Raw genomic sequence first — 55741 nt, 5'->3', positions numbered from 1 at the left:
TCAGGGCATGGGGGAGCCGCCGGCGCCCGGTCAGGGCGGGCGCCGGCGGCCGGAGGGGGTGGGGAGAAGGTCAGGCAGCGGCGGCGACGTCACCGAGCTGCGTGTTGACGACGGCGAGCAGCTCGCGGGGCGTCTTGGCCTCGGTCACCACGGTGTCGTCCAGCGTGATGTCGTACTCCCGCTCGATGCGCCCGCAGGTCTCCAGGATGGCGAGCGACTCGTAGCTGAGCTCCTCGAAGTCGGTGTCGAGGATGTCCCCGTCGAGATCGACGCTCTCATCGGCGCCGGCGGCCTCCAGCAGGATCCGCTTGAGGTCGTCGAGGGTGAAGGACTGGGTGGCCACGGTGATCTTCCTTTCACGACTACGAATGGGAACGCCCGCCCTGTCGGCCCCGGGCGTGGGAGAGATGGGGGGGCCGGGAGGACGGGCGGGTCTGGGGGGAGTTCGGTGGGGGGGCTGGGGTCATTGGGAGAAGCTGGGGTCGGTGGGGGCTGGGGTCGGGGTGGGGACGCTCACCGGCGCCGACCGGGTGCCGCCGGCGCCCACCCGTGCCGCCCCAGCGGCACGACTGCCCGCGGCCAAAGGTGGCACGACTGCCCGCGGCTGAATGGATGTGGCTGGGGCAGCGCCCCGTAAGGGGCGCTGGGGGTACCCCCGGCCGAAGGCTGGGGGAGGAACTGCGCGATCAGCCCCCACCGGGCCAGCCGCGCCACCGCGCGAGCCGCTACGGTCGTGGGCGAAACTACGCCCGTACGACCATGGCAGAGTTGAACCCGGCATAACCGCGGGCCAGCACCAGCGCCGACCGCACCTCGGTCAGTCGCGGCTCCCCCACCACCAGGTCGAGGTCGTAGCCCGCCTCCGGCGAGACGTTCACCGTCGCCGGCACCACCCCGTCCCGGACGGCCAGCAGCGCCGTGGCGACATCCAGCGGCGCCGCTCCCGAGTAGAGCCGCCCGGTCATCGTCTTCGGCGCGGTCACCGGCACCCCGTGCGGCCCGAACACGTCGCTGATCGCGTCCGCCTCCACCCGGTCCAGCTCCGGCACGGCCGCCGCGTCGGCGAACACCACGTCCACGTCGGCCGCGTCGGCGCCCGCGTCGGCGAGGGCCAGCTCGATCGCCTTGCGCAGCCCCGGCGGCCGCCCGCTCCCCGGCGCCGGGTCGAACGTCGCGCCGTACCCCGCGATCTCCCCGTACACCCGGGCACCGCGCCGTACGGCCATCTCCTCGGCCTCCAGGATCAGGATCGCCCCGCCCTCGCCGGCCACGTGCCCGGCCGCGGCGGAGTCGAAGGGCAGGTACGACCGGTCCGGCTCCTCCGACGTGGACAGCCGGTCGCTGGCGAGCTGCGCCACCCAGCCCCACGGGCAGATGGACGCGTCGATCGCCCCGGAGACGATGAGCTGCGTCCCCTTCCGGATCTGCCGGCGCGCGTGCGCGAGGGCCTCGAGGCCGCCCGCCTGGTCGGAGACGACAACCCCGCTCGGGCCCTTCATGCCGTTGCGGATGGAGATCTGGCCGCTGTTGACGGCGTAGAACCAGGCGAACGACTGGTATGCCGAGACGAACTGGCTGCCCTGGCTCCACAGCTTCTGCAGCTCGCCCTGCCCGAACTCGAAGCCGCCGGAGGAGCTGGCGGTGACGACGCCCATGTCGTAGGCGGGCAGGTCGGCCGGAGTGACCTCCGCGTCGGCCAGCGCCCAGTCCGTCGCGACGAGCGCAAGGCGGGTCATGTGGTCGGTCTGGGCGAGCAGCCGGCTCGGCAGGTGTTCCCCGGCGCTGAACCCGGGCACCTCACCGGCCAGCTTCGCCGGATACCCGGACGGGTCGAACCGCGTGATGCGGCCGATCCCGCTCTTCCCGGCGCGGGCGGCCGCCCAGTAGTCGGTCGTGCCAAGGCCGTTGGGCGCGGCGATGCCGAGCCCGGTCACCACGGTCCGCGTGCTCATGCGGCCGCGCTCCTCTCCGGTCGGGCGAGCACCATCGCGCTCTGGAAGCCGCCGAACCCGCTGCCCACGGTGAGCACCGCGTCGGTGCGGTGCTCACGGGCGGTGAGCGGGACGTAGTCCAGGTCGCACTCGGGGTCGGGGGTGTGCAGGTTCGCCGTCGGGGGCACGACGTTGTGCTCCATGGCGAGGACGGACGCGGCGATCTCGATGGAGCCGATCGCGCCGAGCGAGTGCCCGACCATCGACTTGATCGAGGAGACCGGGGTCCGGTAGGCGTGGTCGCCGAGGCTCTTCTTGAACGCGGCGGTCTCGTGCCGGTCGTTCTGCTTGGTGCCGGAGCCGTGCGCGTTGATGTAGTCGATCGCCCCGGGGTCGAGGTGCGCCTCGTTCAGGGCGACCGTGATGGCCTCGGCCATCTCCGCGCCGTCGGGCCGCAGCCCGGTCATGTGGAAGGCGTTGCAGCGGGAGGCGTACCCGGCGATCTCGGCGTAGATGTGCGCGCCCCGCCGCTTCGCGGCCTCCAGCTCCTCCAGGACGAAGACGGCCGACCCCTCCCCCAGCACGAACCCGTTGCGGGTGCCGTCGAAGGGGCGGGAGGCGTGCTCGGGGTCGTCGTTGCGCGGGGTGGTGGCCTTGATGGCGTCGAAGCAGGCCAGGGTGATCGGGGAGATCGGGGCGTCGGTGGCGCCGGCGATCATCGCACAGGCCGAGCCCTCCCGGATCAGCTCCACGGCGTGCCCGACGGAGTCGAGCCCCGACGTGCAGCCGGTCGACACGACCGTGGCCGCGCCCTCCGCGCCCACCGCCCAGGCGACCTCCGCCGCGAACGAACTGGGCACCAGGTAGTTGTAGAGGTGCGGGACGGCGTAGGTGTGGTCGACGAGGTCGAGCCGGCCGCCGTCGCTGACCACCCGGTACTCCTGGTCGAGCCCCATGGTCGCGCCGACCGCGCTGCCGATGGTGACCCCGACCCGGTAGGGGTCGGCGCCGGACAGGTCGAGCCCGCTGTCGGCGAGGGCCTCCCGGGCGCTCACGACGGCCAGCTGCGCCGCACGGTCCATCCGCCGTATCTCCTGCGGGCTCAGCCCGTGCTCCTCCGGATCGAAGTCGACCTCGGCGGCGACCCGGGAGCGGAAGGAGGACGGGTCGAAGAAGGTGATGCCGCGGGTCGCGGTGCGGCCCTCGCTGAGCAGGTTCCAGAAGTTCTTGGTGCCGACACCGCCGGGGGCGATGACACCGACCCCGGTGATGACCACTCGCCTGGCGTTCACGCCCGGCCCTCCCAGTCGTAGAAGCGCGTGGCGACCGCGTCGGCGGGAGACCGCCAGGTGGCGGGGTCGTACGCCTGGATGAACGGCTTGAGGTCCTCGCTGATCCGCACGAACCGCGGGTCGCTCTTGGCCTCCTCGATCAGCTCACCGCCGTTGTCGGTGTCGAAGCTCTGGAGGTGGAAGTACAGCCCGCGGTACGCGAAGAGCTCCCGCCGCCGCGTGCCCATCAGATGCGGCATCTCGGTCCGGTCGAACTCCCCGAACAGCCGCGCGACCTCCTGGCTGCTACCCGGTTCCATCCGGGCCACGATCAGAGTGCTGTGCATGAAAACTCCTCAAGGAAAAGCGCCCCGTCAGGGGCGCTGGGGGCACCCCCGGCCGAAGGCTGGGGGAGGAACTGCGCGACCAGCCACGACGGCGGGGCAGCCGCAACACGACACGACCCGGCACTCTCGGCAGCGCCCTCAGCGGGCAGGCCCGAACCACCGCTCAAGGGCCATCGGCAGATCCGCATGACTACCCGGCGCCGCCCACGCCACATAACCGTCGGGCCGCACCAGCACCGCGGACGTACCCACCAGCACGCCGTCGCCCGGCACCGCCGTGACGACGTCCACCCGGTCCCGCCAGGCCCAGGCCCGCTCCCGCAGCCTCGCGTTGTCGGCGAGGTCCAGCAGCACACCCCGCCCGGCGCGCAGCGCCTCCGTGCTGGAGGCCACCCTCCTGTGCCCGGTGAGCGGCACGTTCGGCAGCCGTCGGCCGAGCAGCGCGCCCGCGCCCCCGTCGAGGTCGTAGTGGATCTCAAGACCCGACACCATCGCCGCCAGGTGCCTGCCGACCTCCGGATACCGGATCAGCTCGTTGAGCACGTCGCGCAGCGGCTGCACCTCGGGCCCGGACAGGAACAGCAGCCCCTGCGCCCGGGTGTTCATCATCAGCCGCTCCCCGACCGGGTGCCGTTCGTCGTGGTAGGTGTCGAGCAGCGTCTCCGGCGCCCGCCCCCGCACCACCGCACCCAGCTTCCAGCCGAGGTTCACGGCGTCCTGGATGCTGGTGTTCATGCCCTGCCCGCCGGCCGGGAGGTGGATGTGCGCGGAGTCGCCGGCGAGGAGGATCCGGCCCCGCCGGTACTCGGTGACCAGGCGTGTGCCGTCCCCGAAGGACGACACCCACACCGCCTCGGCGTGCGAGATGTCGTCGCCGGTCAGCCGCTGCCAGGCCGCCGCGGCCTCCGCCCAGGTCGGCGGCTTCTCGCGGCGCTGCGGCGGGGTGCCGCGCTCGCAGATGATCAGCCGGGTGATGCCGCCGGGCAGCGGCCCGACCATCACCATCCCGCCGGGCAGGGTCTCCCCGATCATCCGGGGCTCCAGCTCGATGCCGCGCACGTCGGCGAGGTACATCTCCAGCGTCGACGGCGTCCCCGGGAAGTCGAACCCGGCGGCCTTGCGGATGGTCGAGCGGCCGCCGTCGCATCCCACGAGGTACTCGGCGCGCAGCCGGTGCACGCCCTCGGGGCCGCGCACCTCGACCTCGACGCTGTCCTCCTTCTCCTTGACGGAGAGCACCTCGTGCCGGCGCCGGATGTCCGCGCCGAGCCGGCCGGCCCACTCCTCCAGGACGGTCTCGGTGACCGACTGCGGGATCGTTTTGGCAGCCTGGTGGGCGCCGTCGAGGACACCGAAGTCGACCGGCAGGCCGCCGAAGTGGCCCACGTTGCTGACCTCGATGTCCCCGAAGCGGGGCAGCAGTCCGCGCTGGTCGAAGACCTCCATGGTGCGGGCGGTGAAGCCGAGCCCGCGCGACTCTCCGGTGCGCGCGGGCAGCTTCTCCAGGACGATGACGTCGGCGCCCGCGAGCCGTAGCTCGCCCGCGAGCATCATGCCGGCAGGACCGGCGCCCACGACGATGACTTGTGCGTCCATGACACTCCTCGGGAACGGTTCCGTACGGCCCCGTCGGGGAGACCGTCGGCGAAGACGAACTGTCAGCGGTACCGGCGGCCGATCGCCCGGTTGGCCACGTGCGCGGCCGCCGCGTGCCGCGGGTCGGGTGCCAGCGCCTCGTGCCGTACGGCGACTTCGGCGAGCTTGATGGCGTGCTCGTCGCCGATCCGGACGGCCTCGGCGAACAGGGCGGCCGGGTCGGGGGCCGCCGGCAGCGGGGCCGCGGGCCGGGGCACGGCGTGGAACCAGTCGAGCATCGTGCGGCTGACGGCCCGCGCCACCCGGTACGACGGCCACCGCTGCTCCGCCGGCAGGTGCTCCACCACCAGCCGTACGGCGGCGGGCCCGGTGACCGAGTGGATCAGCGGGATCGGGTGCGGGAGGGAGAGCGTGGCGTAGATCCCGCAGAACTCGGCGACGAGCTCGTCCAGCGCCCGTACGACATCATCGCCGTCGCCGTCGCCGTCGTCACCGGCTGGGTGCTCCGGGACCACGACTCCGCCCTCGGAGTACCGGGCCGCCCAGTACCCCAGCCCCTGTGCCAGTTCGGCCAGTTGCATGCGGTGGTCGGGGCCGGCGGTCACCACCGCCCGGACCGCGTGCGCGGTGCGGATCACCCCGTGGGTGAGCACCCCGGACATGCCGGGCAGCAGCCGGGGCCACCAGCGGGCCAGGACGTCGGTCCACTCCCCCTCGGCCAGCTCGCGCTCGAACAGGCCGGTCCAGTCGGCGACCCGGCCGAACTCGCCGAGCGCCTGCCGCCAGTCGGCCTCGTCGGCCGGGTCGAGGGTGAACCGCCGCTCGGGCACGTCGTGGAAGGTGTGGCTGCGCAGATGGCCCTCCACCCAGCCGGGCACCTCGTCGGCGTAGCCCATGTGGGCGAGGGCCTCGGCGGCCATCGGGGCGTGGTTGACGAAGCTGCGCCCGTGTTCGTACCCCACGGAACGCAGCCGCTCCAGGGCACCGTTCATGGCGTCGGTGTAGGTGAGTGCTGCCAAGGCGATCAGTCCTTGATGTCGCAGATCGCGGCCCCGGCGGCGAGGGCCTGCCCCACCTCGGCGGCGATACCGGTGACCGTGCCGGACCGGTGCGCGGTGAGCGGCTGCTCCATCTTCATGGCCTCGAGTACGACGACCAGGTCGCCCTTCTCGACCGGCTGCCCCTCGGCGACGGCGACCTTGACGACGGTGCCCTGCATGGGAGAGCTGAGCGTGTCCCCGGAGGCGGCGGGGGCCGAACCGCCCGCGGTGCGGCGGCGGGACCGGGGCGCGGCGACCGCCCCCACGAGCGTCCGGTCGGGGACCCTGCCCAGCGCCGCCGGCAGCGAGACCTCCAGCCGGTGCCCGCCGACCTCGACCACCACCGTCTCGCGACCGGCCTCCTCCGTCTCGGAACCGGCAGCCGGGGCCGCGGTGAAGGCCTCGATCCCGTTGACGAACTCGGTCTCGATCCACCGGGTGTGGATGCGGAACGGGTCCCCGGTGAAGGCCGGGTCCCTGACGACCGCCCGGTGGAACGGGATCGCCGTGGCCATCCCCTCCACGCGGAACTCGTCGAGCGCCCGTGCGGCCCGCTCCAGCGCCTCGGCGCGGGTGCGGCCGGTGACGATCAGCTTGGCGAGGAGCGAGTCCCAGGCCGGGCCGATCACGCTGCCCGGCTCCACGCCCGCGTCCAGCCGTACCCCCGGACCCGACGGCGGCTCGAAGACCGTCACCGTGCCCGGCGCGGGCAGGAAGCCCCGGCCCGGGTCCTCGCCGTTGATCCGGAACTCGAAGGAATGGCCCCGCAGTTCGGGGTCCCCGTAGCCGAGTTCCTCGCCGTCGGCGATCCGGAACATCTCCCGCACCAGGTCGATGCCGGCGACCTCCTCGGTCACCGGATGCTCCACCTGGAGCCGGGTGTTGACCTCCAGGAAGGAGATCGTGCCGTCCTGCCCGACGAGGAACTCGCAGGTTCCGGCGCCGACGTAGCCGGCCTCGCGCAGGATGGCCTTGGACGCCCGGTACAGCTCGGCGGTCTGCTCCGGCGTCAGGAACGGTGCCGGAGCCTCCTCCACCAGCTTCTGGTGGCGGCGCTGCAGCGAGCAGTCACGGGTCGATACGACCACGACGTTGCCGTACCGGTCCGCGAGGCACTGCGTCTCGACGTGCCGCGGCCGGTCCAGGTAGCGCTCCACGAAGCACTCGCCGCGGCCGAAGGCGGCCACCGCCTCCCGCACCGCCGACTCATAGAGCTCCGGCACCTCCTCCAGGGTCCGGGCGACCTTCAGCCCGCGCCCGCCGCCGCCGAAGGCCGCCTTGATGGCGATCGGCAGGCCGTGCTGCTCCGCGAACGCCACGACCTCGTCCGCACCGCCCACCGGGTCCGGGGTGCCGGCCACCAGGGGCGCGCCCGCCCGCTGGGCGATGTGCCGGGCCGCCACCTTGTCGCCGAGGTCGCGGATCGCCTGCGGCGGCGGGCCGATCCAGGTCAGGCCCGCGTCCAGGACCGCCTGCGCGAACTCGGCGTTCTCGGAGAGGAACCCGTAGCCGGGGTGGACGGCGTCCGCCCCGGTCTCCCGGGCGGCCCGCAGGACCTTCCCGATGTCCAGGTAGCTGGTGGCCGGGGTGTCACCGCCCAGGGCGAAGGCCGTGTCGGCGACCTTGACGTGCAGGGCGTCGCGGTCCGGGTCCGCGTAGACGGCGACGCTCGCGATCCCGGCGTCCCGGCAGGCTCTGGCCACGCGTACGGCTATCTCGCCACGGTTGGCGATGAGCACCCTGCGCATGTCAGGACGCCTGCCGGGCGTGCTGGAAGCGGTCCGCGCCGGTCTCCAGCGGGCCCAGGGAGCCGTCGAAGAAGATCAGCGGTTCCAGACCGTGCTCGGGGACGCCCAGCTCCACCACCTCGCCGATGACGATGTCGTGGTCGCCGGCGGTGTGCACGTCGACCGTGGTGCAGGTCAGGTGGGCGAGGGCCTCGCTGAGCACGGGCAGCCCGTCCTCGGTGAAGTGGTGCGGGACGCCCTCGAAGGCGCTCGCGCCGGCGGTGGCCCGGCGTCCGGCGAAGTGCCGGGCCAGCGGCTGCTGCCGTCCGGACAGGAAGTTCACGGTGAACCCGCCGCTCCGCTCCAGGAGCGTGTGCAGCCGGGACCGGTGGTGCAGACAGAACAGCACCAGCGGGGGGTCCAGCGAGACCGAGGTGAACGAGTTGACGGTGGTGCCGTCCGCGTCGCCGTCGGGGCCGGTGGTGATGACCGTGACGCCGGTCGTGAACAGGCCGCACACGCGGCGCAGATCCAGCGGTTCGACGGGCCGGGTCTCTTCGGCGCGGGTCAGCGACCGCGCTGCTGCGGACATGCGGATCCCTTTCTGGCTTGGCTGGGAGTGGTCAGAGGAGCTTGCGGACCTTCGCACCGGCCTTGAGGATGCCGAGCAGGAACTCGCGGCCGACGCTGTTCATCTCGGCGGGGGCCTCGACGGAGGCCCAGTACAGGAAGCGGGCCATGGTCAGCGTGGACGGGTAGATGAACCGCTGCTCCTCGTCCTTCCAGCCGAAGACCGGGTTGACGACCGGGGACTCCTTGAGCAGCCCGAAGACGATGTCGGCGGCCTCGTCGCCGGTGAGCGCGCCGGCCTCGTACTTCTCGCAGGTCTCGGCGGTGGTCTCCAGGATCCGCTTGAAGGAGTCGCTCTGCGGCCACCACAGGCCGGGGTGGGCCACGTTCTCCAGCTCGTCGAAGTGGCGTACGTCGTGGTCCTTGAAGTGCTTGAGGCGGGCCCGGGTCAGCCGCATGGTGCCGGGGGTGATGAAGGAGCCCCAGACCCGGAAGACCGCGTTCCACAGCCGGAAGTGGGAGAAGGCGATGAAGGAGCTGTTGACCAGGTCGTCGTTGTACTGGAGCAGGCCCTGCTCGACGCGTTCGACGTACGCGAAGCGCTCGGCGGAGAAGTCGCCGTCCTTGAGGGCGGGGATCAGCCGCGAGGTGAGCGCGTCGACGACCTCCATGGTGTTCGACAGGCCGCGGGAGAACAGCGGGTCGAGGAAGCCGGCCGCGTGGGACATCAGGCACCAGCGGTCGCCGATGGTCTGCTTCGAGGAGTACTGCAGCCGGTCGGTGGAGATCCACTCGCGGACCCGGGTGGCGCCGTCGAACTGGCGCTTGACCGCCGGGTACTTGTCGAGGAAGGACTGGAACTCCTGCTCCGGGGTGAGGTCCTTGGGCTTGGGGTAGGTGCGCTCGTCCATCGTCAGGCCGACGCTGCACAGCGGGTTGCGGGACTTGGGGTGGTTGTCGAAGGGGATGATCCAGAACCAGCCGCGCTCGATGAGGTGGTGCATGGTGCCGGTGTGCCAGTCGGCCGGCGGGCGCAGCTCCCGGGGGTGGCCGCTGACGTCGTCGAACCGCTTGATGCCGACGTAGTGCGTGAACATCGAGCGGGAGTGGTGCTTGAAGCGGGCGGTGGGCTTGTCGCGCAGGTCGAACTTGTCGGCGAGCGGGGAGCGGAAGCCGGAGGCGTCCACCAGGTACTTCGCCCGGTACAGCTCGGGTTCGGCGCCGGGGGCGGCGCTGCGGCCGAGGACGGTGACGCCGTCCTCGTCGAACTCGACCTCGTTCGCACGCCAGTTCTGCCGGGGGGTGCATCCGTACGTGACGGCGACGTGGAACATGAAGGAGTCGCTGTCCTGCCGGAACATGTGGCTGTTCTGGTGGAATATCTTCGGCAGTGCGAGCTGGGTGGCCTCACGCGGGTTCGGCTCTTTTCCGACCTCGTGCTTCATGAAGCCGAAGTGGGCCTTCGTGCCGAAGGTCGGTGCGATGTCACGGGTGGAGGCCTCGACACTCGCCAGGCTTTTCAGCTCGGGAATATCGTGGCGTTCGGAGAGGATGTGGATCCATTCCACGAGCTGCGGGGTCATGGACTCGCCGATGGCGAAGCGCGGGTGCGCGGCGGCGTCGACGAGCAGCACCTTTGCACCGTGCTTGGCCAGGACGGCACCGGTGACGGAGCCGGCGAGGCCCGAGCCGAGGATGATGACGTCGAAGGTCATGTCCTCGGGTATGCGCGCCGGTTCCGGCGCGCCGTCGGTCTTCTGGGCGACCATGACTGTCTCCTTCGTCGAGGGGCGGTGCGCAACGGGAAAACCATGTGCCGCGGGACATCCGCATAAAAAAGGCCCCTCGCGGCCCTTCCGAAAGGAAATCGGAAGGGCGGTGCGAAGAGCCTGGAAAAGGGCGCGGAGTATCCGCTGAATTAAGCGTGACATCCTTTGGCCAGAGGGTCAACCCCTGGCGGAAACGGATGACTTGGTGTTCTCGGCGAATGCCGGACCGGAATGCGTCGGGGCCAGGAGTTTCAGCAGCAGTTCCCGCAGTTCGTCCTCGCCGCCGGGGCCGAGCATGGCGGCGACGTCCGCGGCGAGCCCCGCGACGGCCCGGGCCACGACACCGAGTTGCTCGCGGCCGAGGTCGGTCACTTCGAGGGCGTAGCGGCGCCGGTCGTGCGCGTCCCGGCCGCGGCGCACCAGGCCCAGCTTGACGAGTTCGTCGACGAGCTGGGAGGCGGCGGGCCCGGTGATGGCGAGCAGTTCGGCGAGCCGCTGCTGGGCGATGGGCCCGAGCACGTCGAGGGCGGAGAGCGGGCCGTAGTGCCGCACCCTGAGTCCGGTGCCGGCCAGTTTGTCGTCGCCGTGCTTGCGCAGCCGGTGGTGGGCCTGCCCGACCAGGTACTCGGTGCCCTGCACGAGGGGCTGCGCGGACTCGGGCAGCAGCCGGGCCAGCAGCTCGTCGAGCCGGGCGGTCTCCTCGTCCGTCAGTACGGCGGTGAGCCGGGCGTCCCGCTCGGCGACCGCCCGCCGGCTGGCCTCGACGGCCTCGCGTCCGCGGTCGGTCAGGGAGAGCACGTACTGGCGCCGGTTGTCGGGGTTGCGGGTGCGCCGGACCTCGTCGCGGGCCTCCAGCCGGTCGATGACACCGACCATGATGGTGCGGTTGATGCCGAGCCGTTCGGCGAGGTCGAGCTGGGACTCCCAGTCGCGGCCGGTGAGCGCGTCGAGGACCAGGAAGTCGCGGGGGTCGCTGCCGCCGCCGTCGTCGGTGGCGGCGAACTGCGCGTAGACGCGGCGCAGGAGGTAGCCGATGAAGTCGGTGAGCGCGTCCGGGAGGACGCCGGGGACCTCCGCGGTCTGCTCGGTCCGGGTCACCGGGCCGCGCTCGTCGTCGCTCTCGTACCGCAAGACAGCACCTCCTGCCCGAGTATATCGACGGCTTGCCGGCCGGCTCCGACACCGACACCGGCTGCCGGAACCGGGAACCGGCGACCCCGCCCGGAAGCAGTCAGGGCGGGGCCGCCGGGGTCGGTCACAGGGCGACGGGCGGGTGCTCGGCGTCCTGCTGCTGGGGGCGGGTGCCCGGGAGGGTGGCCAGGGCCACGATCAGGGCCAGCAGGTAGAAGGCGCCGCCGAGCAGGAACCCGTACGAGTAGCCGGTGGTGAGGGCGTGCGGGACGCTGCCCGGCAGCTCGTGGTCGGTGATGGCGGTGGCCGCCGCGGCGAGGGCCGCCAGGCCGATGGCGCCGCCGATCTGCTGGGCGGTGTTGACCAGACCGGAGGCCGCGCCGGTGGCCTGCGGGGCGACCCCGCGGACGCTGACGATGGTGACGGCCACGAAGACCATGCCGAGGCCGAGACCGGCGACCAGCTGGGCCGGCAGCAGCGCGGCCCACGGGGTCTGGCCGGGCTCGATGAAGCTGAACCAGACCATGCCGGCGGTGCCGATCAGCAGACCGAGGGCGATCACGTTGCGCTCGGGCAGCTTGGCGAGCAGCTGCGGGCCGACGCCGCCGGCCGCGATGCCCATGCCGAGGGCGAAGGGCAGGTAGGCGACGCCGGTGACCATCGGGGCGTAGCCCTTGACGAGCTGCATGTAGAGGGTCAGGAAGTAGAAGGTGGCGAGCATGCCCGCGCCGACCAGGAACATGATCAGGTTGGCGCCGACGCGGCTCCTGTCGGCGAGCACCCCGCGCGGGATCATCGGCGCCTTGCTCGCGCGCTGGATCAGGACGAAGGCGAAGATCAGGACGAGCGCGGCGCCCAGGCCGATCAGGGTGACGCCGTCGCCGAAGCCCTTGTCGCCGGCGCGGTTGATGGCGTAGACGAGCGAACCGAAGCCCAGGGTGGCGGTGAGCGCGCCGGGCACGTCGACCTTGCCGCGCTCGCGCTCGCCCTCGACGAGGACGCCGGTGCCGAACAGGACGGCCAGGGCGATCGGGATGTTCACGAACATCACCCAGCGCCAGCTCAGGTACTCGGTGAGCGCGCCGCCGAGCAGCAGGCCGACGACCGAACCGAGGCCGCCCATCGCGCCGTAGACACCGAGCGCCTTGTTGCGGGCGGGGCCGGCCGGGAAGGTGGTGGCCAGCAGGGACAGGGCGGTGGGGGCGGCGATGGCGGCGCCCGCGCCCTGGATCACCCGGGCGGCGATGAGCAGTTCACCGCTCTGGGCGAGGCCGCCGAGCAGTGAGGCGGCGGTGAACAGGACCAGTCCGGTGCGGAAGACCCGGCGGCGGCCGAAGAGGTCACCGGCGCGGCCGCCGGCCAGCAGCAGACCGCCGAAGGCCAGGGCGTAGGCGGTGACGATCCAGCCGAGGCCGGACTCGCTGAGCCCGAGGGCGCTCTGCATGCTGGGCAGGGCGACGGCGACGATCGTGTTGTCGAGGACGAGCATGAGCTGGGCCGCGGCGATCACGAGTAACGCCAGTCCGAGTTTGCCGTCCTGCTGCGGCGGGGCCGCGGCCTTGGGGACGGCCTGAGTGCGGTCTTGCAGCGACATGGGATGTCTCCGTGTCTGTCTCAGGGTTGGGGGGTGTCGAGCGGAACCCTCGGGGTCCGGTCAGCGGGTGGTGGTGGCGGTCTTCGGGGTCCAGATGGCGAGGTCCCCGTAGGCCTTGCGCCAGTCGTTCTCGTAGGCGTTGCGCAACGGCTCGGGCATCTTGCCGAGGATGTGGGCGACCTTCGCGGCGTCGATGTCGTCGAGCATCCAGGGCAGGTAGCGGGCGGAGTCGTCGCCGATCCGGGTGCGCTGCTCGGCGGAGAAGTCCTGCCACTGCTCCTGGGAGAGCGTGATGTCCATGAGCTGCAGGGCGTCCCGCTCCTCGTGGTCGAGGTGGCCGCCGAGCTGGGTGCAGAGGGTGTCGGTCAGGCCGGTCAGGCGCTCCAGGCCGGAGTCGCGGTCGGCGAGGGCGGCGTCGATGTCGGCGAGCAGCGGGTCGATGACCCCGTGCTCGGCCTCCATGTCGGCGAGCAGGGCCAGTTCGGCGTCCTTGCCCACCAGCGCGGCCTCCATGACCGGCCAGATCTTCACGTCCTCGGAGGTGTGGTGGACGGTCAGGAACTTCTTGAACAGCTCCCAGCCGACCGCGGTGCTCAGTACGTGCCGGGGGTCCTCGTCGACCCGCGCGGTGATCCGGGCGATCCGCTCCAGCTCACGGCGGAGCGCGTCGTGGATCGCGAACATCATCGTCATGTCGAGGTTCTTGAAGTCCTGGCTCATCGTTCTCTCCCTCATGCTGCGTCGTACTGCGAGAGTATCGTCAACCTGCTTATCTATCAAGCTTCCAACTAGCAACCTTCCAACCATCAGGGCTTGAACTGTTCGCCGGTCGGCGGCTGACCCCGCTGTCACGCCCGTAGGCACAGGTCAGCGGGTTCTCGCGATCTCCAGGGCGGGCTCGTCCTGGCCGATTCCGGCCGTCTCCCGTCCGAGCTCCTCGTCGATCCCCTTGCGGATCCGGGCCAGCGCCGGGGTGGTCATGGCCGTGGTGAGCAGCGCCATCAGCACGAGGACGGTGAACAGCTCCGGCCCGATGACACCCAGCCCGAGCCCGATGTTGAGCACGATCAGCTCGGTCAGGCCACGGCAGTTCATCAGCGCGCCCAACGACATGGAGTCCCGCCAGCCGCGGCCGGAGAGGCGTGCCGCGAGCGTGCCGCCGCCCCACTTGCCGACCACGGCGACGGCGAGCACGGCCCCCGCCCACAGCCACTGGGTACCGCTGCCGCCCAGCAGCCCCACGTCGGTCTTCAGCCCGGTGCTGACGAAGAACAGCGGCAGCAGCACCGGCACGGCGAAGGCCCGCATCCGCGCCGCGGTGACCTCGATCCGCCGGCTGCCGCGCGGGGTGACCACCCCGAACAGGAACGCGCCGAACAGCGCGTGCACCCCGATCCGGTCGGTGGCGAACGCGGCCACGCTCAGCCCGCTGAACAGCACGACCAGCACGACACCGTCGGCGTACCGGCGCTCCGCCCGCGCGGCCCACCTGGCCAGCAGCGGCCGTACGACGAGGAACATCACGGCGGTGAAGACGAGCGCGTACCCGGCGGTGGTCAGGGCCTCCATGGGCGAGTTGCTCTTCGTCACCGCCACCACCGCGGCCAGCAGGCACCAGGCGCTGACGTCGTCCACGGCCGCGCTGGCCATGGCGAGCGCGCCGACCCGGGTCCGGTACAGGCCCCGGTCGGTCAGGATCCGGGCCAGCACCGGGAACGCGGTGATGCTCATCGACACCGCGATGAACAGCACGAACGGCAGCCTCTCGGTGCCGGGCGGCGCGAAGTCGCCGTACATGCCGAGGGCCAGCAGCGTGCCGAGCAGCAGCGGCAGCGCGATCCCGGCCTGGGAGACGGCGACGGCCGTTCTGCTGTTGCCGCGCAGGGATTTGAGGTCGAGTTCGAGTCCGACGAGGAACATGAAGACGAGCAGGCCGAAGTTCCCGAGCACGCCGATGTACGGCAGCGCCGACTGCGGGAACAGCCACGCCTGGGCACCGGGCCAGAGCCAGCCCAGCAGGGACGGGCCGAACAGGATGCCGACGAGTATCTCGCCGACGACGGGGGGTTGCCCAAGCCGTTTGAGCAACTGGGCACCGGCCCTGCAGGCGAGGATCACCACGGGCACGGCGACGAGAAGAGGGGTGAGCGGATCGGGGGCGGCGGCAGCCATCGCGTTCTCCTAATACAGAGGGGATCAGGTGACGCGCCCCGTCAGGGGCGCGGGGAACTGCGCGGCCAGCCACGACGGCGCCGCAGCCGCCCGACAACCGCGCCCGGCACGGGGATGCGCAGAAGGTGCCGCGATCCGTGGTGGACCGGCCACGGGTCCGATGTGGCTCGTCGCGCAGTTCCCCGCGCCCCTGAAGGGGCGCGTTGTCGGCGCCGGAACTTTCAAGTCCCGTAGGGACGGGCGGCCTTGGCGTCGCGCAGCGCCGTCCCCCACCACGTGAGCTGGTCCAGCATCAGCTTGGCCGCGGCCTCGGCCCCGTCGGCATCGGCCGCGAAGCGGCCCTCCGCGTCGTAGTGCTCCAGCACCCGCGGGAACGTCACGACGTCCTTCATCCCCACGCAGTGGAACTCGGCGAAGATCTGCCGCAGATGCTCGATCGCCCGCACTCCGCCGGCCATGCCGAGGCCGTAGCCGACGAACCCGACCGGCTTGGCCTCCCACTCGCTCTGGAAGCTGTCGATGAGGGTCTTCAGCGGACCGGGAACGCTCCGGTTGTACTCCGGTACGACGACCACGTACGCCTCCGCCCCGGCCAGCCGCGGCCGCAGCGCCGCCGCCCGCGGGTCGGCCTCGTCGAGGCTCGCCGGCAGCAGGTGCTCGGCGACGTCGACGACGTCCAGGACCAGGTCGTCGCGGTGGGCGGCGACCCGCGCGAACCAGCCCGCGACGTCCGGGGCGAGCCGCCCGTCGCGGGCGGAGCCGACCAGCAGCGCCGCCCGGACCGGCCGGGTGACCAGGCCGACGGCGGTCACGACCGGGCCACCCGCAGCCGCGCCGGTTCCTCGACCGGCGTCAGCGCGAGGAACTCGGTGGCCTCGACCCGGGAGAGGATCCGCCGGGTCAGGGCGGGCATCTTCGTCGTACCGTCGTCGGTGAAGACCACCGGCCCGGTGACCCGGATCCGGCGGCCGCGCGTGGTGATCTCGCAACCGCCCGCCGCGAGTACGTTCTTGACCCAGTCGGAGCTGGGCCCGTACGGCAGTGTGATGACGATGTCCGCGCCGCGCCGGAACAGCTTGACGGGCGTGGCGAACTCACGCCCCGACTTACGGCCGCGGTGGTGCACCTTCCCGAAACCGGGCAGCCGGCTGAACAGCGGCCCGACGAAATGGTTGGCGAACCGCCGGTTGAAGCGGGCGACTTTCCTGTCGATCGGCATGTCTCAAGTCCCTTGCTCCGTCGAGCCCTTGGCGTCTTGTGGGGTGTGCTGGGGTAGGGCGGCGGACGGCGCCCGGCCCCCGCCGCCGTCAGCGGGGGCCGGGCGCGGCCGGGGCAGCGGATCAGGCCGCGGGCTTGCCCGCACCCGGACCGCCGGCCGGACCGCCGGCCGGGGTCAGCGGGCCGGCCGGCCTGCCGCCGGACTTGAGGAAGCGCTCCAGGGAGAAGTTGTCGACGATGCCCCAGCGCTCGGCGATCCGGTCGCCCTCGAAGCGGAACCAGATGATCGCCTGGTGCTGCACCTGCAGCCCGGTCGGCTGGATGCCGATGAACGGGCCGGTGTGCCGGCCGTGCATGACCCAGCGGATGGCGGCCTTGTCGCCCATCGATATGAAGTCGAGGATCTCGTACTTGATGTCGCTGAACGCGGACTGCTGGATCCGGATGGTGTGCTTGAACGCCTCCGGGCCGCGCATGGAGTCGTCGTGGCTGCCGTGGTTGCGGAAGTCGGCGGTGAGGTAGCGGTCGGCGGCCGACAGGTCGCCGAGGTCCAGGCCCTCGTGGAAGACCTTCTCGATCAGTTCCTTCTGCTGGTCCGCGGTGAGTGCGGTCGGCATGGGTGCGTTCTCCTCTGCTGAAGTGGCTGCTGAAGCGGCTGCCGAAGCGGCTGCCGAAGCGGGCTGGTTTCCCCGGGTGTCGAGGGTCTGTCGGTCGACCTGGGTCACTCCCCTGGGCACGGCGCCGGTGGTCCACACGATCCGCAGCCGCAGCCGGTCGAACCGCCAGCCGTCGGGGGTGCGCCGGGCCGTGCCGGTGAAGCGGCCGCCGAGCTGGAAGTACTGGGTGGGGTCCGGCGGCAGCGGCGAGCCGTGGTGCACGTGGGAGGCGATCAGGCTCCAGCTCAGCTCGGCCCGGTCGCCGTCGACGTCGACCTGGGTCTCCGAGCCGTGGTGGTGGGTGCGGCCCCAGCGCGCCATGATCTCGGTGGTGAAGCCGGACACCCCGGCGAGGCCCTGGTGGCTGCCGACCGGGAACGTCATCTCGATGTCCTCGGTGAACAGGGACCTCGCCCAGGTCTCGTCGAAGCCGCCCTCGTCGAGGCCGGCCAGATAGCGCCCGGCCAGGTCCCGCAGGCTCAGCACGTCGGTGAGCCGGGCGGCCTCGGCCGTCATGACACCCGGCGCGCTTCGGTCCGGGCGTCCGTCGCGTAGATCACGACGTCGTCGGGACCGTGCACGACGGCCTTGCCCTCGCCGGTGAGCGCGTCGCCGTCGTGCCGCGCGGTGATGTCGATCTGGATGTACGCGGCCCGGTGGCCGTTGGGGCTGATCTGGGTGACGTCGAGGTTGAAGTCCTCGCGCAGGGAGAACTCCAGCGAGTCGTCGCCGGTGACGGTCCAGGCGCCGGTGCCGGTGCTCTTGCGCGTGGTGACCGAGAGCGAGCCGTCCGGGGCGAAGGCGACGGTGTACTCGTCCACCTCGCCGTCGTGCGTGACCGTACCCGTCCATTGACCGACGGGTGTCCAGGTGGAAACAGGCATCGACCACACTTCCTCAAGTCGGGGCGGAAGGAAAACAAAAAATCCGCGCCCCGGTCGGGGCACGGATTTCGCGAAGAATGCCACGGGCTCGAATGCAGAAGCCCGGGAGAAGCGCCACTGCCGTCAGGGCATGGGGGCGCCGAAAAGAGTGTGACACCTCTGTTCGGTTGCGTCAACTTCCCTTTAAATGAAGCGAGTTGACAATCAATCGGGTAACCGAAGAAGCCCCCGCGGCAGGGGGGATGGGCCGCGGGGGCTGCTTCGTACCGGATCCCCGCACGGATCCGGTTTTCTTGCGGGGTGGTGGTCGGTGAATTCCGTGCGGCGGCGCGGAGCTACTCGAATTCGCTGCGGTTGCCGGGGCTCGTACCGCCTATTCGGTCTCGCTCCGGCGCGCCAGTGCGAAGAGTTCGTCGAGGTCGTACTCGGCTCGCCGGGGGCCGCCGTGGCGGGTGAGTTTGCCGCGGCTGGCCCATTTGCGGATGGTCGCCGGGGTGACGCCCATCGCCAGGGCCGCCAGCTCCGTCGGGACCGTGCGCGGCTTCGCCGTTCCGGTCGCCGGCCCGCTCGCCGCCCCGGCCGGACGGTTCGGCTCCGTCATGTCGTCACCGCCTCCCGGGCCCGGTTCGCGACCAGCAGCCACTGGCGCGGCGGCAGTGCGTGGCCGGCGTCGCAGGCGACCTGCTCCGGCACCCGGTCGCCGCCGTCCGCCGGCAGGACGCCGTAGAGCGTCCCGGCGCACTCCGGCCGGGTGCACGCGCCGAGGGCGAACCGGCGCACCGGGCCCGGGCCGAGCAGGTGGCGGAAGTCGGTGAGGAGTTCGGCGAGTTCCTCGTCGAGGTCGGCGCCCGCCGGGTGCCCGGCGAACCAGGGCAGCTGCCCGCGCAGGAACCCGACCAGCGCGGCCACCCCGCGGCCCGCGGGCCGGGCGCCGGTGCGCTCGTCCACGACGAGCCGCGCCCACAGCGCCATGACCTCGGCCGTCCGGGCCCGCAGGGCCAGCGCCCGTTCGTCGAGCACGATGCCGACGGTGGCGCGGCTGCCGCTCACCCGCTCGCGCAGCACCCGCGCCCCGGGCACCAGTGCCTGGTCGCTCTCCCGGTACAGGTCGAGCAGGGTGCGCAGTCCGCCGTCGATCCGGTCCTGGCAGCGGACGCAGATCCGGCCGCAGCGCCTGCGGCAGTCGCGGCTGACGTGGTCGTCCGTGAGTCGCTCCGGCTCTTCCATTCGGATCCCCCGAATCCTCGGTCCGTGTGGAACTGCATCCAGTCTCAGGGGGGCCGGCGGCCGGTTCAACGCCCGGCGGTTCAGGCTTCCCACAATCCTCCGCAGCTCTGTCAGCGGAGTGTCAAACCTGTGTCAAGTGGCCGGATTTGAGCCCTGTTACAAACAGACCTGTCTGATTGACGATCAATCAGGGCCTTCGTCCGTCGCGCATGTTTCCGGACAACCACCCTCACAGCCAGGGACGTTGGGGTTCTGTGCAGATCGTGCGGAGGTGATCCGACACCGGGGTCCTCCCATGAAACAGGCATGGTTGTATGATTCTTACCACCATTGGCACCGGTGCCCGCAGGTAGTGCATGTACCGGGCACACTGTTGGCAGGGAAGGCGGGTACGACCTGATGCAGGCGCGATCCGAGCACACGCGTCAGGCTCTCGTCCATGCCACCGCCGAGCTCATCGCGGACGGTCGGCTGTCCGACGCGGGACTGGTCAACATCTGCCGCCGGGCCGGGGTCAGCCGGGGGGCGCTCTACCACCACTTCTCCTCCACCACCGCGCTGACCGCGGCCGTGTACGAGGAGGCGAGAGCGCGGGTGGAGGCGCTGACCGAGGAGGCCTTCGCGGGGCCGGCGGCGGACGCGCCCAAACGCTTTCTGTTCGCGCTCGGCGAGGCCATGCGCACCGAGAAGGTCGTCCGGGCGGGCATGCAGCTGGCCGCGGACGGCTCGGCCGGACCGCCCAGGCTCCGCGACGACCTGCTCGCCGCGGTCCACGAGCGGGTCGCGGAGGCGCAGAAGGAGTCGGAGGAGCCGGCCGAGGACCTCGCCGACCTGGCGGTGGTGATGGCCGCGGGCATCGAGACCCTCGGGCACACCGACCCGGGCTGGTGGGACGGCGAGATCACCCAGCGCCTGTGGCGGCTGCTGCGCCCGCTGTTCGACCGGGACCGGCCGCCGGGCCGGGGCGGCGAGCGCAGGATCTGAGAGCGGGCCGCTCACTCCTCGGGCGGCGTCGTGCGCAGCCGCCCGACCAGGCCCGGCGTGGCGAGGCCGGGCAGCAGGAACTTCCACAGGACGCTGGTGCGTTCGGGCAGGTCCGCGCGGCCGGTGTAGGCCTGGGACATGATCTGCAGACCGGTGAAGGAGCCGACGATCAGCGCGGTCACCTCGCGCACGTCCACCCCCGGCAGGATCTCGTCCCGCTTCTCGGCCTCCTGGAGCAGCGTCAGAATGGTGTCCATGGACTGCTCGTAGGTGGTCTGCGGCGGGCAGTCGAACGACGTCTGTTCCGTCGTCAGCCGTACGCTCGCGCGCAGCACCGCGTCGTGCTGCAGGCGCCGGGCGAACTCCAGGGTCAGGTCGATCACCGACTGCAGCCTGACCGGCCGTTCGGGTACTTCCAGGGCCTCGGCGTGGGCCTGCACCAGGGCCAGCGCGATGGCTTCCTTGGAGGGGAAGTGGTGGTAGAGGGACCCCCGGGTGAGGCCGGTGCGGGCCAGGATCTCGTTGGTGCTGGCGGCGTCGTAGCCGCGCTCGTCGAAGACCTGGGCCGCCGCCTCCAGGATCGATCGCCGTGATCGCTTGCCGCGTTCCTGCTGAGCCATGCCAGATCCTTACGCTCTCCCACTGAATTCAACAGACTGGTCTGTATCGTAAGCCGCACTGGCGGCCCGCGGTCAGTACCGCGGCGGGAGTTGTCAGAAAGCGGTTCCGCGACCGTGCGCCGGAACCGGGCGTGACCTCGGAGAACGCGAGAGGGCCTCAGGGACTGCCGATCCGGAAACCGACCCCGCGGACGGTGACGATCCAGGCACTGGAGCCCAGTTTGCCGCGCAGGGTGCCCACGTGGGTGTCGACCGTGCGGCCGCGCGGCGACCACGCGTCGTCCCACACCTGGGCCATGATCTGGCGGCGCGGGATCACCGTGCCGGGCTGCGAGGCGAGCAGGTGGAGGAGGTCGAACTCCTTGCGCGTCAGGTCGAGGGGCCGGCCGTCGAGGGTGGCCGTGCGGGCGCCCGGGTCGATGCGCAGCGGCCCGTGGGCGACGACCCGGCCGGCGGCCGGGTCGTCGGCCGGCTGGACCCGCACCCGGCGCAGCACCGCCTCCATCCGGGCCAGCAACTCCCGGAAGCCGTAGGGCTTGACGAGATAGTCGTCCGAACCCGCCTGCAGGCAGAGCACGCAGTCGAGCTCCGAGCCGCGCGCGGTGACGGCGATGATCGGCAGGTCGCTGACGGCCCGGATGCCCCGGCACACCTCGAGGCCGTCGAGGTCGGGCAGGTCGAGGTCGAGCAGCACCAGGTCGGCCTCGCGGTGGCCGCGCAGCGCCTGGGCGCCGGTGGTCGCGCCGTGGGTCGCGTAGCCGTGCCGGGCCAGCCCCTGCAGGAGGGGGTCGGCGGCCCGTGGGTCGTTCTCGACGACCAGGACGTTCAGCGCTCCCGCCCGCGGCGCGCCGTACACGGGAGCCGGGCGGGCCGGGTGACCGACCGGGACGAGCGGGCCGTGCGAGCGGTGGCGCCGCGGCGACGGCGCCACGAGGTCCGCGTACTGGCGGTTCATCTGCTCCCCCTGAGGCACATCCACGTCATCTCGGACTGCGGGTTCACGACCAGACCGTACCAAACAGACTTGTCTGATTGTCAACCGCCCAGGCCAGCGGGCGCGGCACCCGGACCGGCTTTCACCACCCCTATCGTGAGCTGCGATTTCGTCGGAATACCGGACAAGTGGGGGGTGGGACTCCGTTAAGTCGCCCCTGGAAAGACCTGACCAAGGGTCGACCACTCCCGATGAACCATACAACCTTGTACGTTTCATGGTTGCAATACCGACATAACGGTCGGTTGACATCGATGGCAGACCCCGAAGCCCTCCCGAATCGCCCAAGAAATCGCCTCGCCCCTTGCAGAACCGGACCGACCTGTCTGTATCTTGTGGTGCAGAACGTCGGCCACGGGGGGTGACAGCCGACGTACGGCTTGTTGCCCCCTCCTTCCCGTCACACCGACACAGGAGCGCCGCACATGCCGCACCTCACCGACCGGGCCATCGCCCCGAAGCCGCTGCTTCCCGGACTGACCACCACTGTGCCGCGTGAGTACGTCCACCGCGCAGCGGTCTCCGAAGTCCTGCTCACCGGCTGGGAGCGCGACGAGTCCCCGCACGGCGAAGGCTTCGACGGCTTCGTCGTCCGGGCCCAATGGCCGCGCAGCCACGCGCTGTTCGCCCCCGACGGCGGATACCAGGACCCGATGCTGCTGATCGAGTCGATCCGCCAGATCGGCTCCCTGCTCGCCCACGCCGAGTTCGACGTGCCGTTCGGCCACCAGTTCCTCATGTCTGACATGTCCGTGACCGCCGAGCCTGACCTGCTCGTCACGGACGCGGTCCCCACCGACGTCGAGATGCACGCGGTCTGCCGGGACGTCGTCCGCCGCGCGGGCCGGCTGCGGGAGATGCGCTACGACGTCACCGTGGTCCGGGAGAACGGGGCCCGCGCCACCGCCTCGGCCGCGTTCCGCTGCATGAGCCCGGAGATCTACCGGCGCATGCGCGGAGAGCGCCCCACCACCACCGACCGCACCCCGCCGCCGGCCCTCGACCCGGCCGCCGTGGGCCACGCCACCGCCCGGCACGTCGTCCTGTGCGAACCCGGGCCCGGCACGTACGGCAGATGGGAACTGCGGGTCGACACCGCGCACCCGACCTACTTCGACCACCCGGTCGACCACATACCCGGCATGTTCCTCCTGGAGGCCGCCCGGCAGGCCGCGCACGCCCGCACCGGGGCACCCTGTGCCCTGCTGCTCGGCATGCGCAGCGAGTTCACGCGGTACGCCGAACTGGACGCGCCCTGCTGGATCGCGGCCGACCCCGAACCGTACGGCGGCTCCGGCGACCTGCTGGTGCGGGTGCTCGGCAGCCAGCGCCAGGAGACGGTCTTCACCGCCGAACTCGTCCTGCGGCCCCGTGTCCGCTGACCCCGACCGCTCCCCGGGAGAGTCCCCGTGCCCGTCCTTCTCATCACCGGCGCGTCCGGGTTCGTCGGGACCCATGTGACGCGCGAGGCACAGCGCCGGCGGGCCGACCTCAGGCTCATGAGCCACCGCCGGTCCCTGCCGCGGTCCTGCTCCGGGGCACGGACCGTGCACGCCGATCTCACCGACCCCGGCTCGCTGCGCGGGGTGTGCGACGGGGTCGACGTACTCCTGCACTGCGCGGCGCAGATCGGCGGCAGCGCCGCGGCCAACGAGGCGGTCAACGCGCGTGGCACGGCGGCGCTGGTCGCCGAGGCGCGGCGGGCCGGAGTGCACCGGATCGTCCAGCTCAGCACGGCCTCGGTGTACGGCCGTGGCACCTTCCGCGGTCACCGCCCCGAGGAGCTCACCCGCAATCCGGGCTCCGTCACCTCCCGCACCCGCGCGGCGGCGGAGGACGCGGTCCTCGCGGCCGGCGGTGTGGTGCTCCGGCCCCATCTGGTCTTCGGAGAGGGGGACTTGTGGGTCGGTCCGACCCTGGCACGGCTGCTGCGGGCCCTGCCGGGAGTGGTGGCCGGCTGGCTGTCGCGGGCGTCGGTCATCGGTGCGCCGGACCTGGCCCGGCTGCTGGTCGCGACCGCGCTGGTGCCGGACGGGGTCCTGACCTCGCGGGTGTACCACGCCGCGGATCCGGCGCCGGTCACCGTGGGCAGTGCGTTGCGGGCGGTCGCCGACTGTGCGGGGATCGACTGGCCGCGTGACAACCTCACCGTCGAGGGGGCCAAGGCGATCCTCGCGGCCAAGGGGGTCGCGCCGGGCACGCTCGACATCCTCACGACGGACCACTTCTTCGCGGCCGACGCCCTCTGGTCGGATCTCGGTCAGTGCCCGGAGGGAGGGTTCGCCACGTGGTTCGGCCGGGCCGAGCCGTGGTACCGCTCGATCCTTGCGTCGAACTGACGTTCCGCCCGGCACCCGCTGTGCCCGGTACCGGGTCCGGTGGCCCCACCCACCGGACCCCATTGCCATCGCCGCCCTGTTGAGGGGCGGCCTTTTGTTCGTGCGGTGGTGTGTTGTGCGCCAAAGGGGTTGCGCGGTTGCGTTGTCGGGCGGCTGCGGGTGCGTCTGGGCTGATCGCGCAGTTCCCCGCGCCCCCAAGGGGGCGCGTTGGAGTGGCCGGTAGTGTGAAGTAATGCGTCTTCGTTGTGCTCTGCTCGACGACTTTCAAGGGGTGGGCGGGGAGTTCGGGGACTGGGCCTCGCTCGCCGATCGGGTCGAGGTGGTCTCGTTGCGGGAGCATCTCGGGGGCGAGGACGAACTCGTCGCCGCTCTCGTCGACTTCGACATCGTCGTCACCCTGCGCGAGCGGGTCGCCTTTCCCGGGTCGTTGCTCGGGCGGCTGCCCCGGCTCCGGCTCCTGATCGCCTCCGGGATGCGCAACAGCGTCATCGACTACGCGGCCGCCGAGGCGCACGGGGTCACGGTGTGCGGTACGGAGAGTTCCTCGACGCCGCCGGTCGAGCTGACCTGGGCGCTGCTGCTGGGGCTGGCCCGCGGGGTGGTCCAGGAGAGCACGGCGTTGCGGTCCGGCGGGCCCTGGCAGTCCACCGTCGGCGCCGACCTGCACGGGCGCCGGCTCGGGCTGCTCGGGCTCGGGAAGATCGGGAGCAAGGTCGCGCAGGTCGGGCTCGCCTTCGGGATGCGGGTCGGTGCCTGGAGTCAGAACCTCACCGAGGAGCGCGCCGAGGAGGTCGGCGTCGACCTCGCGCCGAGCAAGGAGGACCTGCTCTCCACCAGCGACTTCGTCTCGGTGCACCTGGCGCTCGGCGACCGTACCCGAGGGCTGCTCGGCGCCGCCGAACTCGCCCTCCTCAAGCCCACCGCCTACCTCGTCAACACCTCCCGCGCGGCCATCGTGGACCAGGACGCGCTGCTCGCCGCGCTGCACGAGGGCCGGATCGCGGGCGCCGGTGTCGACGTCTTCGACACCGAGCCGCTGCCCGCCGGGCACCCGATGCGCACCGCGCCCCGGCTGCTGGCCACCCCGCACCTCGGCTACGTCTCCTACGCCAACTACACGACGTACTACGGCCAGGCCGTGGAGAACATCCGGGCCTACCTGGCGGGAGCCCCGGTACGGCGGCTGCCTCAGGGGGTGTCCTGACCCCGGCCCTTGGAGTGATCGTCCGGTGATCGGCGTGACCAGCCGCAGGTAGGGGCGTTGAACGGGGAGCGGCGGCTGGTCCTGCCGCCGCACTCCCCGAGCAACAAGAAGGAGAACGTGATGTCTCGCATCGCGAAGGCCGCCGTCGTAGCCCTCGGTACCGGCGCTGTGGTGATCGGCGGGGCCGGCCTGGCCCTGGCCGACGCGGGTGCCAACGCCGAGGCCGTCAGCTCGCCCGGCGTGCTGTCCGGCAACGTCGTCGAGGTTCCGGTCAACATCCCGGTGAACCTGTGCGGCGACACCGTCGACGTCATCGGTCTGCTGAACCCGGCGTTCGCCGGCACCTGCACCACCGAGGGGCACCTCAAGAGCGGCGACAGCAAGAACGGCGGCTACGGCTCCTGAGCCACCGCCTGCCAAGGAGCCCCGGCGCCCGGCGCGCCGGGGCTCCTGCCGTGTCCGGGGCTCCTCAGGCGTACCGGTAGATCCGGCTCACGTCCTCCAGCGACTCGGGGGTGACGTCCCACGGCGGCAGCTTCCCGCCCCGGGCGACGACCCGGTCGCGCTGCGGGTCGCCGGGGCCCGGCGGCTTCGCCGGCAGGTAGTGCTGCCCGCGGTGCCGGGCCTGCCACCGCTCCCACTGGAGGTCGAGGAAGGCGTGGTGGAACCAGAAGACGGGGTCGTTGACGGAGGCGCCGCCGAGCATCGCCCCGCCGACCCAGCGGTGCACCCGGTTGTGGTTGTGCCAGGACGCTTTGCCGCTGCCGGTTCCCCAGCCCTCCAGCCGGTTGCGGAACCCCCGGGCGGCCGTCGAGTCCCACGGCGGGACGTCGTAGGCGGGGTCGGCAAGTGCCCGGTCGAGTTCGGCCCCGGTGGGCAGGTCGATCGGGTCGCGGGCCCGGCCCAGGTCCCGGGCGAGGAACTCGCCGTCGGTGATGCCCTCCGTGATGGTCCAGTGCCCGGCCGCGTAGGCGAACGGCCCGGTCATCACCTGCTGGTCCCGGGCCCGGCCGTTGCCGCCGAGCAGGTCCTTCGTCCACGGCACCCCGGACGCCGAACGGTCCCTCGTCCAGTCCCAGTACGGCACCGTCACCGACCCGTCCACCCGGCGCAGGGCCTGTTCCAGGTCGAGCAGGAAGCGGCGGTGCCAGGGCAGGAAGGAGGGCGCCATATGGGCGGCGCGCAGTCCGTCCTCGCCGTCGGGGGTGTAGTACTCGATGTGCGTCCGCACGAACTCGTCGTACTCGCCCCGCCGCTTGACCTCCAGGAACGCCTTCACGAGCCGCCCCCGCTCGGCGGCCGTCAGGCTGCCGGCGTCCTTACGCACGTACGCCATGGTCTCCCCCCATGTGCAGGTGTCCCCCGCCCGTCGGGCCCGGCGCCGGATCGCGCAGCCGCTGCCCCGGGCCCATCTCGTCCACGGCCGCCCGGGTCGCCGCCAGCGGGGTCGGGTACGAGCTGTAGTGGTCGACCATGCTGAGCCAGCTGCCGTCGGCCCGCCGCATCAGATGCAGCGGCCGGCCGTCCACGGTGACCTGCCATTCGCCGTCGCCGACGGCCCGCTCGGCCGCCGGTACGAGGGCGCCCCGGATACGGCGGCCCCGGTAGGTCTCGTCGAAGGAGGTGCCGGCCGGCCCGTCCGCCCGGGGCGACGGGCGGGAGGCGGCGACGACCGGGGCGAACGCCAGGGCCACCACGGAGGCGAACAGCCCCCGCGTCAGCTCGCGCCGCGTCGGTCTGCCCGCCCCGGCTCTGCCCGGCTCCCCGGCTCCCGGCTCCGCGCCCACCGCCACACCACCGACTCCGACCACCATGCTCACTCCTCGTGCGGTTCACCGACCACTGTCGGTACCGGTAACCGTCCGAGGGGCCGCCCGGTCACCGCCGCGCCGCCGCCCGGTGCGGGAACGGGCCGAAAGGACCGTACGCGCGAGGGGGGTTACTTGCCGGGGCCGGCGCCCAGGTCGCCGCCGAGGACCGTCTGCAGGACCGGGGCGAGCACCCCGACCGCGGGCATCTTCAGGTGCGGCAGGCCGTAGTGCTGGGGGTCGGGTGCGCTGAGGGGGGCGTCCAGCTCCAGGCCGGGGGTGAGGGTGCGCAGGTCGGAGGCGGGGATGTCGACACCGACGTGGTCGACGCCGGCGCCGAGGACGCGGGGGAGCGGCACGCTGAGGTCCACGCCGGGCAGCCGGCCGTTCATCGGCACCTGCGGCAGCGCCCCCTCCGGGATGAGCCGACCCTCGACGTAGCGCGGACCCTCGGGGACGCCGGGGATCAGCAGCGGCAGCTCCATGCCGAGCTTGGGCATCTGCGTGCCGAGGGACTTCTCGACGCCGTCCAGGGGCACGGGAACGGGGACCCCGTCGGCCGCGACGGCGGGCGTGGCGGCGGCGCCCACGGCGACGGCGACGCCCGCGACGACGACGGCAAGGGTTCCCCGGGTGGTCGGCTTCATGTCAGGTACGGGCCTTTCGGGATGCGAGAGGAGCGACGTCCGTACCGGGTAACGAGCCGGAATCGGCATCAGCTCACAATTCGCCCGGGTGCAGCATTAGTCGGCTGTTCACCAATCCACTGGTCACTCATCAGCTGATCACTCATCAGATGGTCACTGATCGGCTGATCGGCAATCCACTTCTCCCGAATTCTGCTTTTCTTTTGTGCAGTTGTGCAGTTGTTCGGATGTTCAGCTGGTCCAGAAGTCCCACCATCGGGTCAGGATCAGCATGCCGACGACCCCGGTGTGCAGCACCGGCAGCACCCAGGTGAACTCGCCGAGGAACTCCCGCAGACCGCGCGGCGCAGGCAGGAACCGATGGCGTACGGCGAAGGAGGTGACGTACCAGAACAGGACGATGGTGGCGACCCAGGCCAGGCAGCACCACAGGCACAGCGCGCCGATCCGGTACAGCGACTCGAACTGGAGCCAGGACACGAACCCGACGCCGAACATACAGCCGGCGTCGAAGGTCAGCCAGTACCAGGCGGGGAAGCGGGCACCGGCCAGCAGGCTCACGCCGACACAGATCACGACGCCGTAGGCCACCAGGCCCAGCATCGGGTTGGGGAACCCGAACGCCGAGGCCTGGGCGCTCTTCATCACGCTGCCGCAGGACACCACCGGGTTGAGGCTGCACCCGGGCACGAAGTGCGGGTTCTCCAGCAGCTTGAACTTGTCGAGGGTGATGACCCAGGAGGCCAGCAGCCCGGCCGCCCCCGCGACCAGCGTCAGCAGCGCGAACCCCCGCCCGCCGCCCGCGGTCCCGGTCATCAGCCGCGCAGGCTGCGGGCCGGCAGCACGACGTGCGCGGCGGCCGTCAGGGTCTCCTCGGCCCCGGCGAAGTCCTTCAGCGCCTCGGGGGTGACGGGCTTGCCGGGCTCGCCCTCGGGCCACGGGCGGGTGGTGAACACCAGGTAGGCGTAGCCGCGTTCGCCGACCGCGGCGAGCCATTCCGCGGGCGCGGGGCACTGGGCGTTGAGCGGGGCCAGGCTGAGGACGGCCTGGCCGGCCTCGACGAGCAGCGTGACGGGCAGGCTGGGCCGGGCGGTGCCGTCGACGACGTCGCCGCCTACCGGCACCCCGTTGTTCGCCAGCAGCGCCTCGATCGCGGCCCCGGTGGCCTCGGGACCGCCCTCGGCGTCACCGAGGGAGTAGGCCAGCAGATAGGGCATGTCACTGCCGTCGGGGGCCTCGCCGCTCCAGGCCAGCACGACGAGCGTGCCGAGGTCGGCGAGGCGGAAGGGGCGGGTTTCGCTTGGGGTTGAGGTCACCGCGCGACCCTACCGACGGGCCGTACGGCGGCCGGGTGCCCGCTCACCCGGTCGGCGGACACCCGCCCACCGGGCCACACGAACGAGGGACACCCCTCGGTGTCCCTCGAACGCTCCCGGCCCGGCCCGTCGCCGCTCAGCTCTGCAGCGGCAGACCGCCCAGCAGCGGGTTGTGCTGGTTGAGGGCGGCGGCCGCGGTCTTGACCGTGTTGAGCGGGGAGCGCTTGTTCTCGGTGTCGAGCGCGTTCGTCTGGTGCCGCAGCGGCATCGCCTGGTTCAGGTCCAGGCCGTCCTTGGTGAGCGTGTTCACGGCGCCGTTGAGGCTGGTGGGCGTGAGGTCGGCGGTGTTGTAGGCGAACGCGGGCGCGGCGACACCGACGAGAGCCACGGAACCGGCGGCGACGGCGACGGCCTTCAGCGACTTCATCATGTTCCTTTCTTCGGCGACTTTCGGCAACGCAAGCCGCCCGGGGGAATTCCGACGTCATGCCCAACGATGCCCCGGCGGACCGGAAACCCCGTTTTCGGAAGACATATGAGATCCCGTGCGCACCGGGCGCCCGGGCACGGTTCGGGGGGCGGCCGGAAAAACTGACCGGCCGTCCGCCCGCGGGATGCGCGGGCGGACGGCCGGCCGAAGGGAACAGCCGCCGCGTCAGTCGCTGACGCAGGTGTTGCCGAAGCCGGGGTTCAGCAGGCCGATCACGTCGATGGTGTCGCCGCAGACGTTGACCGGCACGTGGATCGGAACCTCGATCACGTTGCCCGACACCACGCCCGGGGAGTGGGTGGCGGCGCTGTTCGCACCGCTGTCGGCGGCGGCCGCACCGGCAGCGCCGGCGACGGCCGCGACGGCGGCGGTGGACAGGACCAGGCCCTTCGCGATACGCGACATGGAGAGGTCTCCTTGGGGTCGAAACAAACATTCGGGCGGATGCCCAGCGCTGTGTCAACGCGCGCCACCGCCCCGGGTTGTGCCGCCGAAGGAGTGATCTCCAGGGAACCGCCTTCACGACTCCGACACACTTGCCCGGTTTTGACGGATTAATACGGATAGCGACTAGAGTTGTGAGCCTCCCGACTTACCCGTATTGACATCACATCGCACTCTTCGCGTCACCCCCTCCTCCCTGAAAGAACGAAGCCGGTCATGCGCTATCTCCTGGGCCCGCTGCTGTGCCGTGCGTCGGCGAGCGCGCTCGTCCTCGCCTCGGTCTGCGCACCGGGCACCGCCCGGGCGACGGCCCCGCCCGCCCCCGAGGCTCCGCGCATCCCCTTCGCCGAGCGCTACCACGCGGTGCTGCGCGGCGGTTTCGCCCGCGCGGCCAACACGTCCGTCAGCTGTCGTACGACGCCCGGCGAGCCGTACGAACCGTCGTGCGCGGCCGTGCGGGAGGGGCGGCTCCCGGCGGTGAACGGTGACTTCGACATGTTCTATGCCGACGTCGACGACGACCCCGACACGTACAACTCCTCCCGCGCCGAGCTCCGGCTGCCGGAGGGCTCCCGGGTGACGTACGCGCGGCTGTACTGGGGCGGCAACCTGCTGGCCGGCGAGCAGAAGCCGGCCGCGGACGACGGCCGGGTGCTGATCGCCGAACCCGGAGGCGCCTACAAGGAGTTGCTCGCCGACACCATCGTGGGCCACCGCGCCGGCCGCGGTGCCGACGCCTTCCAGGCCTCCGCGGACGTGACCGCGCTGGTCCGCTCCAGCGGACCAGGGCTGTGGACGGTCGGCCAGGTGAACGCGGCCGCGGGACGGTCCGGGGCCGGTGCCTGGGGCGGCTGGACGCTGGTCGTGGCGTACGAGAACCCGGTGCAGCCGCTGCGCACGCTCTCCCTCTGGGACGGCTTCGACTCCCTCGGCACACCGGCCGAGGTACGGCTGAACGGGCTACACGCCCCGCGTGGCGCCTTCGGCCGGGTGGGCCTGGTGGCCTACAACGGCGACCGGGGCGGCACCGGCGACTCGCTCACCTACACCACCGCCGGGCACGCACCCGTCCCGCTCCAGGGCCCCGCCGACCCCGCCGAGGACGTACTCAACTCCACGATCAACGAACCCGGCCCGGTACGCGCCCGGCGTGAGCCCGCGTACGCCAACACGCTCGGCTACGACTCGGATGTGTTCGATCTAGGTACTGGTCTCGCCCAGGGCGGTGACCAGCTGACCTTTCGGCTCGTTTCCCAGCGCGACGCGGCGTGGGCGGGCGCGCTCTTCGCCGCCGCGGACGCGCGGTAGTACGCCGCGTCCCCGCCCGCAGTCCCGAGCGCGCCCCCCGTGAGCGAGGAATCCGCGTATGCACCGATCAGCCACCGACCCTCGGCCACGGGTCCTCCACCTGGCGCAACCCGTCGAGGGCGGAGTGGCCCGGGTCGTCCTGGACCTGACGAAGGCCCAGCTCACGGCCGGTCTGCGGGTCACGGTGGCCTGCCCCGGTGGTGAACTGGCCGAGCGCGCGCGGGACCTGGGCGCCGAGGTGCGCGGGTGGCGCGCCGACCGCTCGCCGGGCGCCGGTCTCCCGGACGAGGTACGACGCCTCGGCCGGCTGCTCGACGAGGTACGGCCCGCGCTGGTGCACGCGCACAGCGCGAAGGCGGGCCTCGCCGGACGGCTCGCCGTGCGCGGGCGTGTCCCGACCCTGTTCCAGCCGCACGCCTGGTCCTTCGAGGCGGTCGGCGGCGCCACCGCCGCGCTGGCGCTGAGGTGGGAGCGGTGGGGCGCGCGCTGGGCGCACCGGGTGGTGTGCGTCAGCGAGGCCGAGCGCACGACCGGCGTGCGCGCCGGGATCCGCGCCCGGTACACGGTCGTCCCGAACGGCATCGACACCGAGCACTTCACGCCGGTCGCCCCGGTCCCCCCGGGCGACCGGCCCGCGGGGGCTCCCCTGGTCGTCTGCGTCGGGCGGCTGTGCCGGCAGAAGGGCCAGGACGTGCTGCTGCGGGCCTGGCCCGAGGTACTGCGCCGGGTGCCGGACGCCCGGCTGGCCCTGGTAGGCGACGGACCCGACCGGGACGCGCTGCGCCGGCTCGCCGCCGCCTCGGTCTCCGCCGCCTCTGCCACCGCCTCGGGCGCCGCCCCGGTCGAGTTCGTGGGCCCCGTCGCGGACGTCCGCCCCTGGTACCGCGCCGCCGACCTGGTGGTGCTGCCCTCGCGCTGGGAGGGCATGGCGCTGTCCCCGCTGGAGGCGCTGGCCTGCGGACGGCCGGTGCTGGTCACGGATGTCGACGGCGCCCGCGAGAGCCTGCCGCCCGGCCAGGCTGCGCACTGTCTGGTCCCGCCGGGGCGTCCGGGTGCGCTGGCCGGGGCCGTCGCCGCGCTGCTCCTCGACCCGCAGCTGCGCACCTCGCTCGGCGGCCGGGGGCGCCGGCACGTCCTGTCCACGCACGATGTGCGGCGCACGGCGGAGGCGGTCGCGGAGCTGTACCGCGAACTCCTCGGCGGGCGGCCGCTGGTGTCCTTCGAGCGCAGGGAGTCCATCCACTCGTGACCGCGGAAAGCACCGTCCCCTCCCCCGGCGCCCAGCCCCGGGACCACGGACTCTCGCCCGTCTCCGTCCTGCCGCCGCGCACCGCCGGCGGCTTCCGGTTCCCGCTGCGGCGGCCGCCCGCGCGGCCCCCCTCCCCGGTACCGCTGCTCGCCGCCGACCTGTGTGCCGCCCTGCTCGGCACGGCCGCGCTCGACGAGGCCGCCCGCCGGCCGGCCCTGGTCGGTCTGCTGCTGGCCGGGGCGATACTGCTGCGCCCGCAGACCATCCGGCGGATGACCGGAATCCTGGACGAACTCCCGACCGTCTGCGGCCGGATCGCCGTCGTCTGGCTGGGCCTGGCCGCGGCCGTCGCCGCCTGGGCCCCGGACCGCGCGCTGTCCCTCCGCGTCCTGCTGCTCGGCTTCGCCCTGCACGCGGCGGCGGCCGGCGCGGGCCGCGGCCTGGTGCACTGGCGGCGCCGCCTCGCCCTGCTGCGCCGGCCGCGCGCCGCCCTGGTCATCGGCCCGGCCGCCACCGCCCAGCGGGTCGCCGCCGCCGTGCTGCGCCACCGGGGCTGCGGAGTGCGCCCGGTCGGCGTCGTCGCCGAACACCCCGAGGGCACCGACGGCCTGCCCGTGCTGACCACCGGCGAGGAGGTCGAGCGGGCCCTCATCCAGAACGGGGTCCGGGCCGTCCTCACCGTCCACCCCGCCGTCCGCACCGAACAGGGCCCGCTGCTGCGGGCGCTGGCCGAATCGGGCTGCGTGGTGTGGGAGGTCGACGCGGACTCACCGGCGTACGAGATGCGCGACCAGCTCGCCGGTTTCTCCTGCCGCCGCCTGGAGATGGGCCCGCGGCGGCGCGGCAGCATCGGCAAGCGGATCCTGGACATCGCCGTCTCCGGGGCGGCGCTGGTGCTGGCCGGGCCGCTGCTGCTGGTCTGCGCGACGGTGCTGCGGATCACCGACGGGCCGGGGGTCGTCTTCCGGCAGGAGCGGATCGGCAAGGACGGCCGCCCCTTCACCCTGCTGAAGCTGCGCACCCACCGGCCGGTCGACGAGCACGAGGCCGCGACCCGCTGGAGCGTGGCCGGTGAGGTCAAGATGAGCCGCTTCTGCCGCTTCCTGCGCCAGACGTCCCTGGACGAGCTGCTCCAGCTGTGGAACGTGCTCTGGGGCGACATGAGCCTGGTCGGCCCGCGCCCCGAGCGGCCGTACTTCGTCGGCCAGTTCAGCCAGGCCTATCCGGGCTACGCGGCCCGCCACCGCATGCAGACCGGCATCACGGGACTCGCCCAGATCAACGGGCTGCGCGGCGACACCTCCATCGAGGACCGGGCCCGCTTCGACAACGCCTACATCGACAACTGGTCGCTGTGGCAGGACGTCTGCATCCTGCTGCGCACCGCGGCCGCGCTCGTGCGCTCGACGGGGAGCTGAGAATGAGCTTCGCACTGTCACCGGCCAGGCCGCTGCGGCTGCCGCCGGTGCTGGCCGCGGTCGCCGTACTCGCGGTCCTCGCCCTGCCGCTCGCCCCGGGCGGCGGGGAGGGCGGTGCCGGACCGGCGGACGCGGTCTCCGCGCTGGTGGTGCTGTACGCCGCGCTGCGCACGCTGCGGGAGCGGCGGCGCCCGCTGTCCGCCACGGCCGTGGCGGTGCTCGGCATGCCGGTCGTGGGGCTGGCCGTCGCGGCGATGGGCGCGGCCTCACCGGGCGCCGGGCTGACCGGCCTCGGCCGCTACCTCCAGGTGTTCGTCCTGGTCCCCGCCGCCGTCGTGCTGCTGGTCCGGGACCGCGCCGACTTCCGGCTGCTGGCCTGGTCGTTCGTGGGGCTCGCGGTCTGGCAGGGCGCGGTCGGGGTGCACCAGTACGTCACCGGGACGGGGGCGTCGTACCAGGGCGAGGAGATCCGCGCGGTCGGCACGTTCGGGCCGCAGGACGTGATGGGCATGGCGACGGTGGTGTCGTTCGGCCTGGTCTGCGCGCTCGGGCTCGCGCTCGGGCGGTCCCCGGTACGGCAGCGGGTGGCGGCGGGTGCGTGCGCGCTCGGGCTGCTGCTGCCGCTCGCCGTCTCCTTCAGCCGGGGTGCCTGGATCGCGACCGTCCTGACCTGCGGTGTGCAGCTCGCCCTGGCCGGGCTGCGGCGGGCGCTGAAGGTGGCCGCGGTGGCGGTCGCGGCCGGCGTGGTGCTGGTGGGCGGCTTCGGGATCGGTACGGCGATGCTCCAGGAGCGGCTCAGCAGCATCGGTCAGGTCACGGACGCGCCGGACCAGTCGGTGGTCGACCGGTACACGCTGTGGGCGGCGGCGACGGGGATGTGGCGGGAGCACCCGGTGACCGGCGTCGGCCTGAAGAACTTCCCGGCGTACCGGGACTCGCACGCCTCGCTGGCGCTGTCGTCCGGGAGCGACACGGAGGGGGCGGGGGCGGCGTACCGGAAGCAGCCGCTGCTGTCGCCGCACAACATGTACCTGCTGGTGCTCAGCGAGCAGGGGCTGCTCGGGCTGCTTGCCCTGGCGGGCAGTTGGCTGGCGCTGCTGGTGTGCGGGGTGCGGGGGCTGTGGCGGGTGCGTGCGGGTGACGGTCTCGACTGTGCGCTGGTGGGGTGCGGGCTGCTGCTCTGGCAGCTCGTTGATTTCGCGTACGCCGACATCGGGGGGCCGTCGACGGTTCTCACGGCGGTGGTGTTCGGGGCGGTGGCGTGGTGGGCGTTGGCCGGGGCGGAGCACGACGAGGAAGCTGCGGCACGGTGACTGTGACGCCGGGGGTGGAAGGGTCGGATGTCGACTGCGGGCCGGTGGGGGCTGATCGCGCCCACGCGGCGGAGCCGCACATGTCACAGCCCCGCGCCCCAGGACAGGGCACTGCCGAGGCCGGAGTCGAAGGGGCACCGCCCACGCGTGGTTTTCTCGCCAAGGCCGCCCTCGGCACCGCCGTCTTCTCCGTGCTCGGTTCGTTGCTCGGGCTGATCCGCGACCAATCCCTCGCGCGGCTGTTCGGGGCCGGGCGGGACACCGACGCGTTTCTCGTCGCGTGGACCGTGCCGGAGTTCGCGGCGACGCTGCTCATCGAGGACGGGCTGGCGTTCGCCCTCGTCCCCGCGTTCAGCGTGGCCCTTGCCCGGCGGACGCAGGGGACGCCCGGCGATCCCGTCCGGGCCCTGGTCGCCGGGACGCTGCCCAAGCTGGCCCTGGCCTTCGCCGGTGTCGGTGCCCTGCTGATCGGCGGGGCCCCGCAGCTCGTGAAGGTGCTCGCGCCCGGCCTCCGGGACCCCGCGCTGGCCGTCGGCTGCACCCGGCTCACCGCCACCTGCGTGCTGACCTTCGGGCTGGCCGGGTACTGCAGCGCCGCCCTCCGCGCGCACCGGCGCTTCCTCGCCCCGGCCGCGATCTACGTCGCCTACAACACCGGCATCATCGCGGCGATGTTCGCGCTCGGCGGCCACTGGGGCGTGCGGTCGGCGGCGTTCGGGGTGGCGGCCGGGGGCGCCCTGATGGTCGTCGTACAGGCTCCGTCGCTGCTGCGGCAGCTGCGGCACCGGCCCGGGTCGCGGGAGGAGGGTGCGGCCGGCACCGAGGAGCGGCCCCTGAACGTGGCGCTGATGGCCACCGTGCTGCTGTTCGCGCTGTGCCGGCAGTCGCAGGTGCTGATCGAGCGGTTCCTCGCCTCGCACCTGCACTCCGGGGCCATCTCGCACCTCAACTACGCGCAGAAGGTCGCGCAGATCCCGATGACGATGTCGATGATGCTGTGCACGGTCACCTTCCCGGTGGTGGCCCGGGCCTTGGCCGAGGGCGACACCGAGCGGGCCCGGAGCCGGGTCGAGCGGGATCTCTCGGTGGCCGCGAGCGTGGTGCTGCTCGGCACCTCCGTGGTCGTGGCCTGCGCGCCGCAACTCGTCCACCTGCTGTTCCAGCGCGGGGCATTCACCGCCGCGGACACCGCCGCCACGGCCGGGGTGATGCGCGTCTACGCGCTCGGGCTGCTCGGGCAGAGCCTGGTCGGGGTCCTGGTCCGCTCCTACTTCTCGGCGGGCCGCGCCTCCTGGTACCCGGTGGGCGCCATGGCCGCCGGGATCGTGGTGACCTCCTGGATCGGCACCCTGACGGTCGGCTCGTACGGCGTCACCGGCATCGCCGCCGCCAACGCCACCGGCATCACCACCACCGCGGTGCTCCTGCTGGCCGGCACGGGCCCGCGCAGCGTCCCGATCCGTACCCGGCGGGTGCTCGTCGAGCTGAGCCGGCCGGTGCGGGCGGCGGTGGCCGCGACCACCGTCGGGATCTTCGTGGCCGCGCGGCCTGCGGACCCGTTCACCGGTCTGGCCGCCGGCGCCACCGTCGTCACCGTCCTCTTCGTCCTGCTCGGCCGGGCCCTGGACGCCCAGGGCTTCGCACCCGCACTCCGTTCCGTAGCCACCGTCACCCGAAGGCTCGCGCATGCCGTCTTCCATTGAGTCCGCCGCGAGGGCCGGACGCGTCACCGGCCCGGTCCCCTGGGTCGCCATGTACCACTCCGTGGGCGACTGTTCCGACGACCCGTACCGCGTCACCGTCTCCCCCGGCCGTCTGGAGAAACAGCTGAGCTGGCTGCGCCGGCGCGGGCTGCGCGGGGTGTCGGTCGCCGGGCTGCTCGCCGCCCGGGCCCGCGGCGAGGGGCGCCGGCTGGTGGCGCTGACCTTCGACGACGGGTACGCCGACTTCCTCGACCACGCCCTGCCCCTCCTCGACCGCTGGGGCTGCGGCGCCACCCTCTTCGTGCTGCCCGGACGGCTCGGCGGCGACAACGCCTGGGACCCGCTGGGCCCGCGCAAGCCGCTGCTGACCGCCGACGGCGTCCGGCGGGCCGCCGGAAGCGGGGTGGAGATCGGGTCCCACGGGCTCACCCACGTCGACCTGACGAAGGCCGACGCGGAGACCCTGCGCGCCGAGACCGCCGACAGCCGGGCGCTCCTCGAGGAACTGGTCCAGGCCCCCGTCGAAGGCTTCTGCTACCCCTACGGCACCGTCGACCGGCGGGCCGTCGACGCCGTGCGGGACGCCGGATACGGCTACGCCTGCGCCATCGACCCGGGCCCGCTGGCAGGCCCGCACGCCCTGCCCCGCGTGCACGTCGGGCAGAACGACCACGCCGCCCGCCTCTTCCTGAAGTACCGGCTGCACCGGCTGCGCCGCCGTCCCGTGCAGGGGCTGTGAATGAAGGCCCTGCACGTCATCACAGGCCTCGGGACCGGCGGCGCGGAGCAGCAGCTGCGACTGCTGCTGCGGCACCTGCCGGTCGCCTGCGACGTCGTCACGCTCACCAACCCGGGGCCGGTCGCCGACGGGCTGGCCGCGGACGGGGTACGGGTGGTCCACCTCGGGATGGCCGGGAACCGGGACCTGGCCGCCCTGCCCCGCCTGGTCCGGCTGATCCGCCGGGGCCGCTACGACCTCGTCCACACCCACCTCTACCGGGCCTGTCTCTACGGCCGGATCGCCGCGCGCCTCGCGGGGGTCCGAGCGGTCGTCGCCACCGAGCACTCGCTCGGCGACTCGCAGCTGGAGGGGCGAGAACTGACCGCCGGGGTGCGGGCGTTGTACCTGGCGGGTGAGCGGCTCGGGCGGTCCACCGTGGCCGTCTCGCCGACCGTCGCCGAGCGGCTGCGCCGGTGGGGGGTACCGGGGCCGCGGATCGAGGTCGTCCCGAACGGCATCGACATGGACCGGTTCCGCTTCGACCCGGCCCGGCGCCGGCACGTCCGCGACCGCCTGGGCATCCCGCAGGACGCCTGGGTCGTCGGCGCCGTCGGACGGCTCGCGCCCGGCAAGCGGTTCGGCGTCCTGGTCGAGGCCCTCGCCCGGCTCCCCGCCGACTGCAGGCTGTTGCTGGTGGGCGGTGGCCCGGAGGCGGACGCCCTGCGGCGCACCGCGCGGACGGCCGGGGTCGACGGCCGGGTGCTCTTCGCCGGTGAGCGGCCCTACGCCTCCGACAGCGCGCGGGAACCCGACCTGCCGGCCCTCACCTCCGCCATGGACGTGTTCGCCTCACCCTCCGCCGAGGAGGCCTTCGGCCTCGCGGTCGTCGAGGCGCTGGCCGCGGGGTTGCCCGTGCTCTACAGCTCCTGCCCGGCCGTCGAGGACCTGCCGCCCGCCGCCGCCCCGGGCGCCCGCCGCATCACGGGCGGCGCCGCCGCCTACGCCGAGGCGCTGGCCGCCGCCCGTGCCGCCGGCCCCGGCCCGCGCGGCGCGCCGGACGCCGCCCGTCACTACTGCATCACCCGCAGCGCCGCCCAGCTCATGGACGTCTACGCGGCCGCACTCGCCACCACACCCCAGGGAGCCAGTACGCCATGACCGAGAACACCGTCCGAGCACCCCGCCCGTTCCCCCGCGCCATCCCGCCCTGGTCGCTGCTGGCGGCCGGGGTCCTCGCCGGCGGGCTGCTGGGCGGCGCCTACGGCGTGCTGACGCCGCCCAGCTACACGGCGACCGCCTATGTCATCGCCGTCACCGCCGACAAGTCCGACACCGCGTCCGCGCAGGGGTTCGCACAGGCGTACGGCCGGGTCGCCACCCAGCTCGCGGTGCTCGGGGACGCCCAGATGTGGGCCGGGGTGCCGTTGAAGACGCTGCAGAACAGTGTGCAGACGGAGACCTCGCCGGACGCGCCGATGGTCGCCGTCTCGGCCACCTCGCCGCACGCCCTCCAGGCCACCGACATGGCGAACGCGGTGGCCCGCTCGCTCATCCAGCACGCCAACGACACCAAGAACGACACGAACGTCGAACTCCTCCCGTTCTCCCGGGCCCCGAAGCCGACCACGCCGACCTCCGCGTCCTCGAAGGTGACCGGCCTCGTGGGCGCGAGCGCGGGCGGGCTGCTGGGCGGTCTGGTGCTCCTGGTACGGCCCCGGCGCCGGGTGGAGGAGTCCGCCCGGCAGGCCTCGGTGCCCGGCCCGGCCGTCGCCGCCGACGTACACGGACAGCTGTGACGACGACGGCCCACCCGACGCTCGCCGCGTACACCACCGAACTCGTCACCGACGAGGGCGCCTTCGCCGAGCTGGCCCCCGCCTGGGGCCGCCTCTACCGGCGGTGCGGCACGGCCACCCCCTTCCAGAGCCACGCCTGGCTGCACTCCTGGTGGCGCTCCTACGGGACCCCCGGCCGGCTCCGTCTCCTCCTGGTCCGCTACGGCGGTGAGCTGGTCGGTGCGGCCCCGCTGACGCTGGTGCACCGGCCGCTGCCCACGCTGGTGCCGCTCGGCGGGGCGATCTCGGACTACGCGGACGTGCTGCTCGCCGACGCCGACGACGGCCGGGTTGCGGACACCCTCACCCGGGAGCTGGCCGAGGCGGCCCGGACGACGCTGATCGACTTCCGCGAGGTACGGCCCGGCGGCGCGGCGGAGCGGGTCTACGAGCGCTGGCGCGGACCGTGCCGGAAGGTGCCGGACTCGGTCTGCCTGGAGCTGCCGGCCGTGTCGATGGACGAGCTGGTCGGCCGGCTGCCCTCGAACAAGGCCCAGCGGGTCCGCGCGAAGCTTCGCAAACTGGACTCGCTCGGGGTGCGCCGGGACGTCGTGCCGCCCGACGGGGTGGACGCGGCGCTGCGCCGCCTCCTCGACCTGCACCGGCTCCAGTGGCAGGAGCGGAAGGTGACCACCGAGCACCTCCAGTCCCGGTTCCAGGAGCACCTGGTGCGCTCGGTGGGGCCGATGGTGCGGTCCGGGGACGCGGTGGTCACCGAGTTCCGGCTCGACGACGAGGTGGTCGCCGTCGACCTGACCCTGCTGGCGCCGAGTCTCGCCGGCGGCTACCTGTACGGGGCGCATCCCCGACTGCGGGAGCGCAAGGCGGACGTGGCGGTGATGCTCCTGGACGCCTGCACCCAGCACACCGGCACTGGCGAGCGGGGCGCGCTGAGTCTGCTGCGCGGCGACGAGCCGTACAAACACCACTGGCGGCCCCTGCCGGTCGTCAACCAGCGGCTGCTGCTGGCCCGGCGGCGCACCGCCCCGCTGCTGACGGCGGCGCTGTGCGACGCCGCCGCCCGGCAGCGGATCAAGGAGGTGCGGCAACGGTGGAAGGAACGCCGGCAGGAGTAGGGGGTGCCGGGCGTACCCGTCCGTCAGTCGAGGCTGAAGCAGAGCTTTCCGCCGAGCCAGGACTCGATCCAGGAGCCCAGGTCCATCGACGTGCAGCCGGACGCGGGCGCGTCGCTGGGCGTGGCGGCCGGGGTCTCGGCCGGGGGCGAGATGTCCGGCGACGGGGTCGTGGACGGTGTCGGGCTGGGTGTCGGGGTCGTGGCCGGCGTCGTGGTGTCGGTACGGCCGAAGAGGGCCTCGCGGTAGACGTGTGCGGAGCGCGGGTTGACCGAGCACTGCCAGACACCGTGCGGGCAGTAGTCGGTCAGCGTGTTGTACAGCGGCTTGTGCTCGTCCATCCAGGCGAGCATCCGCCGCATGTACTCGGCGTCGTCGCCGTTGCGGAAGAGACCCCATTCCGGATAGGAGACGGGTTTTCCGTGGGCTTTGGCGAAATCGACGTGCTGCTGAAGTCCGTAGGGCTCCCGCACCTGTTGGTCGAAGGAAAGGCCGGTCGGCTGGTCGTACGAATCCATGCCGATGACGTCGACCGTGTCGTCCCCCGGATAGCACTGCGTCCACGGAACGGCGTCACGGCCCCGGCTCGACGTGAAGTCGAACCGGAATTTCTGGCCCGGCACCGCACGCATGGTGGTGACGATCCTTTTCCAGTACGTCTTCCAGGCCTCCGGGTCGGGCCCGCAACGATGGGTGTAGGTAATGCCGTTCATCTCCCAGCCGAGCACGATGACCGTGTCCGGGACCCGCAGTGCCACCAGCCGCTCGGCCAGGGCCCGGAAGTGGTGATCGAACTCTCCGGCCGCGCCCTGGCGCAGCAGCGAGCGGACCTCGTCGTCCCCGATGCCCTCCTCGTTGCGCTCCTGCATGGGCACGTTGAGGACGAGCGTCCGGTCGGCCTTCTCCCGTCGCCAGTGCGCCCAGACGTCCAGGAAACCGGGGGCGCCCTCGATGTCGGCCCAGCGGTTGCCGGGCAGATACGTGTGCGCGACCTTGAGCTCGGTGCCGCCGAGCCAGCTGCTCAGCTGGGCCATGCGGGCGACGCCGAGCGGGCCGGAGTCGAGGAACGCCCCGAAGGCCGGGGGCGTCGCCTTGGCCGACGCGCCGACGGCCGGTGCGTCGGCGGCCGGGGTCGGGGTGGGCAGGGGTGCCGCCGATGCCGGGACGGACGTCGTGGGCGTCGGGACGGCCGTCGTCGGTGACGGAGCCGGTGGGCCGGTGGTCCGTGCCGCCCCCGCGCTCTCGGCGAATCCCGGGCCGGCCGCCAGGGCCGCCGAGGCGACGACGACGGCCGCGGCGGCCACGGCCGGCCGATACCACCAGAACCGCTTCCGCTCCCGATGCTGTGGGGCCATGCCCGCTCCTTTCTCCACCGGTTACTCGTCCATTCGCAGCACCCCTGAGGAAGTGCCAGTTACTGACACTCAGTCATATCAATATGAATTCCGCCAGTGCGGTTGCGACTTTCGGGTGCCCCGAAGGCCCGCACGGGTGAACCGAATCAAAGGAAAAGGTCCGTGTCGCTGCTAGACATCCGGGTTCCCGCGGTTCTGCTGCGGATCGACCGGAACCCCTTTCACCACGGCACCCTGGGGGCCGTGCGCTCGCTGGGCAGAGCCGGGGTGGAGGTCCACGTGGTCGCCGACTCCGCAGGAAGCCCGGTCCGCAGATCCCGCTTCGTCCGGCAGCTGCATCCGCCGCCGGCGCCGGGCGCGTCGCCCGCCGAGATCGCGGCCGTGCTGCGCCGGGTGGCGGCGCGGATCGCCCGCCCCGCGGTGCTGATCCCGATGGACGACGCGAGCGCCATCGCGGCCGGCCGGCTCCGCGCGGAGCTCGCGCCCTCCTACCTGCTCCCGCAGCAGCCCGGCACCCTGCCCGAACGCGTCGCCGACAAGGCCGAGCTGGCCGAGGTGTGCGCGGCGGCCGGGATCCCGCACCCGCCGACCCTGGTCCCGGACAGCGCCGAGGAGACCGCCGCCGCGGTCCGGCGGCTCGGCCTGCCGGTGATCGCCAAGTGGAGCCGGCCCTGGCTGCTGCCGGCCGGGTCCGGGCTGCGCAGCACGGTCGTGGTGCGCTCGGAGCAGGAGGCGGTGGAGCTGTACCTGCACGGCGAGGAGGCGGGCAGCAGGCTGCTGCTCCAGGAGTTCCTGGCGCCGGGCCCGGACCGCGACTGGTTCTTCCACGGCTACGCCGACCGCGCCGGGCAGGTGCGCGCGGGCGGCCCCGGCCGCAAGCAGCAGGCCTGGCCGCGCGCCGCCGGGCTGACCGCGGTCGGCCTGTGGACGCCCAACCCGCAGGTCCAGGCGCTGGCCGAGCGGCTCACCGGCGAGCTGGGCTTCCGGGGCATCTTCGACCTGGACTTCCGGCGCTGCGGCAGCACCGGCCGCTACCACCTCCTCGACTTCAACCCCCGTCCGGGCGCCCAGTTCCGGCTCTTCGCCGACAGCGCGGGCCTGGACGTCGTACGCGCCCTGCACCTGGACCTGACCCACCGTCCGCTGCCGGACGGGGTGCCGCTGGCCGGGCGGGCGTTCGTGGTGGAGAACTACGCGCCGCTGAGCGCGCTGCGTCCGGCCCCGCGCGGGCGGGAGCTGGCCTGGTCCGCGCCGGACGACCGGGGGCCGGGCCTCGCGATGTGGGGGCTGTGGGGCCGGCATGTGGCGGGGCGGCTTCTGGACCGGCTGTACGACGGGACCGCGGTCCCGGCACCGCGCCCGCACACCCCCGTGGTCCGCCAGGGCGGGGAGCCCCTCGTGCCCGCCGCCCAGCCCGTGGAACCCCTCGTGCCCGCCGCCCGGGACGAGGAACCCACCGGTGTGGCCGGTGTCCCCGCCGCGCCCGGCGCCTCCAGCCTCTCCGGTCAGCCCGACCGGTCCGACGACGAGAAAGCGAGCAGTTGCTGATGTACGACCTGCTGGTGGTGGGCGCGGGCCCGTACGGCCTGTCCATCGCGTCCCACGCCTCCGCGGCGGGCCTGAACGTGCGGGTCTTCGGCCGTCCCATGGCGTCCTGGCGCGACCACATGCCCCGCGGGATGTTCCTGAAGTCGGAGCCCTGGGCCTCCAACCTGTCGGACCCCGAGGCGCGTTGGCGGCTGGACGTCTACTGCGCGGGCCGCGGAGTGGCGGCCCGGCACGGGCAGCCGATCCCACTGGAGATGTTCGCCGAGTACGGCCTGTGGTTCGCCCGCAACGCCGCGCCGCCCGTCGACGAACGCATGGTCACGCGCATCGCGCCGCGCACCGGCGGCTTCGAGGCGACGACGGCGGACGGCGAGGTGCTGCGCGGCCGGACGGTCGCCCTCGCCGTCGGCGTACTGCCGTTCGTCGAGATCCCCGCGGCCGTGCGCGGCCTCTCCCCCGACCTGGTCACGCACAGCAGCCACCACGCCGACCTGGGCCGCTTCCGGGGCCGGGACGTCACGGTGATCGGCGGCGGCCAGGCGGCCCTGGAGACGGCCGCGCTCCTCGCCGAACTGGGCAGCCGGGCAAGGGTGCTGGTGCGCGCGGACGAGCTGTTCTGGAACGAGGTGCCGCCGCCCTGGCAGCGGCCGTGGTGGCAGTCGGTCCGCGCCCCGCACAGCGGGCTCGGTCCCGGCTGGCGCAACTGGTTCTACTCCGAGCGGCCCGGACTGTACCGGCGGCTCGCCGAGCCGACCCGGACCCGGATCGCGGCGAACGCCCTCGGTCCGGCCGGCGCCTGGTGGGTGCGGGAACGGGTGGAGTCCGGGGTGGAGGTGCTGCTCGGCCGCGAGGTCACGGCGGCGCGCGCGACGGCGGGCGGGGTGCGCCTGGACACCACGGTGCGCGGTGGCGGGGTGGGCACCCTGGTGACCGAACACGTCATCGCGGCCACCGGGTTCAGGGCGACCCGGGGGCGGCTCGGGCTGCTCGCCGACGACCTGCGGACGACCCTGGTGACCGGGGCCGACGGGGCGCCCGAGGTGGGCCGGGACTTCGAGTCGTCGTATCCCGGGCTGTTCCTGGCCGGTCTGGTCACGGCGGCGGGCTTCGGTCCGGCGATGCGCTTCGTGCACGGCGCCGGCTTCACCGCTCCGACGCTGGTGCGTGGGGTACGGCGGCGGCTGCGCTCGGGGCCGGCCGGCTGGGGCGTCCCGGCCGGGCGGCGGGAGTCCGCGCCGGACACGGTACGGAGCTGACGGGCGGGTGCCGGGCCTTTCGGGCGTCCGGCACCCTGCGTCCGGCACCCTGCTTCCGGCTTCTGCTACGGCCGACGGGAGGCCGCTCGTCCCCGGCGGAACAGGACCGCCCCACCCGCGAGGAGCGCGGCGCCGGCGGCCGAGGTCGCGAGCATGGCCGCACTTCCGGTGTGCGGCAGGCTGGGCGGCGTCCCGTGGTGCTGCCCACCGTGCGGAGGCGTCCGGCCCGGCGGCGGGGACGTCGGCGGCTGCGTGGCCGGCGGTGGCGATGTCGGGGGCCGTGTGGTGGTAGGCGGGGACGTCGGCGGTTTCGTGGTCGGAGGCGGAGACGTCGGCGCGGGCGGGGTGTCTTCGCCGTACGCGGGCGGAGTCTCCTCACCGTACGCGGGCGGAGTCTCCTCACCGTACGCGGGCGGAGTCTCCTCACCGTATGCGGGCGGAGTCTCGTCGCCGTACGCGGGGGGAGTCTCCTCACCGTAGACCGGCGGCACGTCGTCCCCGTAGGCCGGAGGCGTCTCGCGGTTGTCGGGCGGCGGAGTGGTGCCGGTCTCGCCGCCGGTGTTCCCCTCGGAGCCGTGTCCCGAGCCCTCGCGTGCGCGGTCGCGGGTGTGCTCGTCCGAACCCCGGTCACCGCCGCAGGAGTTGCCGACCGCCGGGTGCGAAGCGGTGGCGGTGTCGGCCGAGTCGGCGCAGTGGTCGGCCGGAGCGCTCGCCGGGGTCCGGACGGCCCCGCCCGGCACGGCACCCGCCGAACCGGCCGCGGTCCCGGTCGGGTCCGTGCCGGCGAGCGCGGGACTGCCGTACAGGGACAGGATGCTCGTCGCGGCGGCGGCCGCGAGCATTCCCCTGCTGAGGGTCTGTCGCAATCTCGTTGTCTTCCTGCTCGTCGAAGTGGAAAGCCGGCCTCGGACCGCGGATGCGAAGAATCGGCGGTCCGAGGCCGGCCATGACGCAGCCGGGAGGCTGGTGCGCTGTGTGACGCCGTCAGTCGTTGACGCAGGGGTTGCCGAGCGCCGGGTTCAGCAGGCCGATGACGTCGACGGTGTCGCCGCAGGCGTTGACCGGGACGTGGACCGGAACCTCGATCACGTCGCCGGAGATGACGCCCGGGGAGGTGGAGGCAGTGCCCTGCGCACCGGCGTCGGCGAAGGCGGGGACGGCAGCGCCCAGCGCCAGGATGGTGCCGGCGATCACAGCGGCGGTCTTCTTCATGAACTTTCCCTTCTCTGCGGTCATGCCCGTATGTCGGCCGAAACCGAGCGAGCACAGCATGAACGGCTCGCACCATGACCGGCAGGCTGTAGAACGAGGAATAGACAGCCGAAGAAACTACGGAACGCCCGCTGTCGGTTAATTCACTCGAACGCCCTCGCAGAATTGACATAAAGAGAGGAAACGCTTCTTTGACGCGTCTTCCGACGGCGGGAATTGCGCGGCCACGACGAAAGCCCGCCCGGGAGCGCATGAACACGCGCTGCCCGGGCGGGCTTCTGACAGGACCAGGGTCACTGGTTGGCGACGCCGTTGGCCGCGAGGACCGCGATGTCGTCCACGACGTGCGACAGCGGCTCGTCGCCCTTGGCCTGGGTGGAGTTCTCGGCACACTGCTGGTTCTGCGGCGCGGACAGGACCGGGATGTCCTGGGCCACCCCGACGGCGGCGATGAGGCCGAAGATCGCCTGGGCGTTCGCCTTCGCCGGGAGGCCGACACAGAGCTTGTTGAGCGAGCCCTGGACCAGGGTGGCCTGCGGGCTCATCTTGCCCTTGGTCACCGAGTTGCCGAACGCCTCCTTGGCGTCGTTGCCGCTGGCGGAGGTGGTGCCGTGGTCGTTGCCGGTGGCAAGCGCCTGGGGGGCTGCCGCCGCCGACACGCCTACGACGGACACGGCGACCGCCGCCGCGGCCATTGCCTTCTTCAGCATTTCGCTATTCCTTTCCTGCCCTGGCTCCAGGCCAAGACGGACGTTCCTGCCCGGCATCAACCGCCCGCATCCGGAATGGTTGCGGCACCGGACGGCACGTCACCCGTTCGGACCGACGGTCGCCCGGAATTCCCCGGAAACCCGGGCCGGCGCACAAACCGGGGATTGCCGGACCGTGGGCCATTGGAGTGAAGCGGAGCAACCAAACGGAGCGCGTGCAGTTGACCAGTGCGCTCCGGTGGACGGGGTGTCCTCAGAAGGGAACTGACAAGTGATCAAGAAGGTTCTGGCCGCCGCCGCAGTCGCAGCCTCCGTCGTCGGCGCCTCCGCTGCCGCCGCCTCGCCGGCCCTGGCCACCGGCAACGACCACGGCACCACCTCCGCCAGCGGCAACGGTGCCCAGCAGGCGTTCGGCAACTCCGCCACGTACGGCAACATGAGCCCCCAGCTGGCGCTCATCCAGGGCTCCTTCAACAAGCCCTGCATCGGCCTCCCGGCGAAGCTGAACCTCCAGGGCCTGGCCGGTCTCGGTGCCGTCGGCGTCCTTCAGGACGTGCCGATCCTGTCCGCGCCGCAGAACCAGCAGTGCGTCGAGAACTCCACCCAGGCCAAGGGCGACGAGCCGCTGTCGCACATCCTGGACGACATCTCCGCGCTGTCCGCGAACGGCACCGGCAACAAGTAGTCCGGAAGCCCTCCGGGCCCCGGGCGCGAGGGCGCTGGTCGGCTGATCCGACCGCGCTACGCCGATCGGGGCATACCACGCAACCTCGGCGAATCCGGGTAAGTTGACGATCACGCAGCTCCTCCCCGGAGTCCGCCTTTCGAAAGGGAACGAACATGAAGAAGCTGTGGGCAACCGCGGCTGTCGCCGTCACCGTCGCCGGTTTCGCTGCCACGGCCGCTCCCCAGGCCCTGGCCACCGGCAACGACAACGGCACCACCTCGGCCAGCGGCAACGGCGCCAAGTCGGAGTTCGGCAACTCGGCCACGTTCGGCGACCAGAGCCCGCAGCTCTCGCTGGTCCAAGGCTCGCTCAACAAGCCGTGCGTCGGCCTTCCGGCCAAGGCGAACCTGCAGGGTCTGATCGGTGCGGTCGCCGTCGGCGTCGGCCAGGACGTGCCGATCCTGTCCGCGCCGCAGAACCAGCAGTGCGTGGAGAACTCCACCCAGGCCAAGGGCGACGAGCCGCTGTCGCACATCGTGGACGACATCGCGGTCCTGTCCGCGAACGGCGTCGGCAACAAGTAGCCGACACGCTCCGCGGGCGGCGGGCCACCGGTTCCTCCGGCGGCCCGCCGACTTGTGCTCACTTCCGGTACAGCGCCTCGATCTCGGCCGCGTACCGGGCCGTCACCGCGTGCCGCTTGACTTTCAGGGACGGCGTGAGCAGGCCGTTCTCCTCGTTGAACTCGCCCTCCACCAGGGCGAAGGCGCGGATCGACTCGGCACGGGAGACGGCCAGGTTGGCGTGGTCGACCGCCTGCTGCACCTCGGCCCGCATCCGGTCGTCGCGCACCAGCTCGGCGAGCGGGGTGTCCGGCGGCAGTTTCCGTACGGACAGCCAGTGGGCGACCGCCTCGGGGTCCAGCGTGATCAGCGCGGCGACGAACGGCCGGCTGTCGCCGACCACCAGGCACTGGCCGACGGGTGACCGGCTGCGCAGCCGGTCCTCCAGGACGGCCGGGGAGACGTTCTTGCCGCCGGAGGTGACCAGGATGTCCTTCTTGCGGCCGGTGATGGTGAGATAGCCGTCCTCGTCGAGCGCGCCGAGGTCGCCGGTCTCGAACCAGCCGTCGTCCGGCAGCACTTCGGCGGTGGCGGCCGGGTTGTTCCAGTACGAGCCGAACACCACCGGGCCCTTGATCAGCACCTCGCCGTCCTCGGCGATCCGGACGGCCGTACCCGGGATCGGCTGCCCCACCGTGCCGGGGCGGGGCGCGAGCGGCGGCACGATCGTGGCGGCCGCGCTGGTCTCGGTCAGGCCGTAGCCCTCGTAGACGACGATGCCGGCCGCGTGGAAGAACAGGTTCAGGTCGCGGTCGAGCGGTGAGCCGCCGCTGATGGCGTACCGCATCCGGCCGCCGAGTTCCCTGCGGATGCGGCGGTAGACCAGCAGGTCGTACAGCGCCCAGGCGGCGTAGAGGCCGGGTCCGGGGCCTTTTCCCGTGCCGAGGAACTTGTCGAGATACGCCTCGGCGAACCGCACGCCGATCCGCTCCGCCCGGTCGAAGGAGGCGGCCCGGCCGATCTTCTCGGCGGTCGCCCGCCCGGTGTCGTGGATCTTCTCGAAGAGGTACGGCACCCCGACCAGGAACGTCGGCCGGAACTCCCGCAGCGCGGGCCGGAGTTCGTCCGGTTTCACGCTCGGGAAGTGGCCCATCTCGATCCGGCCCAGCAGGCAGGCGATCTGGAGCGTACGGCCCAGGATGTGGGCGAGCGGGAGGAACAGCAGGGTCGACGCGGTCCGGCCGGTGACCGCCTGGAAGACGGGGTGCAGCAGCTCGACCGTGTTGGCGGCCTCGGCGTGCAGGTTGGCGTGGGTGAGGACACAGCCCTTGGGGCGGCCGGTGGTGCCGGAGGTGTAGCAGACGGTGGCGACCGTGTCGGGGGTGAGGCCGCCACGGCGCTTGGTCACCTCCTCGTCCGGGATCTCCCGGCCGAGGAGGGTGAGGTCGGCGAGCGCGCCGCCGTCGAGTTCCCAGAGGCGCGGGGGGCGGGGGTGGGAGGCCGTGCCGGTGGTGACGGTGGCGGTGTTCTGCGCGGTCTCGGTGACGACGTGGCGGGCGCCGGAGTCCCGGACGATCCACTCCACCTGGTCGGCGGAGGAGGTGGGGTAGACCGGGACGGTCACACCGCCGGCCGCCCAGACGGCGAAGTCGAGGACCGTCCACTCGTAGCGGGTACGGGACATCACGGCGACGCGGTCGCCTGCGGCGAGGCCGGCGGCGATCAGGCCCTTTGCGGCGGAGGTCACCTGGGCGGCGAAGGCTTCTGCGGTGACCGGGCCGTCGCTGCGGCGGATCGCCGTGGCGTGGGGGGCCTCCGCCGCGTTGGTGTGGGGGAGGTCGGCGAGGGAGCCCGTCGTGAGCGGGGCGGCGAGGGGCGGGCGGCGCGCCTCCCGCACGACCCCGGCCTCGTCCTTGATGACTTCGACCTTGCCACGGTTGGCCAGGTCGGTTCGTCGACGTGCTCGTTTGAGGTCGCTGCGTACGCTCATGGGGCGTCAACTTACTCGGAAGTAAGGGGAGGTCAATGGGCTTCGCCGTAGGGGATGCGGCGGTGCGCCGGGTGCGGGTGCGTGGTGGCTGGTCGCGCAGTTCCTCCCCCAGCCTTCGGCCGGGGGACCCCCAGCGCCCCTAAAGGGGCGTTGCCTCGCCGATCGCGGTGGACAACTCGGCGACTTCCTTGTCTTCGGTCACCTCGGCCAGAGCGGCTGCCCGGGACCGGAGCTTCGTGAGGCTCGGTGCTCCCGGCATGTCGTACTCCCCGTCCGCCAGCGCGTCCGCGAAGTAGGCCGCCACTGCCGTCACCTGGAAGCGTGGGGAGGCCGACCAGACGTCGTCGTGGAGGGCGTCGGTCTCCATGGAGCCCGTGTTCTCGTGCGGTGAGCGGGTGTTGGGGTCCAGCCAGCGGACCGTGGCTGTCGCGAGGTGGCCGTCGGTGCCGGGGTTGGTGCGGACCGCGTAGAGGGCGGTGACCGTGTGGCCGGGGCCGATCTCGCCGCCGTCCACCTTGTCGTTGCGGAAGTCCTGGTCGGCGACCTTGCGGTCCTGGTAGCCGATCAGGTGGAACTCGGCGACGGTGTGCGGGTCGAAGGCCACCTGGGCCTTGGCGTCGCGGGCCACCAGGTCGATGTTCTGCGGGAGTTGACGGCAGAAGACGTCGGCGGCGGTCGCGGTGTCGGAGACGTACACCGTGTGGCCGTCGCCCTTGTCGGCCAGGCGTTCCATGAGCGCGTCGCCGTAGTCGCTGCCCACGCCGACGCCGAACAGGGTGATGCCGTACGCGCGGCGGTCGCCGTCGATGCGCTCGAGGATGGCGTTCGGGTCGGTCTCGCCGTCGTTGGCGAGGGCGTCGGAGATCAGGACGACACGGTTGGTGGCGTTCTTGCGCAGGCCCTCGACGGCGGTGGCGTAGCCGGTCTCGACGCCCTCGCCGAGGTTGGTGGAGGAGAGTGCCTCGAGGCCGTCGACCGCGTCGTGGATCTCGGCGCGGTGGCCGCCGAGGCGGGTCATCGGGAGGACCGTCTCGGCGTGTTCGCTGAAGGTGACGAGCGCGACCGAGTCGTCGTCGCGCAGCCGGTCGGTCATCGTGTCCAGGGACTTCTTGGCGAGGTCGAGGCGGCCCGGTTCGCCCATGGAGCCGGAGACGTCGACGACGAAGGTGAGGGCGGCCGGGGGGCGGGCGTCGGGATCGTCGTCGGCGGGGCGGGTGGCGAGGCCCACGCGGACCAGGGACCAGTTCGGCTTGCCGGTGCGGGCGCCGTCGACGGTGACCGTGAAGCCGTTGTGCTCGGGTGTGCGGTAGTCCTGGCGGAAGCTGTTGACGAATTCCTCGGGCCGGATGGTCGCGGGGTCGGGGCGGCCGCCGTCGGCGAGGGTGCGGCGGGCGTAGCCGTAGGAGGCGGTGTCGACGTCGAGGGCGAAGGTGGAGAGGTGGTCGGAGGGCGGGGCGGTCTCGTCGCCCTGGGCCGAGGTGGGGGCCGGGGCCCCGGTGGAGATCGGGTACTTCGGGCCGTTCGCGTGGTTCTCGTCCGCGCCGCAGGCGGTCAGCAGCAGCGCGCCCGCGGTGGTGATGGCGAGCAGTGCCGCGCACGTCTGTCGTCGGGTCCGGTGTCGGTTCATCGCTGTGCCCCCTGTGCCGGTCGGAGTCGACTTCCTGGCTTGTCGTCGACTGTGACGGCGCAGGGGGCCGGAACGTGCGCCCCAATGCGTTGCGGATGAATCTCGAAGAGGCCACGGACCAGCGGTTTCGAGGCCGGAGGGAGATCGTCCGGTGACCTAGGAGACGATGTCCTTGCGGGCGAAACCCCGGAAGGCCAGCGCGAACAGCACCAGGGCGTACGTTATCGAGACCGCCGTGCCCTGGATCATGCCGGACCACTCCAGGTGGGGTTGTACGGCGTCCGCCCAGGCGAACTGCCAGTGCGCGGGCAGGAAGTCACGCCAGTGGCCGAGGGCGGTGACCGCGTCCAGGACGTTGCCGACGATGGTCAGGCCGACCGCGCCGCCGACCGCGCCGAGGGGGGCGTCGGTCTTCGTGGAGAGCCAGAACGCGAGGCCCGCGGTGACCAGTTGGGACAGGAAGATGTACGCGACGACGATCGTGAGGCGCTGGGCGGCGGCGGTGGTGTCGAGTGAGCCGCCGGTCGGGATCTGGAGGGGCCCCCAGCCGTAGGCGGCCGTGCCGACGGCCAGGGCGACCAGCGGCAGCAGGATCATCGCGGCCAGGCTGAGGCCGAGCGCGACGACCAGCTTGGACGACAGCAGGCGGGCCCTCGGCACGGGTGCCGCGAGCAGGTAGCGCAGGGAGGACCAGCCGGCCTCCGAGGCGACCGTGTCCCCGCAGAACAGGGCGACCGGGATGACCAGCAGGAAGCCCGCGGACACGAACAGGTTGACCGCGGCGAAGTTGGCGCCGGACGCGGTGGCCGTGTCCAGCAGGGTGACCTGGCCGTTCTCCCTGCCCGGCTGCCCGCCGACGGCGAACGCGATCAGCAGCACGAAGGGCAGTACGGCCAGGATCGCGCCCATCACCAGGGTGCGGCGCCGCTTGAGCTGGCGGACCAGCTCGACGCGGAGCGGCAGGGTGCGGCCCGCCCGGTAGCCGGAGGCGACCGCGGCCTTCTCGGTGAGCGTGCTCACGCGGAACCTCCGATCAGGGTCAGGAAGGCGTCTTCCAGACGGCGGTGCGGGCCGACCGACGCCACCGGTACGTCGAGCCGGACGAGTTCGGCGACCAGGCGCGGGGCGCTGCCGCCGGGCTCCATGCGGACGAGCAGGCCGTCGTCCGTACCGGTCACGGAGGCCACGCCGGGCAGCGCGGCCACCTTCTCCACGACCGGCTCCTCCACGGGGGTGCCGGTGCCGACGAGGATGGTGTCGCCGGAGCCGACGATGTCGGCGACCGGTCCGGCCTGGACGAGCCGGCCGCGGTCCATCACCACGAGGTGGGTGCAGGACTGTTCGACCTCGGCGAGGAGATGGCTGGAGACGATCACCGTGCGGCCGGCGGCCGCGTAGCGGATCATCACCTCGCGCATCTCTCGGATCTGCGGCGGGTCGAGGCCGTTGGTGGGTTCGTCGAGGATGAGCAGGTCCGGCAGGCCGAGCATGGCCTGGGCGATGGCGAGGCGCTGGCGCATGCCCTGCGAGTACGTACGGACCGCGCGGGCCAGTGCGTCGCCGAGGCCGGCGATCTCCAGGGCCTCCTCGATGTGGGAGTCCTCCGGCGGGCGCCCGGTGGCCTGCCAGTACAGCTCCAGGTTCTCCCGGCCGGACAGGTGCGGCAGGAAGCCGGCGCCCTCCACGAAGGCGCCGACCCGGGAGAGGACGGGGGCGCCGGGGCGGATGGCGTGACCGAAGACCCGGACCTCGCCGCCGTCAGGCCTGATCAGCCCCATCAGCATGCGCAGCGTGGTGGTCTTGCCCGCGCCGTTCGGGCCGAGGAGGCCCAGCACCTGGCCCTTCTCCACGCGGAAGGACAGCTCCCGGACCGCGTACCGGTCGGTCGAACCCGCGTAGCGCTTGCTCAGGTCCGTTATCTGGAGCGGGACTTCGGCGAGCGCCGGGGCGGGGGCCGGGCCGGCGGTGCGGCGGCGGCCGGTGAGCAGCAGGGCCAGGGCGGCCACCGCGCCGGCCAGCGGCAGCCACCACACCCAGGCGGGCAGCGGTGCGGCGGCCGTGTCCACCCGGGGTGCCGTCGGCACGCTCAGGGGGCTCTTGAGGGAGACGGTGTAGGTGGCCGGGGCGGTCGGGGAGGCGTAGCCGAGGTCGGTGGAGGCGAGGACCAGGCGCAGCCGGTGGCCCTTCTGCACCTCGTGGTCGATGGCCGGGAGGGTGATGGTGACGTCCTTGCCGGCCTTGGCGCCCTCGACGCGGACCGGGGCGACCAGCTGGGAGGGCAGCACCTGCTGGGTGCCGTCCGGGCCGACGTCGTACACCTTGCCGAAGAGCACGGCGTCGTCGCTGGTGGAGGTGAGGTGGACGGTGGCCGTGGGGGTGCCGGTGATCTGCACGGTGTCGGTCATCGGGGCCGAGTCGAAGCGGGCGTACTGGCCCGGGAAGTCGAGGGAGATGCCGACGCCGAGGGAGGAGAGCTGGGCGAGGCCGCCGGAGCCGCCGAGGCCGGGCAGCGCGGAGACGCCGGGCGGGCTGGCGCCGGCCGGGTTGGCGACGCGCTGGGTGCCGCCCTTCAGGGTGATGTTCTTCCGGTCGCTCTCCAGGCCGGGGTAGCTGCCGGCGGTGGCGCCGCGCAGCTGGGCGGCGCCGTCGGTGGAGTCGACGCCGCCGGTGCGGGTGATCCGGAAGGCGGGCCCGGTGTCGGTTGCCTTGTCGCCCTTCAGGTACCGGTCGAACCACGACGTGACCCGGCCCTCGACACGGCTGGTCTCCAGGTCGCCGCCGTCGTGGCCGCCGGCGATCCAGTCGACGTCGACGGGGGCGCCGTTGGCCTTGATGGCCTTCGCCGCGGCGTCGGACTGGGAGAGCGTGAAGAGGGAGTCGGTCTGCCCCTGGAAGAGCAGCGTCGGCACCTTGATGCGGCTGCCGACGGCCGAAGGCGACCGCTCTTCGAGGAGCTTGACCGCGGCCGCGTCCGGCTTGCCCGACTCGGCGACCCGGTCGTACATCGCGCACAGCTCCGGCTGGAAGTTGGCGCAGCCGCCGCCGGTGTTGAAGAAGATCCCGGCCCACAGCTTCTTGAAGACGCCGTTCGGGAACAGGGCGTCCGCGAGGTTCCAGTACGTGATGGAGGGGGCGATGGCGTCGACCCGTGGGTCGTAGGCGGCGGTGAGCAGGGAGATCGCGCCGCCGTACGAGCCGCCCGCCATGCCGACGCGCGGGTCGCCGGTCTTGTCCAGCTGCACCTGCGGCTGCTTCGCCAGCCAGTCGATGAGCCTGGAGACGTCGGCGACCTCGCCCTTCGGGTCGTTGAGGCCGATCTTCCCGGTGGACCTGCCGAAGCCGCGGGCGGACCAGGTGAGGACCGCGTAGCCGTCGCGGGCGAGGTCCTCGGCCTCGGCGCGCATGTCGTTCTTGTTGCCGCCGAAGCCGTGGGCGAGGAGGACCGCGGGGCGTCGGCCGGTGCCGGACGTGGTGAAGAACGAGGTGTCGACACGCACCCCGTCCACTGCCATGACCTGGTCGGTCCGGTGCACCGGGGACGGGTCGTCGGAGGCGACGGCCGTCCACGTACCGGCGCCGACGAGCACGACGACGGCGGCCGCGGCGGCCAGCAGCCGTCGCGGCCGCCCGAGCAGTGCTCGTAGGCCGGGGGGTCGAAGATCCATGCTTCAACGGTACGGGCCCGCACCGGCATCCGATGCCGACGGTGGGCTGAACAGCGGGCCATCCCCGAGGAGTAGGGGCAGGTTGCCGTGTACTTCGAGTGCGGTACACCGGGTTGACACCGGGGCGCTTCCCTGCGGGTGCTCGCGCCGCCGAAAAGGGTTGCGCACCGTCGTGGCCGGTCGCGCAGTTCCTCCCCCAGCGCCCCTGGGATCGGCCGCCCACCCCGGCGCCCACACCCACCGCCGCGCCACCGGATCCCGCCGCACCCCGATCCCCCCGCAACGGCGATCAGCCGCAACGACGGATATCGGCGGCGCCGGACCGACCGGTGCGTCCGCGCGGGCCGGTGGGGGCCGATCGCGCAGTTCCCCGCGCCCCTGAGGCCGACCACCCGCCCCGGCGCTCACAACCGGCGCCACTCCACCAACATCACCCCCCGATCCGACTGCCCGCCGCAACGGCGATCAGCCGCAACGACGGATATCGGCGGCGCCGGACCGACCGGTGCGTCCGCGCGGGCCGGTGGGGGCCGATCGCGCAGTTCCCCG

54 protein-coding genes are annotated in these 55741 nt (G+C 72.7%); 18 read left to right on the top strand and 36 right to left on the bottom strand.

Annotated elements, in window-relative coordinates:
* Positions 1 to 70: 70 nt before the first annotated feature.
* The 19 genes from ACFY6U_RS19930 to ACFY6U_RS19840 form a co-directional block, all read right to left on the bottom strand.
* Positions 71 to 343, bottom strand: coding sequence for an acyl carrier protein (locus ACFY6U_RS19930; RefSeq protein WP_351500603.1), 273 nt, complete (start codon positions 341 to 343; stop codon positions 71 to 73).
* A gap of 400 nt (positions 344 to 743) precedes the next feature.
* Positions 744 to 1952, bottom strand: a complete 1209-nt coding sequence (locus tag ACFY6U_RS19925) for a ketosynthase chain-length factor (protein ID WP_390039921.1) — start codon at positions 1950 to 1952, stop codon at positions 744 to 746.
* Positions 1949 to 3223: a beta-ketoacyl-[acyl-carrier-protein] synthase family protein gene (locus ACFY6U_RS19920; RefSeq protein ID WP_390039919.1), complete on the bottom strand. Its 1275-nt coding sequence runs from the start codon at positions 3221 to 3223 to the stop codon at positions 1949 to 1951. The genes ACFY6U_RS19925 and ACFY6U_RS19920 overlap by 4 nt, the downstream gene beginning before the upstream one ends.
* The gene (locus ACFY6U_RS19915) at positions 3220 to 3549 is read right to left on the bottom strand and encodes a TcmI family type II polyketide cyclase (protein WP_390039917.1); all 330 of its coding nucleotides are present in this window, start codon (positions 3547 to 3549) and stop codon (positions 3220 to 3222) included. The genes ACFY6U_RS19920 and ACFY6U_RS19915 overlap by 4 nt, the downstream gene beginning before the upstream one ends.
* A 138-nt stretch (positions 3550 to 3687) precedes the next feature.
* The gene (locus ACFY6U_RS19910; RefSeq protein ID WP_390039915.1) at positions 3688 to 5145 is read right to left on the bottom strand and encodes an FAD-dependent monooxygenase; all 1458 of its coding nucleotides are present in this window, start codon (positions 5143 to 5145) and stop codon (positions 3688 to 3690) included.
* A gap of 62 nt (positions 5146 to 5207) precedes the next feature.
* Positions 5208 to 6164 (bottom strand): hypothetical protein, encoded by a 957-nt coding sequence (locus ACFY6U_RS19905; protein ID WP_390039913.1) that lies wholly within the window; start codon positions 6162 to 6164, stop codon positions 5208 to 5210.
* A 5-nt stretch (positions 6165 to 6169) separates the two neighbouring features.
* A complete protein-coding gene (locus ACFY6U_RS19900) occupies positions 6170 to 7933 on the bottom strand; it encodes an acetyl/propionyl/methylcrotonyl-CoA carboxylase subunit alpha (protein WP_390039911.1) in 1764 nt (587 codons plus the stop codon).
* 1 nt (position 7934) lies between these two features.
* The gene (locus ACFY6U_RS19895) at positions 7935 to 8504 is read right to left on the bottom strand and encodes a flavin reductase family protein (protein ID WP_390039909.1); all 570 of its coding nucleotides are present in this window, start codon (positions 8502 to 8504) and stop codon (positions 7935 to 7937) included.
* Positions 8505 to 8535: 31 nt separating this feature from the next.
* Positions 8536 to 10251, bottom strand: coding sequence for an NAD(P)/FAD-dependent oxidoreductase (locus ACFY6U_RS19890; protein ID WP_390039907.1), 1716 nt, complete (start codon positions 10249 to 10251; stop codon positions 8536 to 8538).
* 177 nt (positions 10252 to 10428) lie between these two features.
* A complete protein-coding gene (locus ACFY6U_RS19885) occupies positions 10429 to 11349 on the bottom strand; it encodes a MarR family winged helix-turn-helix transcriptional regulator (protein ID WP_390040432.1) in 921 nt (306 codons plus the stop codon).
* Between the two features lie 157 nt (positions 11350 to 11506).
* Positions 11507 to 12976 (bottom strand): MFS transporter, encoded by a 1470-nt coding sequence (locus tag ACFY6U_RS19880; RefSeq protein WP_390039905.1) that lies wholly within the window; start codon positions 12974 to 12976, stop codon positions 11507 to 11509.
* Between the two features lie 60 nt (positions 12977 to 13036).
* Entirely contained in the window at positions 13037 to 13696 is a 660-nt protein-coding gene (locus tag ACFY6U_RS19875; RefSeq protein WP_390039902.1) for a hemerythrin domain-containing protein, read from the bottom strand.
* 147 nt (positions 13697 to 13843) lie between these two features.
* Entirely contained in the window at positions 13844 to 15148 is a 1305-nt protein-coding gene (locus ACFY6U_RS19870; protein ID WP_390039900.1) for a cation:proton antiporter, read from the bottom strand.
* Between the two features lie 221 nt (positions 15149 to 15369).
* Positions 15370 to 15960 (bottom strand): NADPH-dependent FMN reductase, encoded by a 591-nt coding sequence (locus tag ACFY6U_RS19865; RefSeq protein WP_390039898.1) that lies wholly within the window; start codon positions 15958 to 15960, stop codon positions 15370 to 15372.
* Positions 15957 to 16367 carry a nitroreductase family deazaflavin-dependent oxidoreductase gene (locus ACFY6U_RS19860; protein WP_390039896.1) on the bottom strand — a complete coding sequence of 137 codons (411 nt, stop codon included), beginning with the start codon at positions 16365 to 16367 and terminating at the stop codon, positions 15957 to 15959. The genes ACFY6U_RS19865 and ACFY6U_RS19860 overlap by 4 nt, the downstream gene beginning before the upstream one ends.
* Positions 16368 to 16488: 121 nt before the next feature.
* Positions 16489 to 17538 (bottom strand): ester cyclase, encoded by a 1050-nt coding sequence (locus ACFY6U_RS19855; protein ID WP_390039895.1) that lies wholly within the window; start codon positions 17536 to 17538, stop codon positions 16489 to 16491.
* A complete protein-coding gene (locus tag ACFY6U_RS19850; RefSeq protein ID WP_256215980.1) occupies positions 17535 to 17906 on the bottom strand; it encodes a dehydrogenase in 372 nt (123 codons plus the stop codon). Before ACFY6U_RS19850 ends, ACFY6U_RS19855 begins: the two co-directional genes overlap by 4 nt.
* A gap of 373 nt (positions 17907 to 18279) precedes the next feature.
* The gene (locus ACFY6U_RS19845; RefSeq protein ID WP_390039893.1) at positions 18280 to 18507 is read right to left on the bottom strand and encodes a hypothetical protein; all 228 of its coding nucleotides are present in this window, start codon (positions 18505 to 18507) and stop codon (positions 18280 to 18282) included.
* Complete coding sequence (locus tag ACFY6U_RS19840) at positions 18504 to 19133, bottom strand: OvmZ protein (RefSeq protein ID WP_390039891.1); 630 nt, start codon at positions 19131 to 19133, stop codon at positions 18504 to 18506. The genes ACFY6U_RS19845 and ACFY6U_RS19840 overlap by 4 nt, the downstream gene beginning before the upstream one ends.
* A 399-nt stretch (positions 19134 to 19532) precedes the next feature.
* Between ACFY6U_RS19840 and ACFY6U_RS19835 the strand changes: the two genes are divergently transcribed.
* On the top strand, positions 19533 to 20117 hold the full coding sequence (locus ACFY6U_RS19835) for a TetR family transcriptional regulator (protein ID WP_390039889.1): 585 nt from the start codon (positions 19533 to 19535) through the stop codon (positions 20115 to 20117).
* A gap of 11 nt (positions 20118 to 20128) precedes the next feature.
* Here ACFY6U_RS19835 and ACFY6U_RS19830 read toward each other — a convergent pair whose 3' ends face one another.
* Positions 20129 to 20737 (bottom strand): ScbR family autoregulator-binding transcription factor, encoded by a 609-nt coding sequence (locus tag ACFY6U_RS19830; RefSeq protein WP_351502834.1) that lies wholly within the window; start codon positions 20735 to 20737, stop codon positions 20129 to 20131.
* A 157-nt stretch (positions 20738 to 20894) separates the two neighbouring features.
* Positions 20895 to 21692: a response regulator transcription factor gene (locus tag ACFY6U_RS19825; RefSeq protein WP_390039886.1), complete on the bottom strand. Its 798-nt coding sequence runs from the start codon at positions 21690 to 21692 to the stop codon at positions 20895 to 20897.
* A gap of 464 nt (positions 21693 to 22156) precedes the next feature.
* On the opposite strand from ACFY6U_RS19825, the gene ACFY6U_RS19820 reads away from it, so the two are divergent.
* From ACFY6U_RS19820 to ACFY6U_RS19805, 4 genes are all read left to right on the top strand, one after another.
* Positions 22157 to 23113, top strand: a complete 957-nt coding sequence (locus ACFY6U_RS19820; protein ID WP_390039884.1) for a ScbA/BarX family gamma-butyrolactone biosynthesis protein — start codon at positions 22157 to 22159, stop codon at positions 23111 to 23113.
* A 27-nt stretch (positions 23114 to 23140) separates the two neighbouring features.
* Positions 23141 to 24070, top strand: coding sequence for an NAD-dependent epimerase/dehydratase family protein (locus ACFY6U_RS19815; protein WP_390039882.1), 930 nt, complete (start codon positions 23141 to 23143; stop codon positions 24068 to 24070).
* Between the two features lie 232 nt (positions 24071 to 24302).
* Positions 24303 to 25274, top strand: coding sequence for a D-2-hydroxyacid dehydrogenase family protein (locus ACFY6U_RS19810; RefSeq protein WP_390039880.1), 972 nt, complete (start codon positions 24303 to 24305; stop codon positions 25272 to 25274).
* 120 nt (positions 25275 to 25394) lie between these two features.
* The gene (locus ACFY6U_RS19805; RefSeq protein WP_390039878.1) at positions 25395 to 25679 is read left to right on the top strand and encodes a chaplin; all 285 of its coding nucleotides are present in this window, start codon (positions 25395 to 25397) and stop codon (positions 25677 to 25679) included.
* A 64-nt stretch (positions 25680 to 25743) separates the two neighbouring features.
* Here the strand turns inward: ACFY6U_RS19805 and ACFY6U_RS19800 are convergent, their stop codons facing one another.
* From ACFY6U_RS19800 to ACFY6U_RS19770, 7 genes are all read right to left on the bottom strand, one after another.
* Positions 25744 to 26610 (bottom strand): tyrosinase family protein, encoded by an 867-nt coding sequence (locus ACFY6U_RS19800; protein WP_390039876.1) that lies wholly within the window; start codon positions 26608 to 26610, stop codon positions 25744 to 25746.
* A complete protein-coding gene (locus ACFY6U_RS19795) occupies positions 26594 to 27088 on the bottom strand; it encodes a tyrosinase cofactor (protein WP_390039874.1) in 495 nt (164 codons plus the stop codon). The genes ACFY6U_RS19800 and ACFY6U_RS19795 overlap by 17 nt, the downstream gene beginning before the upstream one ends.
* A gap of 125 nt (positions 27089 to 27213) precedes the next feature.
* The gene (locus ACFY6U_RS19790; RefSeq protein ID WP_390039872.1) at positions 27214 to 27729 is read right to left on the bottom strand and encodes a hypothetical protein; all 516 of its coding nucleotides are present in this window, start codon (positions 27727 to 27729) and stop codon (positions 27214 to 27216) included.
* A gap of 231 nt (positions 27730 to 27960) precedes the next feature.
* Positions 27961 to 28545, bottom strand: coding sequence for a vitamin K epoxide reductase family protein (locus tag ACFY6U_RS19785; protein ID WP_390039870.1), 585 nt, complete (start codon positions 28543 to 28545; stop codon positions 27961 to 27963).
* Positions 28545 to 29045: a DUF5949 family protein gene (locus tag ACFY6U_RS19780; protein ID WP_390039868.1), complete on the bottom strand. Its 501-nt coding sequence runs from the start codon at positions 29043 to 29045 to the stop codon at positions 28545 to 28547. The genes ACFY6U_RS19785 and ACFY6U_RS19780 overlap by 1 nt, the downstream gene beginning before the upstream one ends.
* Before the next feature lie 136 nt (positions 29046 to 29181).
* Positions 29182 to 29472, bottom strand: coding sequence for a hypothetical protein (locus ACFY6U_RS19775; protein WP_390040430.1), 291 nt, complete (start codon positions 29470 to 29472; stop codon positions 29182 to 29184).
* Positions 29473 to 29700: 228 nt separating this feature from the next.
* A complete protein-coding gene (locus tag ACFY6U_RS19770) occupies positions 29701 to 29940 on the bottom strand; it encodes a chaplin (protein WP_390039866.1) in 240 nt (79 codons plus the stop codon).
* Positions 29941 to 30195: 255 nt separating this feature from the next.
* On the opposite strand from ACFY6U_RS19770, the gene ACFY6U_RS19765 reads away from it, so the two are divergent.
* The 9 genes from ACFY6U_RS19765 (at position 30196) to ACFY6U_RS19725 (ending at position 40602) form a co-directional block, all read left to right on the top strand.
* Positions 30196 to 31287 carry a DUF3344 domain-containing protein gene (locus ACFY6U_RS19765; protein WP_390039864.1) on the top strand — a complete coding sequence of 364 codons (1092 nt, stop codon included), beginning with the start codon at positions 30196 to 30198 and terminating at the stop codon, positions 31285 to 31287.
* Positions 31288 to 31345: 58 nt separating this feature from the next.
* On the top strand, positions 31346 to 32536 hold the full coding sequence (locus tag ACFY6U_RS19760) for a glycosyltransferase (protein ID WP_390039862.1): 1191 nt from the start codon (positions 31346 to 31348) through the stop codon (positions 32534 to 32536).
* Positions 32533 to 33954 carry an exopolysaccharide biosynthesis polyprenyl glycosylphosphotransferase gene (locus ACFY6U_RS19755; RefSeq protein ID WP_390039860.1) on the top strand — a complete coding sequence of 474 codons (1422 nt, stop codon included), beginning with the start codon at positions 32533 to 32535 and terminating at the stop codon, positions 33952 to 33954. Before ACFY6U_RS19760 ends, ACFY6U_RS19755 begins: the two co-directional genes overlap by 4 nt.
* Positions 33955 to 33956: 2 nt before the next feature.
* A complete protein-coding gene (locus tag ACFY6U_RS19750) occupies positions 33957 to 35267 on the top strand; it encodes an O-antigen ligase family protein (RefSeq protein WP_390039858.1) in 1311 nt (436 codons plus the stop codon).
* Positions 35268 to 35347: 80 nt separating this feature from the next.
* Positions 35348 to 36970 carry a murein biosynthesis integral membrane protein MurJ gene (murJ, locus tag ACFY6U_RS19745; protein ID WP_390039856.1) on the top strand — a complete coding sequence of 541 codons (1623 nt, stop codon included), beginning with the start codon at positions 35348 to 35350 and terminating at the stop codon, positions 36968 to 36970.
* On the top strand, positions 36954 to 37709 hold the full coding sequence (locus ACFY6U_RS19740; protein WP_390039854.1) for a polysaccharide deacetylase family protein: 756 nt from the start codon (positions 36954 to 36956) through the stop codon (positions 37707 to 37709). The genes murJ and ACFY6U_RS19740 overlap by 17 nt, the downstream gene beginning before the upstream one ends.
* Positions 37710 to 38849, top strand: coding sequence for a glycosyltransferase (locus ACFY6U_RS19735; protein ID WP_390039852.1), 1140 nt, complete (start codon positions 37710 to 37712; stop codon positions 38847 to 38849).
* Positions 38846 to 39487 carry a lipopolysaccharide biosynthesis protein gene (locus ACFY6U_RS19730; RefSeq protein ID WP_390039850.1) on the top strand — a complete coding sequence of 214 codons (642 nt, stop codon included), beginning with the start codon at positions 38846 to 38848 and terminating at the stop codon, positions 39485 to 39487. The genes ACFY6U_RS19735 and ACFY6U_RS19730 overlap by 4 nt, the downstream gene beginning before the upstream one ends.
* Positions 39484 to 40602: a GNAT family N-acetyltransferase gene (locus tag ACFY6U_RS19725; protein WP_390039848.1), complete on the top strand. Its 1119-nt coding sequence runs from the start codon at positions 39484 to 39486 to the stop codon at positions 40600 to 40602. The genes ACFY6U_RS19730 and ACFY6U_RS19725 overlap by 4 nt, the downstream gene beginning before the upstream one ends.
* A 23-nt stretch (positions 40603 to 40625) precedes the next feature.
* Here ACFY6U_RS19725 and ACFY6U_RS19720 read toward each other — a convergent pair whose 3' ends face one another.
* On the bottom strand, positions 40626 to 41954 hold the full coding sequence (locus ACFY6U_RS19720; protein WP_390039846.1) for a glycoside hydrolase family 26 protein: 1329 nt from the start codon (positions 41952 to 41954) through the stop codon (positions 40626 to 40628).
* Between the two features lie 162 nt (positions 41955 to 42116).
* Between ACFY6U_RS19720 and ACFY6U_RS19715 the strand changes: the two genes are divergently transcribed.
* Together ACFY6U_RS19715 and ACFY6U_RS19710 are read left to right on the top strand one after the other, a co-directional pair.
* Complete coding sequence (locus ACFY6U_RS19715; RefSeq protein ID WP_390039844.1) at positions 42117 to 43502, top strand: ATP-grasp domain-containing protein; 1386 nt, start codon at positions 42117 to 42119, stop codon at positions 43500 to 43502.
* The gene (locus tag ACFY6U_RS19710) at positions 43502 to 44758 is read left to right on the top strand and encodes an FAD-dependent oxidoreductase (RefSeq protein ID WP_390039842.1); all 1257 of its coding nucleotides are present in this window, start codon (positions 43502 to 43504) and stop codon (positions 44756 to 44758) included. Before ACFY6U_RS19715 ends, ACFY6U_RS19710 begins: the two co-directional genes overlap by 1 nt.
* A 65-nt stretch (positions 44759 to 44823) precedes the next feature.
* On the opposite strand, the gene ACFY6U_RS19705 is transcribed toward ACFY6U_RS19710, so the two are convergent.
* The 3 genes from ACFY6U_RS19705 to ACFY6U_RS19695 all read right to left on the bottom strand — a co-directional run bounded on the left by ACFY6U_RS19705 (position 44824) and on the right by ACFY6U_RS19695 (position 46680).
* The gene (locus ACFY6U_RS19705) at positions 44824 to 45624 is read right to left on the bottom strand and encodes an LPXTG cell wall anchor domain-containing protein (protein WP_390039840.1); all 801 of its coding nucleotides are present in this window, start codon (positions 45622 to 45624) and stop codon (positions 44824 to 44826) included.
* 118 nt (positions 45625 to 45742) lie between these two features.
* Entirely contained in the window at positions 45743 to 45994 is a 252-nt protein-coding gene (locus tag ACFY6U_RS19700) for a chaplin (RefSeq protein WP_390039838.1), read from the bottom strand.
* A 269-nt stretch (positions 45995 to 46263) separates the two neighbouring features.
* Positions 46264 to 46680 carry a rodlin gene (locus ACFY6U_RS19695; protein WP_390039836.1) on the bottom strand — a complete coding sequence of 139 codons (417 nt, stop codon included), beginning with the start codon at positions 46678 to 46680 and terminating at the stop codon, positions 46264 to 46266.
* 271 nt (positions 46681 to 46951) lie between these two features.
* On the opposite strand from ACFY6U_RS19695, the gene ACFY6U_RS19690 reads away from it, so the two are divergent.
* Both ACFY6U_RS19690 and ACFY6U_RS19685 read left to right on the top strand, forming a co-directional pair.
* Complete coding sequence (locus ACFY6U_RS19690) at positions 46952 to 47365, top strand: rodlin (RefSeq protein WP_294002033.1); 414 nt, start codon at positions 46952 to 46954, stop codon at positions 47363 to 47365.
* A gap of 155 nt (positions 47366 to 47520) precedes the next feature.
* Entirely contained in the window at positions 47521 to 47931 is a 411-nt protein-coding gene (locus ACFY6U_RS19685) for a rodlin (protein ID WP_390039834.1), read from the top strand.
* Positions 47932 to 47989: 58 nt separating this feature from the next.
* Here ACFY6U_RS19685 and ACFY6U_RS19680 read toward each other — a convergent pair whose 3' ends face one another.
* The 4 genes from ACFY6U_RS19680 to ACFY6U_RS19665 all read right to left on the bottom strand — a co-directional run bounded on the left by ACFY6U_RS19680 (position 47990) and on the right by ACFY6U_RS19665 (position 55192).
* Positions 47990 to 49900, bottom strand: a complete 1911-nt coding sequence (locus tag ACFY6U_RS19680; RefSeq protein WP_390039832.1) for an AMP-dependent synthetase/ligase — start codon at positions 49898 to 49900, stop codon at positions 47990 to 47992.
* A gap of 139 nt (positions 49901 to 50039) precedes the next feature.
* Positions 50040 to 51527: a von Willebrand factor type A domain-containing protein gene (locus tag ACFY6U_RS19675; RefSeq protein WP_390039830.1), complete on the bottom strand. Its 1488-nt coding sequence runs from the start codon at positions 51525 to 51527 to the stop codon at positions 50040 to 50042.
* A 156-nt stretch (positions 51528 to 51683) separates the two neighbouring features.
* Positions 51684 to 52547 (bottom strand): ABC transporter permease, encoded by an 864-nt coding sequence (locus ACFY6U_RS19670; protein WP_390039828.1) that lies wholly within the window; start codon positions 52545 to 52547, stop codon positions 51684 to 51686.
* Positions 52544 to 55192 (bottom strand): CocE/NonD family hydrolase, encoded by a 2649-nt coding sequence (locus tag ACFY6U_RS19665; RefSeq protein ID WP_390039826.1) that lies wholly within the window; start codon positions 55190 to 55192, stop codon positions 52544 to 52546. Before ACFY6U_RS19665 ends, ACFY6U_RS19670 begins: the two co-directional genes overlap by 4 nt.
* Between the last annotated feature and the right edge of the window lie 549 nt (positions 55193 to 55741).

Source organism: Streptomyces sp. NPDC013157, assembly GCF_042899865.1.
Lineage (GTDB): Bacteria > Actinomycetota > Actinomycetes > Streptomycetales > Streptomycetaceae > Streptomyces.
Note: the sequence above shows the minus strand (reverse complement) of the source record. Positions and strands in the feature narration are given on the sequence as shown.

Coding starts and splice junctions, on each gene's coding strand:
- ACFY6U_RS19925 (WP_390039921.1), bottom strand. CDS start 1,952: ATGAGCACGCGGACCGTGGTGACCGGGCTCGGCATCGCCGCGCCCAAC.
- ACFY6U_RS19915 (WP_390039917.1), bottom strand. CDS start 3,549: ATGCACAGCACTCTGATCGTGGCCCGGATGGAACCGGGTAGCAGCCAG.
- ACFY6U_RS19910 (WP_390039915.1), bottom strand. CDS start 5,145: ATGGACGCACAAGTCATCGTCGTGGGCGCCGGTCCTGCCGGCATGATG.
- ACFY6U_RS19900 (WP_390039911.1), bottom strand. CDS start 7,933: ATGCGCAGGGTGCTCATCGCCAACCGTGGCGAGATAGCCGTACGCGTG.
- ACFY6U_RS19895 (WP_390039909.1), bottom strand. CDS start 8,504: ATGTCCGCAGCAGCGCGGTCGCTGACCCGCGCCGAAGAGACCCGGCCC.
- ACFY6U_RS19890 (WP_390039907.1), bottom strand. CDS start 10,251: ATGGTCGCCCAGAAGACCGACGGCGCGCCGGAACCGGCGCGCATACCC.
- ACFY6U_RS19880 (WP_390039905.1), bottom strand. CDS start 12,976: ATGTCGCTGCAAGACCGCACTCAGGCCGTCCCCAAGGCCGCGGCCCCG.
- ACFY6U_RS19875 (WP_390039902.1), bottom strand. CDS start 13,696: ATGAGCCAGGACTTCAAGAACCTCGACATGACGATGATGTTCGCGATC.
- ACFY6U_RS19870 (WP_390039900.1), bottom strand. CDS start 15,148: ATGGCTGCCGCCGCCCCCGATCCGCTCACCCCTCTTCTCGTCGCCGTG.
- ACFY6U_RS19860 (WP_390039896.1), bottom strand. CDS start 16,367: ATGCCGATCGACAGGAAAGTCGCCCGCTTCAACCGGCGGTTCGCCAAC.
- ACFY6U_RS19855 (WP_390039895.1), bottom strand. CDS start 17,538: ATGACGGCCGAGGCCGCCCGGCTCACCGACGTGCTGAGCCTGCGGGAC.
- ACFY6U_RS19850 (WP_256215980.1), bottom strand. CDS start 17,906: ATGCCTGTTTCCACCTGGACACCCGTCGGTCAATGGACGGGTACGGTC.
- ACFY6U_RS19845 (WP_390039893.1), bottom strand. CDS start 18,507: ATGACGGAGCCGAACCGTCCGGCCGGGGCGGCGAGCGGGCCGGCGACC.
- ACFY6U_RS19840 (WP_390039891.1), bottom strand. CDS start 19,133: ATGGAAGAGCCGGAGCGACTCACGGACGACCACGTCAGCCGCGACTGC.
- ACFY6U_RS19835 (WP_390039889.1), top strand. CDS start 19,533: ATGCAGGCGCGATCCGAGCACACGCGTCAGGCTCTCGTCCATGCCACC.
- ACFY6U_RS19830 (WP_351502834.1), bottom strand. CDS start 20,737: ATGGCTCAGCAGGAACGCGGCAAGCGATCACGGCGATCGATCCTGGAG.
- ACFY6U_RS19825 (WP_390039886.1), bottom strand. CDS start 21,692: ATGAACCGCCAGTACGCGGACCTCGTGGCGCCGTCGCCGCGGCGCCAC.
- ACFY6U_RS19820 (WP_390039884.1), top strand. CDS start 22,157: ATGCCGCACCTCACCGACCGGGCCATCGCCCCGAAGCCGCTGCTTCCC.
- ACFY6U_RS19810 (WP_390039880.1), top strand. CDS start 24,303: ATGCGTCTTCGTTGTGCTCTGCTCGACGACTTTCAAGGGGTGGGCGGG.
- ACFY6U_RS19805 (WP_390039878.1), top strand. CDS start 25,395: ATGTCTCGCATCGCGAAGGCCGCCGTCGTAGCCCTCGGTACCGGCGCT.
- ACFY6U_RS19800 (WP_390039876.1), bottom strand. CDS start 26,610: ATGGCGTACGTGCGTAAGGACGCCGGCAGCCTGACGGCCGCCGAGCGG.
- ACFY6U_RS19795 (WP_390039874.1), bottom strand. CDS start 27,088: ATGGTGGTCGGAGTCGGTGGTGTGGCGGTGGGCGCGGAGCCGGGAGCC.
- ACFY6U_RS19790 (WP_390039872.1), bottom strand. CDS start 27,729: ATGAAGCCGACCACCCGGGGAACCCTTGCCGTCGTCGTCGCGGGCGTC.
- ACFY6U_RS19785 (WP_390039870.1), bottom strand. CDS start 28,545: ATGACCGGGACCGCGGGCGGCGGGCGGGGGTTCGCGCTGCTGACGCTG.
- ACFY6U_RS19775 (WP_390040430.1), bottom strand. CDS start 29,472: ATGAAGTCGCTGAAGGCCGTCGCCGTCGCCGCCGGTTCCGTGGCTCTC.
- ACFY6U_RS19770 (WP_390039866.1), bottom strand. CDS start 29,940: ATGTCGCGTATCGCGAAGGGCCTGGTCCTGTCCACCGCCGCCGTCGCG.
- ACFY6U_RS19765 (WP_390039864.1), top strand. CDS start 30,196: ATGCGCTATCTCCTGGGCCCGCTGCTGTGCCGTGCGTCGGCGAGCGCG.
- ACFY6U_RS19760 (WP_390039862.1), top strand. CDS start 31,346: ATGCACCGATCAGCCACCGACCCTCGGCCACGGGTCCTCCACCTGGCG.
- ACFY6U_RS19750 (WP_390039858.1), top strand. CDS start 33,957: ATGAGCTTCGCACTGTCACCGGCCAGGCCGCTGCGGCTGCCGCCGGTG.
- murJ (WP_390039856.1), top strand. CDS start 35,348: ATGTCACAGCCCCGCGCCCCAGGACAGGGCACTGCCGAGGCCGGAGTC.
- ACFY6U_RS19740 (WP_390039854.1), top strand. CDS start 36,954: ATGCCGTCTTCCATTGAGTCCGCCGCGAGGGCCGGACGCGTCACCGGC.
- ACFY6U_RS19735 (WP_390039852.1), top strand. CDS start 37,710: ATGAAGGCCCTGCACGTCATCACAGGCCTCGGGACCGGCGGCGCGGAG.
- ACFY6U_RS19730 (WP_390039850.1), top strand. CDS start 38,846: ATGACCGAGAACACCGTCCGAGCACCCCGCCCGTTCCCCCGCGCCATC.
- ACFY6U_RS19720 (WP_390039846.1), bottom strand. CDS start 41,954: ATGGCCCCACAGCATCGGGAGCGGAAGCGGTTCTGGTGGTATCGGCCG.
- ACFY6U_RS19710 (WP_390039842.1), top strand. CDS start 43,502: ATGTACGACCTGCTGGTGGTGGGCGCGGGCCCGTACGGCCTGTCCATC.
- ACFY6U_RS19700 (WP_390039838.1), bottom strand. CDS start 45,994: ATGACCGCAGAGAAGGGAAAGTTCATGAAGAAGACCGCCGCTGTGATC.
- ACFY6U_RS19695 (WP_390039836.1), bottom strand. CDS start 46,680: ATGCTGAAGAAGGCAATGGCCGCGGCGGCGGTCGCCGTGTCCGTCGTA.
- ACFY6U_RS19685 (WP_390039834.1), top strand. CDS start 47,521: ATGAAGAAGCTGTGGGCAACCGCGGCTGTCGCCGTCACCGTCGCCGGT.
- ACFY6U_RS19680 (WP_390039832.1), bottom strand. CDS start 49,900: ATGAGCGTACGCAGCGACCTCAAACGAGCACGTCGACGAACCGACCTG.
- ACFY6U_RS19675 (WP_390039830.1), bottom strand. CDS start 51,527: ATGAACCGACACCGGACCCGACGACAGACGTGCGCGGCACTGCTCGCC.
- ACFY6U_RS19665 (WP_390039826.1), bottom strand. CDS start 55,192: ATGGATCTTCGACCCCCCGGCCTACGAGCACTGCTCGGGCGGCCGCGA.